The sequence below is a fragment of the Streptomyces bacillaris genome (assembly GCF_003268675.1).
Lineage (GTDB): Bacteria > Actinomycetota > Actinomycetes > Streptomycetales > Streptomycetaceae > Streptomyces > Streptomyces bacillaris.
This window is the reverse complement of the sequence record NZ_CP029378.1, coordinates 5848349-5904667: the sequence shown is the minus strand read 5'-3', so window position 1 is coordinate 5904667 and position 56319 is coordinate 5848349. Positions and strand designations below refer to the sequence as shown.

Below are 56319 nucleotides of genomic sequence, written 5' to 3'. Positions count from 1 at the left end.
TGACCGCGCTCTTCGGCAGCCCGTTCTTCTTCTGGCTGCTGCGCAGGACCCGTCGTAAGCAAGGTGGTTGGGCATGAGGACGCTGAGAGACCTGTTCGCGGTACGCACCCGGGAGCTGCCCTCGCCCGTCGCGCCCGGCTCCCCCGCCGTCGAGGCCGTCGGGCTCTCGGTCCGGCTGGGCGGGCGGCAGGTGCTGGACGCCGTCGACCTCACCGCGCACACGGGCGAGGTGGTGGCGCTGGTCGGTCCGAACGGGGCCGGCAAGTCCACGCTCCTGGCCGCGCTCGCCGCCGACCTGACCCCGGGCGACGGTCACGTGGTCATCGGCGGCCGCCCCGCCACCGAGTGGACCGCGCCCGAACTGGCCCTGCGCCGCTCGGTGCTGCCGCAGTCCGCCGTCCTCTCCTTCCCGTTCCCGGTGGAGGACGTCGTACGGATGGGGCGGGCGCCCTGGGCCGGTACGGAGCTGGAGGACGAGGACGACACGGCGGTGGCGGCGGCGATGGCGGCCACCGAGGTGACGCGGTTCGCCGGGCGTCCGTTCTCCGCGCTGTCGGGGGGCGAGAAGGCCCGGGTGGCGCTGGCCCGGGTGCTGGCGCAGCGGGCCCCGCTGATGCTGCTGGACGAGCCGACGGCCGCCCTGGACCTGCGCCACCAGGAGCTGGTGCTGCGGATCTGCCGGGAGCGGGCCGCCGCGGGGGACGCGGTGGTGGTGGTCCTGCACGACCTGGGCCTTGCGGCGGCGTACGCGGACCGGGTGGCCGTGCTGCACCAGGGGCGCATCGCGGAGGTGGGCCCGCCCGGGGAGATCTTCAGCGACGAGCTGCTCGGTGAGGTGTACCGGCAGCCGGTGGAGGTGTTCCCGCATCCGCGTACGGGGGCCCCGCTGGTCGTCCCCGTACGCCACCCGGCCTGAACTCCCGCTCCCGGAAAGCCTTCCGGGGCGCTTTCGGGGCGCTTCTCGGGGTACTTCCGAGGCGCTTTCCAGGGTGCTCTCCGGGCGTCGGATCACGGTGTGGGTGCGGTATCCGGTCCGTGCCCGCACGCCGTACGCCGCCCCGGTAGGGTTTCGACGGTCAGTGCGGGCGACGGATGCGGAAGGCGCAGAAGCAACGGATGACAAGGCTGGGTCGACTGACGGCGGGGGTCGCGGCGGCGACGGTGCTGTGCCTGACGGCGAGCGGTTGTGTGACGGTCCACGGCGAGCTGGAAGTGCTGCCGGGGGCGACGGAGTCGGAGGCCGCCCAGGCGCTGAAGGACTTCACGGACGCCTACAACGCGGCGGACAAGGCGTACGATCCGGCGCTGGACGCGGACCGGGTGACGGGGTCGCTCGGGGCGATCAACCAGGCCGGGCTGAAGGCGCGGCAGACGTACAGCCCGGACGGCAACAAGACGCACAAGCCCCTGGAGCTGACGGACGCCACCTACGTCATCCCGAAGAAGGCGGGGTGGCCGCGCTGGTTCCTGGCGGACACCGACTCCAACCGGGACGAGGACGGCGGAAAGCTGGACACCCGCTGGCTGGTCGTCTTCGTACGGAGCGGCCCCGACGCGCTGTGGAAGGCGTCCTACCTCGGGGTCGTCCCGGCCTCCCAGGTCCCGGAGTTCACCCTCGACGGGGACGGGCTCGCCACCCCGGTGGAGCCGCAGGGCGGCGAACTGATCGTGCAACCGGCCGACTTGAGCATCGCCTACACCGAGTACCTGCAGAAGGGCACGCCGGACGTGTTCGCCCCGGGCACGGCGACCTCGCAGTGGCGCGAGACGCGCCGGACGACCCGGCGGGCGGGATTCTCCTACCAGTACGTCGACCAGCCGCTGGGCAACGGCGCGTTCGGGCCGCTCGGGCTGCGCACCGAGGACGGCGGGGCGCTGGTCTTCTTCAGCAGCAAGCACTTCGAGCGGCAGGTCGCGGCGAAGGGGCTGAAGCCGGAGGTCAACGCGGATGTCAAGGCGCTGATGACCGGCGAGGTCACCAACACCCTCACCAAGGAGCGGATCTCCAGCCAGCTCGTCCACGTACCCGCGCGCGCCGAGTCCGGCGACTCCGGCGGCCGGGTACGGGTGCTGAACCGGCTGCCGGGCCTGGTGGCGGCGAAGGGCGAGTAGGGCGTACGGAACCGGGGCGGCGGGCGGCCGACGACCGGCCACGGCTCAGCGGCCCCGTCGGCTCGACGATTCAGCGGCTCATCGGCCCGGCGGTTCATCGGCTCAGCAGCTCGTCAGGCTCGTCGGACTCAACGATTCAGTAGCTCATCGGCTCAGCGGCCAGGCGATCGAGTCATGGTCCAGCTCGCTCTGCTCGGCGCTTCCCGCGTACCGCGCACAGGCGTCGGTGAGCGTCTCCAGCAGGGTCAGCGGATCCGGCAGCTCGTACTCGGGGCCGCGCACCCAGTGGACGTCCAGCTCACCGGGGAGCCGGGCGGGCGGCAGGAGGACATAGCTGCCGCGGCAGTGCCAGCGCAGGCCCGGATGGGCGTCCAGGGTCTCGGGATGGCAGTCCAGCTCGCAGGGCCACCACTCGTCCTCGTCCTCGGGGGTGCCGCGGGTGGCGGTGAAGAAGAGCATCCGGTCCTCGCCGGACTGGGCGACCGGGCCGACGTCGATGCCCGCCGCGAGAAGACGCTCCAGGGCGCTGCGGCCGGCGGTGAGGGGGACGTCCAGCACGTCGTGGATCATGCCGGTCGCGGTGATGAAGTTGGCGAGCGGCTGACTGCGGGCCCAGCGCTCGATCTGGGCACTGTCGGTCGTCGACTGCGTCTGCCAGGCGAAGGAGATGGGGTGCCGGGCGGGGGTGGGACAGCCGATGCGCTCGCACGAACATCGGTATCCGAGGGGGTGGGCGGCGGGGGCGATGGGCATGCCCGCGTCGGCGACCGCCAGGAGCAGCTCCACCCTGGCCGTCTCCCCGGCTTCGGCCCCCGTCGGTTTGGGACGTCGCCGCAGCCACTGGGAAATCCTGCTCTCTGTGCCGCGGAAACGGCCGGAATCGGCGCCCATCTATCCCCTCACCTCAGCATTTCACCTCAGCGTTTCTTCTCCATCGTCGCACCATCCTGCGGTCGGGGTGGCCAGAGTTCACCAGCGGGGCCGTGTACCACTGCACCGAGTGAGCACCATCACGCCCGATGTCACCACATAACGGATAAGGATCAAGGTCGCGGGGTCAGCCCGCCGAGGGCGTAGTCGACGATCGTGTCGGCGTACGCATGGGTGAGCGGGAGGGTCCGCAGCAGCCAGCGGTGGGTGAGGGGCGCGATCAGCAGCTCCAGGGCGATCCGCGGATCGGCGTCGGCCCGGAGGTGCCCGGCCTCCTGGGCGGCCCGCAGCCGTGTGACGTACAACGCGAGCTGGGGGTCGAGCAGCTTCTCGATGAATTCGGCGCCCAGCTTGGCGTCGACGATGCCCTCGGCGGTCAGCGCCCGGGTGGGGGCCTCCATCAGGGGATCGTTCAGTTCGTCGACGGTGGCGCGCAGGACGGACTTGAGGTCGGCGGCCAGGTCCCCGGTGTCGGGAATGCCGTACTCACCACCGCCCCGGGAGTCCGCCTCCCCGCCTCCCTCCGGGGCCGCCTGCTCGGCCGCCCGGGCGGCCAGGTCGAGGAAGGCCTCCATCAGGACGGCCGCCTTGGAGGGCCACCAGCGGTAGATCGTCTGCTTGCCGACGCCGGCGCGGGCGGCGATACCCTCGATCGTCGTACGCCGGTAGCCGTTCTCACCGACGAGGGCGAGGGCGGCGTCGTAGATGGCGCGGCGGGAGCGGTCGCTGCGGCGGCTGGCGTCGGGGGCCTTGTGGGGTGCCATGCGGCCAATGTAGCGCCCAACGAGCCGATACGTATCGTCTTGCCGGAATCCGCCGGAATCCGCCGGAATCGGGCCGCCGACCGGCCGCCGCAGGACCGGCCGACCGGCTCGCGCAGGGGGACCGGCCGGCCCGCATAGGACGATCTGCCGAACCACCCGATCGGTCCACTGCGGATCCGGCCCGCACGGCGCACCATGGGCTCACGCGCAGACCGTGCGTATCCCACCGTTCCGCGGCTCCGGCCGCCGATCGCGAGGAGCCCGAGTTGAACCGTGACGCCACCCCTCGTCGCTACCTGATGTGCGCTCCGACGCACTTCCGGGTCACCTACTCCATCAACCCGTGGATGGACCCGTCCAAACCCGTCGACCTGCCGCTGGCTCAGACCCAGTGGGAGGACCTGCGCGACCGCTACCGCTCCCTCGGCCACACCGTCGAGCTGCTCACCCCCCGCCCGGACCTGCCGGACATGGTCTTCTCGGCCAACGGGGCCACGGTGATCGGCGGGCGGGTGCTCGGCGCCCTGTTCGCCTACCGGGAGCGGTTCGAGGAGGCGGAGGCCCACCGCGAGTGGTTCCGCGAGCACGGCTTCACCGACATCCGCGAGCCGGACCACGTCAACGAGGGCGAGGGCGACTTCGCGGTCACCGCCTCCTACCTCCTGGCCGGGCGCGGCTTCCGCTCCAGCCCGCTCTCCCACGACGAGGCGCAGGAGTTCTTCGGGCTGCCGGTCATCGGGCTCGACCTGGTGGACCCGCGCTACTACCACCTGGACACCGCGCTCTGCGTGCTGGACGCGGCGGCCGACGAGATCATGTACTACCCGGACGCCTTCTCCCCCGGCAGCCGGGCCGTACTGCGTCGGCTCTTCCCGGACGCCCTGCTCGCCCGGGAGGCGGACGCGGCGGCGTTCGGCCTCAACTCGGTCAGCGACGGCCGCCACGTCCTGCTCCCCCAGGCGGCGACGGGCCTGCTGGACCCGCTCCGGGACCGGGGCTTCGAGCCGATCCCGATGGACCTGGGCGAACTGCTCAAGGGCGGCGGCAGTGTGAAGTGCTGCACGCAGGAGTTGCGGGGGTAGTCGGCGCCCAGGGCTCCCTGCGGCCGCGCGTGGGCGCCGTACCCCTCAGGGGAGACGGCGCCCATGTATGGACGTACCGTCAGATCCAGCCGAAACCCTTTGCGTTGACGGCACTCTCCTTGATCTACTCCCCGGGTCCAGGAGGCGGACGAGAGTCTCATGTCGAGCGATCGAAGGACCGGCCATGGCTGACGGGTTCATCCAGTGGTACCGGGAGGACGTGACCACCGCGGTCTTCGCCGAACAGGCGGAGATTTTCTCGGAGTTCGGGCTCAAGCTCATCCACCCGAACAGGAACGCGGCCGTGGTGCTCGACATCGAAGGTGACGACGTCCTCATGGGCCAGGAGGAGTTGGGCGTCCTGATCGGGCAGCGCATCGCTTCGCTCACGTTCAATTGGTGGCTGACGGCGGACACCAATGTGATCGACACGTACGAGGCCGTACCGGTCGGCCGTGAGACGCAGACGCTGTGGCTGGACGGCCTCTACTCCGATGAGGTTCAACGCGTCGAGTCGGCTGTCATGGCCGCCGCGACGCGGCTGCCCGTGCCGACCCGGGCCGTCATCGTCGACCGGCGCGGAATCTCCGATCCCGATGCCTGGGATTCGGTCGCGCTGCACGACGGGACCGGTCCGCTGCTTCCCGACAAGGTGCTCGCGCTGGATCCGATCGCCGAGCGGATCCAGCGCGCGGCCCCGGGGCTCAGGAAGGAGGACGCGGGGGCCGGCCTGAGCCTGCTCGTTCCGCGTCACGACCCGGCCTAGGCGCTGCCCTCCGGCGGCCAGGGCTCGCCCCAGGCGATGTTCCTGGCCGCCCGGTACAGCTCGCCGTGGCGCTTGGTGACCGTCGAGCGGTCCAGGCCCTCGTCCCGGGTGCACAGCTCCAGCAGCACCTGGCCCTTGCGGATCTGGGGGCGGCGGGTGACGCGGGCGGGCGCCGGGGTGGTGGGGAAGCGGGTGGCGGCGACGTAACTGAACTTCTCGTCCTCGTGGCTGAGCGAGCCGCCCTTGACCTGGCGGTGCAGCGAGGAGCGGCTGACCCGGGCCGAGAAGTGGCACCAGTCCGTGCCGGGGGCGATCGGGCAGGCGGCGCTGTGCGGGCAGGGGGCGGCGATGGTCAGCCCGGCGGCGATCAGGCGGTCCCGGGCCTCGATGATGCGCGCATAGCCGTCGGGGGTGCCCGGCTCCACGATCACCACGGCCTGTCCGGCCCCGGCCACCGCGTCGACCAGCTCGGTCCTGGCCTGTGCGGTCAGCTCCTTGAGCACGTAGCTGACGGTGACCAGGTCCGCCGGGGCCAGCTCCAGCGCCGCGCCGATCCGGGCCCGCTCCCAGCGCGCCTCCCGCAGCCCCGGCACCCCGGACGCCTCGGCCAGTTCGCGGCCCAGGGCCAGGGCGGGCTCGGCCCAGTCCAGGACGGTCGTCGCCGCTCCCTCCCAGGCTCCGGCCACCGCCCAGCTCGCCGCGCCCGTGCCGCCGCCGACGTCGGTGTGGGTGGCGGGCGCCCAGTCGGGCGCGGCCTCGACGAGGGCGTCGAGGGCGGAGCGTGCGGCCTCGAAGGTGGCGGGCATCCGGTACGCGGCGTACGCGACGACATCGGAGCGGTCCCGCAGGATCGGTGCGTTCGTCGGGGTCTTCCCGCGGTAGCTGGCGATCAGCCGGTCGACGGCCTGCGCGGCCTGTTTCGGCGGCAGCCCGTCGAGCAGCCCGGCCAGGGCGGCGCGCAGGGACTGGGCGGTGGGGAGGGTGACGTTCACCGCCGAATTGTAGGCGGAGGGGGTGGGGCGGACGCATTCTGTGCGGCAGTGCGGGAGGCCCTCTGCCAGGCTCCCGTAACCCGTACGGAACGGGATTTCCGTGAACTCCACGCCGTGCGGGGCCGATTGCTACGCTGGCCCGCGCGGGAGCGGGCACGGGACCAGGCAGGACAGGGCCACCGGGGGAAGCCATGAGACAGAAGGCCGTGCGGCTGGCCCTGGTCGGCGGGGTGGTCCTCCTCGCCCTGATCCTCCTGCTGGCGACCTGCGGCGGCTCCCCCGACGGCGGACGCGGCGACGGGCGCGGCGCGGGCGGCAGTACAGAGGTCTCCGGCGCCGCTCCCCACCCGGCGGGACGGGTCGCGCGGAGCGCCGGGCCGGTCACCCGGCTCACCGTTCCGCCGCAGTACACCACCGACCGGGGCTGGGAGGTCATCGGCGCCTCCCCCGAGATCGCCGTCTCCCACGCGACGGGCCGGCTCGCCTATCTGGAGCGGACGGAGGGCCACCGCTACCGGCTGCGCACCGTCGACACCGCCACCGGCGAACCGGGGTGGAGCGGCCAGGCCTCGCGGCCGCCGGACCCGCTGCACTACCCGAGGCTCGCCACCGTCACCGCCCGGGACCGGCAGTACTTCGTGACCTGGTCGTACGGGAAGGCCGGCGACGGGATGACACCCGCCTCCACCTTCGTGGCGCTCGATCTGTACGACGTGACGAACGGCTCCCAGCAGCGTGTCGAGGTGCCGTGGTCCGGGGCTCCGGGCGTCAGCACCAGCGGCCCGGAGATCGTGATCAGCGACGGGCAGGCCAACAGCACACTGATCGACCCGGTCACGGGCGCGGTCTCCGAGGTGCGCGCGGGGAGGCTGAAGTATCCGAAGGGCTGCCCGGCCTGCAAGCAGCTCACGGAGGTGTACGGGCAGACCGCCGCGGGCCTGCTCGTCGGCGGGGCAAGGGAGTTCTGGGTGCGCGGCGGCTGGTTCAGCCGGAACGTGGCGCCCGGGGGCACGGACCGGGGCAGCGGCGTGGTGACCTCGGTGGCCCCGGGCCGGGTGCTGGCCAGGTGGGCCCTGGAGAAGAAGGCGGAGCGGGCCGCCACCCATGACCTGTGGGCGGTCCACGACGCGGCGACCGGCAAGGTGCTGGCCTCGGTGGAGTGCCACCGGCCCGCCATAGAGCCGGGGCGCCACCCGCAGGCGGTCCTCTCCCCCTCCGGTGACCACCTGGTCGCCGGGAACCTGGCCTTCGACCTGGAGGCGGGCCGGGGGCACTGCTTCGAGGGGGCGGACGGGGTCGGCCATCTGTCGCTGGCCACGGTGACGGACGACGGCATCGCGTACGGCGCCGAGAACGCGCGCGACGCGGCGGACGCGCTCTCCGGGGGCGGGCTGCCGGTCACGGTGGACCTCACGGCCTGGACGGTCTCCCGGCTGTCGCGCAACGCCCGGCTGCCGGGGGCGGAGGCGACCGGTGTGGGGGTGTTCCGCTGGACGGACCGGCAGGACCGGACGCATCTGATCGGCTATCCGCGTACGGACTGACCGGACGGAACGGCTGACCGGACGGAACGGCTGACCGGACGGACCGACTGGGCGGACGGACCGACTGGGCGGACGGATCGACCGGGCGAACGAATCGACCGGACGGACCGCCGGACGCACTCGTCGGCTGTCCGCGCGCGGACTGGACGGCCCCAACCGCACGGACCCACCGGACCGACCGTACGGACTGGACGGACCTGACCGTACGGACCGGCCGGACCCGACCGTACGGACCGGACTCCACCGTACGGGCCAGGCCCCGGGGCCCGCGGAGGCCCCGCCCCCCGTACGCGTACCGAATCAGCCCGCAGCCCGCGTCACAGCCCCGCCGCCTCGCGGCCCGCCCGCTGCCACGGGCGGCACAGGGCCAGGAAGCAGGCCACCGCCGCCACCGCGCACACCAGCTGCACGACCGCCATCGGTACGGCCGTGTCCTCGCCCGCGATACCGACCAGCGGCGAGGCGATCGCGCCGATCAGGAACGAGGAGGTGCCGAGCAGCGCGGAGGCGGAGCCCGCCGCGTGCTTGGTGCGCATCAGGGCCTGGGCGTTGGTGTTGGGCATCGCCACACCCATCGCCGACATCAGCACGAAGAGCCCGGCGGCGATCGGGACGAGGCCCACCTCCCCGAAGACGCCCAGGGTCATGAGCAGCAGCGCGAGCGCCGCGAGGACGATGACGGCGAGGCCGAAGCCGAGCACCTTGTCCAGGCGGAACCGGCCCACCAGCAGCTTGCCGTTGATCTGTCCGACGGCGATCAGGCCGATCGAGTTGAGGCCGAAGAGCAGGCTGAAGGTCTGCGGGGAGGCCCCGTAGATCTCCTGCACGACGAAGGGGGAGGCGGAGATGTACGCGAAGAGGACGGCGAAGGCGAGCCCGCCGGTGATCATGTAGCCGGTGAAGACCCGGTCCGCGAGCAGCCCGCGCATGGTGCGCAGGGCGTCGGTCACCCCGCCGGTGTGGCGGCTGCCGGGCGGCAGGGTCTCGTGCAGCCACTTCCAGACGACGAGGGTGAGGAGGACGCCGACCCCGGTCAGCACGACGAAGATGCCGCGCCAGTCGGTGAAGCGCATCACCTGGCCGCCGATGAGCGGGGCGATGATCGGGGCGACGCCGGAGATCAGCATCAGGGTGGAGAAGAACCGGGCCATCTCCACGCCGTCGTAGAGGTCGCGCACCACCGCCCGGGCGATCACGATCCCGGCCGCTCCCGCGAGCCCCTGGAGGAGGCGGAAGCCGATGAGGAGTTCGGCGGTGGGGGCGAGCGCGCAGATCGCGGTGGCGACGACGTAGACGACCATGCCCAGCAGCAGCGGCTTGCGGCGGCCCCACCGGTCGCTCATCGGGCCGACGACGAGCTGGCCGAGCGCCATCCCGGCCAGGCAGGCGGTCAGCGTGAGCTGGATGGTGGCGGCGGGGGCGGAAAGGGAGTCGGTGACGGCGGGGAGCGCCGGGAGGTACATGTCCATGGAGAGCGGCGGCAGTGCGGTGAGCCCGCCGAGCACCATGGTGACCAGGAACCCGGTACGCCGGGCGGTCTGCACGGCCTTGGCCGTCGGCCCGGCCGCGCCCGCCGCCTCGGCCGCTCCCACGGCCCCGGCCGCCCCGGACACGGTGTCCGCCCCGGCCGCCCTGATCGCCTGCGCCGGAAGGGTGGGCGGGGTCTCGGCCCCGGGGCCGGTCCCGGGGGTCGGTATGTGCTCTCGCTGGGCCCTGCTGCCGCCGCTCTCCGGCATTCTCTTCTCCGAATCGTTGAATCCGCATCTATGCTCTCAGCTCGGCCGGAGTGGTCGATACCTTTTTCGTTACGGCGGGGTGGGGCGGGCATGGGCGGGACGGACGGAACAGGCCGGACGGACGGAGCGGTCGGGACGACGGTGCGCTGGGGCGTTCTGGCGACGGGCGGCATCGCCGCCACCTTCACGGCGGACGTGCAGGCGCTGCCGGACGCCGAGGTGGTGGCCGTCGCCTCGCGTACGGAGACCTCGGCTCGGGCCTTCGCCGAGCGCCACGGCATCGCGCGGGCCTACGGGAGCTGGGCGGAGCTGGTCGCGGACGACACGGTGGACGTGGTGTACGTGGCCACCCCGCACTCGGCCCACCACGCGGCGGCCTCGCTCGCGCTGAAGGCCGGGAAGCACGTGCTGTGCGAGAAGGCGTTCACGCTCAACAGCCGGGAGGCGAAGGAGCTGGTCGTGCTCGCCCGGGACCGGGGCCTCTTCCTGATGGAGGCCATGTGGACGTACCTGAATCCGGTGGTCCGCCGGCTGACCGAGCTGGTGCGGGACGGGGCGATCGGGGAGATCCGTACCGTACAGGCCGACTTCGGCTTCGCGGGCGACTTCGCCCCCGGTCACCGGCTGCGCGACCCGGACCTCGGCGGCGGCGCGCTGCTGGACCTCGGGGTCTACCCGGTCGCCTTCGCCCACCTGCTGCTGGGCGAGCCGCACCGGATCCAGGCCGACGCGCTGCTCTCGCCCGAGGGCGTGGACCTGAACACGGGGATGCTGCTGGGCTGGGAGTCGGGCGCCACCGCGCTGCTCTCCTGCTCGATCGTCGGCCACCACCCGACGGCGGCCACCGTCATCGGCACGGAGGGCCGGATCGACCTCCCGCGCGACTTCTTCCACCCGGACCACTTCGTGCTGCACCGCCCGGGGAAGGAGCCGGAGACGGTCACCTCGGGGCCGGGGCCGCGGGGGCTGTCCGGGATGCAGTACGAGGCGGCCGAGGTGGCGCGCGCGGTGCGGGCGGGCGAGACGGAGTCCCCGCTCGTCCCGCTGGAGGGCACGCTGGCGGTGATGCGGACGCTCGACGCGGTACGGGACCGCATCGGCGTCCGCTACCCGGCGGACCGCTGACACCACCTATGCGGGGGTGAGCCCCGGGTTCCCCGCCTCCGTGACGAAGGAGGCGGCCGTGGTGACCGGGGCTCCGGGGGTGGTGACCGCCGACACCGTACGGAAGTCGGCGCGGGCCGCCGTCTCCGTCAGCGTGACCAGGGCATAGCCGCGCCGCCCGTTGTAGTGCTTCATGTGCGGGTTGGCGCGGGTCTGGTTCTCCCAGTTGGCGGGCCGCTCGGCGCCGTCCTTGCCGCTGGAGACCGAGGTGGTGACGATCTCGGTGCCGACGGTCCGGGAGGCCGGGTCGTCGAAGTCCTTCTTCAGGTCGAAGGCGTACGAGACGTGGACGTCGCCGGTCAGCACCATGAGGTTGGCCACCCCGGCGGACTCGGCCCCGTCCAGCAGCCGCTGCCGGGAGGCCGGGTAGCCGTCCCAGGCGTCCATGGAGAGCTTGTAGGCGGCGGTGGGGACGTCCCGCCGCTGAGCGAACGTGACCTGCTGCGGGACGACGTTCCAGGTGGCGCCGGAGGCGCGCCAGCCATCGATCAGCCAGCGCTCCTGGGCGGCCCCGGTCATGGTGCGCGCCGGGTCCTCGGACTCCGGGCCGGGGGTGCGCCAGCCGTCCCCGTACGCCTGGTCGCTGCGGTACTGCCGGGTGTCCAGGATGTCGAACTGCGCCAGCCGCCCGAAGCCGATCCGGCGGTAGAGCCGCATGTCGGGGCCGGTGGGGCGCTGCGGGGTGCGCAGGGGCTGGTTCTCCCAGTACGCGCGGTACGCGGCGGCCCGGCGGAGCAGGAACTCCTCGGGCGGCACGTCGTTCTCGGGGATCTCGCCCGCGTAGTTGTTCTCGGTCTCGTGGTCGTCCCAGGTGACGACGAAGGGGTGGGCGGCGTGGGCGGCGCGCAGGTCCGGGTCGGACTTGTAGAGGGCGTAGCGCAGCCGGTAGTCCTCCAGCGTGACGGTCTCGCGGTTGAAGTGGGCGGGGAGGCGGCGGTCGGTGTAGTTGCGGGCGCCCCCGGTGGCGTTGACGGCGTACTCGTAGAGGTAGTCCCCCAGGTGGAAGACCACGTCGACGTCCTCGGCCGCCAGGTGGCGGTGGGCGGTGAAGTACCCGTCGTGGTACGCCTGGCAGGAGACGGCGGCCAGGGTGAGCGAGGTGGTACGGGCTCCGGCGGCGGGGGCGGTGCGGGTGCGGCCGGTCGGGCTGGTCCAGCTGCCGGTGAGGAAGCGGTAGTGGTAGACCCGGCCGGAGTCCAGGCCCTGGATCTCGGCGCGGACGCTGTGGCCGTACTCCGCGTGGGCGGTGACCCACCCGCGCCGCACGATCCGCCGGAACCCCTCGTCGTGGGCCAGCTCCCAGCGGACCTCGACCCGGGAGGCGGGGAGGCCGCCGCCGGGCTCGTACGGGCGGGGGGCGAGCCGGGTCCAGATGAGGACGGAGCCGGGCAGCGGGTCGCCGGAGGCCACGCCGAGGGTGAAGGGGTCCTCGGTGATCCGCCGGGCGTCCAGCACGGCGGCGCTCGCCGTCCCGGCGGCGGGCAGGCTCATCGAGAAGGCGAGCGCGGCGACGGCCCCCGCCCCGGTGAGCAGCCGACGGCGGTCCAGGCCGCCGTTCCGGGCCAAGGGGCGGGTGGCGGTGGGGAGTTCGGCGGGCCGGTCGTCCCGGACCGGCGCCATGCTTGTCTGTGCGGCTGTCATATGCCCCTCGCTGGTCGGATGGAGCCGGATGCTGTCGGAATCCAGCGCACCGCCGACGCCCGACGCGCCGTTGTCGCGTGCACAACATCCGCATGGCGGGTCGATGAGCACCGCGTGCCCGGCGCACGGATCCCTCCCGTACGCTCCCGGGCCATGAACACTGATCGACGCGTCGCTGTAGTCACGGGTGCCGGTTCGGGGATCGGGCGGGCCGTCGCGCTCGCCCTCGCGGGTGCGGGGTGGTCGCTCGCGCTCGCCGGGCGGCGGGCGGAGCCGCTGGCGGAGACCGCGGCCGCGGCGGGCTCCCCGGACGCGCTCTGCGTCACCACGGACGTGACCGACGAGAACGAGGTGGACGCGCTCTTCGCCGCCGTACGGGAGCGGTTCGGCCGGCTGGACCTGCTGTTCAACAACGCGGGCACGTTCGGCCCCGGAGGCGTACCGGTGGAAGAGCTCGCCGCGGCGGACTGGCGGGCGGTGGTGGACGTGAACCTGACGGGGGCGTTCCTCTGCGCGCAGGCGGCGTACCGGCTGATGAAGGAGCAGGACCCGCAGGGCGGCCGGATCATCAACAACGGTTCGATCTCCGCCCACGCGCCGCGCCCGCGCTCGGTGGCGTACACGGCGACCAAGCACGCGATCACCGGGCTGACGAAGTCGCTGGCGCTGGACGGGCGGCCGTACCGGATCGCCTGCGGTCAGATCGACATCGGCAACGCGGCGACCGAGATGACCGAGCGGATGCAGACGGGCATCCTCCAGGCCAACGGGGAGCTGGCGGTGGAGCCGGTGATGGCGGCGGCCGATGTGGCGCGGACCGTGGTGCACATGGCGGACCTGCCGCTGGAGGCGAATATTCCGTTCCTGACGGTGATGGCGACGAACATGCCGTACGTGGGACGGGGCTGAGGGGCGCCGCCGCACCAGGTTTCACAGGTGACCATTTCTGCCCGAACTTGCCGCAGGGCGACCGACTTTGCGGATTTCCCTACTCCCGGACAGGCAAGCGCGTGCTGACCGTATGATCGCATCTTGCTCCACCTTCACCAGAACGACACAGAAGGAACACTGCACGCGCATACGCACCGCTGCGCCGATCGCCCTGGTCGCCGCCACCGCACTGGCCGGCTCGCTCCTCGCCACGGCGGCACCGGCCACGGCGGCCGCCCACAAGGGCGGGCTGCACTTCGGCGCCATCCAGTACGACGGCCCCGGCAAGGACGACCGGACGAACAAGTCGCTGAACGCCGAGTGGGTGAACATCCACAACAACAGCAAGCAGAAGGTCCAGCTCAAGGGCTACAAGGTGAAGGACAACACCGGCTTCACCTACACCTTCGGCAGCTACACCATCGGCGCGGGCAAGACCGTCAAGCTCCGCACCGGCAAGGGCAAGAACGTCTCGGGCACCGTGCACTGGAACCGGGGCTCGTACGTCTGGAACAACACCGGCGACAAGGCCCGGCTGATCAAGCCGAACGGCAAGCTCCAGGCCTCCTGCTCCTGGGGGAAGTCGACACCGAAGAACAAGGGCCTGAAGAACTGCCACTGACGCCGCGAGCTGATGGGGGGCTGCCGCGGTTCGGGGGGACTGCGGCAGCCGTCCGCGTACGTACGTACGCGACAGGGGCGCCCTCGGCGGCGGCCGGGCCCCGGGAATGCCCGGACCCGCACCGGGGTTGGACTGCTCCATGACACACGATCCCGCGCCCGAGGTCCTGCGCTACACCGCCTTCTCCGCCGACCCCGAGGGCGGAAACCCCGCAGGCGTCGTCCTGGACGCGGCCGGACTGGACGAGGAGCGGATGCTCGCCGTCGCGGCGGAGCTGGGGTACAGCGAGACGGCGTTCCTCACCGAGCGGACCGGCGAAGGCGCGTACACCGTCCGCTACTTCAGCCCCAAGGCCGAGGTCCCCTTCTGCGGCCACGCCACGGTCGCCACGGCCGTCGCGCTGGCCGAACGGGACGGTCCGGGCGAGCTGGAGTTCACCACGGCCGCAGGCCTGGTGCCGGTCACCGTGGTCCGGGAGGGCGGGGAGCTGCGCGCCACCCTGACCAGCGTGACCCCGCACGTCACGGAGATCGGCGCGGCCGACCTGGCGGAGGCGCTGGCCGCCCTGGACTGGCCGGCCGCCGACCTCGACCCGGCCCTGCCGCCCCGGATCGCCTACGCGGGCGCCCGCCATCTCGTGCTGGCGGCCGCGACCCGGGAGCGCCTGGCCGACCTGGCCTACGACTTCGCCCGGCTCGAAGCGCTGATGCACCGGCTCGACCTGACCACCCTGCAACTGGTGTGGCGCGAGGCGCCGGAGGTCTTCCACGTCCGGGACCCCTTCCCGGTGGGCGGGGTGGTCGAGGACCCGGCGACCGGTGCCGCGGCCGCCGCCTTCGGCGCGTACGTACGCGAGCTGGGACTCACCCCGGAGACGGCCGTGCTCACCCTCCACCAGGGCGCGGACATGGGCCGCCCCGGCACCCTCACGGTCGAGCTGCGCGCGGGGGACGCCCGGGTCCGGGTCGCCGGGACGGGGACCCGGATCGGCGGCTGATCCGCGGGCTCTGTCGGGCTCAGGCCCTAGGGCCTGGGACGGACGGACGTGCCCGGGTCAGCCGGTCAGTTCCCCCGCCGGGGAGACCCGGGCGAGCCAGCGCTCGGTCTCCTCCGGTTCGAGGGCGCGTTCCAGGATGAGGTCGCCGCGCATGCCCGGGAAGAAGCGGCCCGCGGGCCAGGAGCGCGCGTAGGACGGCTCGTCCAGCACCAGCAGGCGTACGCCGTCGACGACGGGGATGTCGGCGGGGGTCCCCTCGTTCCAGAGCCGGTCGCCGTCCGGGGCCACCAGCTCGAAGGAGCCCGCGGTCTCCACCTGCCCGGGGGTCTCCCGGCAGACGGCGACCTCCTGCGGCGAGGGGGCGCGCCCCGCCACATGGCCGCCGCCTATGAGCGCGTCGGCGAGCAGGGTGTGCAGCTGGAAGTTGTCGCCGATGCCGGAGAGGCGGAGCAGATAGCCGGTGGCGGTGGGCCGGTGGAGGACGACGAGCGGTTCGTCGTCCAGCACCTGGAGCGCGTAGGAGAGGCACCGCAGTTCCTGGCCGGACGCCTGCGCGACGGCGGTGAGCAGCCGCAGCAGCTCACCTCGGCCACTGCCGGCTTGCCCGTGTACGGTCACACCGTCCAGCCCCGCGCCTACCGCCCTCTCGTCCAGCCCCGCCCGTACCGCCTCTCCGTCCAGCGCCGCCCGTACCGCCTCTCCGTCCAGCGCCGCCCGTACCGCCCGGTGGTTCAGGAGGGCGACCGCCGCCATCTCCCACTGGCTCAGCGTCCACCAGCCCACCGCCGCCTCGAACCCGGTCCGCTCGACGATCTTCTCGCCCGGCTCCCCGTCGTCCGGGACGGGGAACGCGCCGCCCCCGGTCGCCGCCCACGCCTCGCCGAACGCCACGGCCCCCTCAAGTGCCGCCCGCAGCCCGGTCAGTACGCCCGGGGCGCAGCGCTCGGCGTCGGCGCCGCGCTCGACGCAGGCCCCGACGAGTACGGCGACGACGGCGCGGGGGCTGGGCGGAACCTGTTCCAGTACGGCGGCGAGGCGCGGGCCACCGGCGAACAGCTCGGTCTCCTTGGCCCGCCCGAAGGTCTCCTGCAGCCGGATGAACGCCTTGCTGGACCGTTTCGCGTCCTGGGCCACCACCGCGGCCTCGAAGTCCGCGACCGCTCCCCCGAAACCGGCCTTGCTGAATATCATTCCGTCACTTTATCGACGCCCCTTCGGGGGCGGTGAAGCCGGTCGAGGTCCGGCGGGCCGAGGGGCGGAACCGCGCCGATCGCGGGAGGATACGGACATGGCCGCCCCCGAGCCCGATGCCCCGCGAGAGCCCGAGGCCCTCGCCGACGCCGAGACGGACCCGGGCGTCGCCACCGAGGCGGACCCGGGTGCGGGCGCGGAAGCCGATACCGGCAGGGAAGCGGATACAGGTACGGACCCGAACCAGGACCCGACCCCGGGCGCGGACCCGACCCCGGACACAGACGCGGACCCGGCCCCGGACGCGAACACTGACGCGGACCCGAGCCAAGACGCGGACGCGGACGCGGAGGCCGACGCCCCGCCCGGTCCCGAGCCGGTGACCGTCCCGAGCATGTCCGCGGGCCCGGACTTCGTCCTGCGCCCCTGGGAGATGAGCGATCTGCCGCTGGTCCGCGAGGCCTCCCAGGACCCGTACATCCCCCTCATCACGACGATCCCGGCCCGCTACTCGGACGCGGCCGCCGAGGCGTTCGTCCGCAGGCAGTGGGAGCGGGCGGCCACGGGGGCCGGGTACCCGTTCGCGATCGTCCGCTCGCGGGACCGGCGGCCGGTGGGCTCCATCGGGCTCTGGCTGCGGGAGCTGCCGGAGGGCCGGGCCTCGATCGGGTACTGGATGGTCGCCTCCGGGCGTGGCCAGGGGGTGACCCGCGCCGCCCTGCGTACGGTGACGAGCTGGGCGCTGCGCGACCTCGGCATCCCCCGCCTCCAGCTCTTCATCGAACCCTGGAACACCGCCTCCGCCCGGATCGCCGTGGACGTCGGCTACCGGCGCGAGGGGCTGCTGCGCGGCTGGCAGCGGGTGGGAAACGAGCGGCGGGACATGGCCGTGTACGGGCTGCTGAACACCGACGGGCCTACGGATGGCCGGGCGGTAACCGCGGACTGAACACCGAGGCGTTACGATCGCGGGCACCGCTGCCGACCAGCAGCCGTACGGCAGCCGAGCCCCAGGAGTACCGAACTTGTCCGCACCACGCATCGGCGTTTCCATCGTGACCATGGGGGACCGCCCGCAGGCGGTCGAGGCGCTGCTGGCGTCGGTCGCGATGCAGGACGTCCGGCCCACCCGACTCGTGATCATCGGCAACGGGACGACGCTTCCGGACTACGCCGCCACCCCCGGCCTGGAGGATCTCGACGGCGGGGTGACCACGATCGAGCTGCAGGAGAACCTGGGCTGCCCGGGCGGCCGCAACGAGGGGCTGCGCCGGCTCGCCGAGATCGGTGACGTGGATGTGGTGATCGAGCTGGACGACGACGGGCTCCTGGTCGACAAGGACGTCTTCCGCCGGGTCCGGGACCACTTCGCCGCCGACGACCGGCTCGGCATCGTCGGCTTCCGGATCGCCGACGAGCACGGCGAGACCCAGCGCCGGCACGTGCCCCGGCTGCGGGCGGGCGACCCGATGCGGGGCGGCCAGGTGACGGCGTTCCTCGGCGGGGGCCATGCGTTCTCGATGAAGATGCTGGCGGAGACGGGGCTGTGGCCCGCGGAGTTCTTCTTCACCCACGAGGAGACGGACCTCGCCTGGCGGGCGCTGGACGCGGGGTGGAAGGTGCTGTACGAGCCGGAGCTGCTGCTCCAGCACCCGAAGACGTCCCCCGCCCGGCACGCTGTGTACTACCGGATGACGGCCCGCAACCGCGTCTGGCTCGCCCGCCGCAACCTGCCCCTCCCGCTGGTCCCGGCCTACCTCTCCACCTGGACCCTGCTCACCCTGGCCCGCACCCGCGACCCGAAGGGGCTGCGCGCCTGGGCGGGCGGGTTCGCGGAGGGCGTCCGCACCCCGTGCGGGGACCGGCGGCCGATGCGCTGGTCGACGGTGTGGCGGATGACGAGGCTGGGCCGCCCGCCGGTCATCTGACCCGTGTCCCTCCCGTACGGGTGAGGGACAATGGCAGGAGCACGAGCGAGGGGGCCCGGCGCCGGGGGAAGACGTGCGTCGGGAACACCGGGGGAGGAAGGCCGCGATGAGCTGGTACTGGTGGGTTCTCATCTTCTTCTGGATCGGGGGCTTCACCTGGACCCAGGACACCGTCCGCAAGGCCCTGCGCAAGCGGCACAAGCGGAAGCTGGAGCTGCTGAGGGCGACGACGGACCGGCAGCTCGCGCTCGAGGCCGCCAACAGGCCGCCGGAGCCGGTCTGCGGCTGCACCCACCACCTGGCCAAGCACGACAAGCAGGGCCGGTGCCATGAGCAGGTGGAGGTGGCGACGGCCTGGGACGAGAACAGGAAGCCGCTGCGCTACGAGGCGGGCCGGTGCACCTGTCAGCAGTACGTGGGCCCGCAGCCGCTCTCGCAGGTGTACGCGGAGGAGCTGACCGACCGCTGGCCGGCCGAGGCGCCGGTGGCTGAGGAGCCGACGGCGAAAGAGTTCCCGGCGACGGCGAAAGAGCCTCCGGCCGGGTGAAACACCTGGTCGGAGGCTCTTGTCGGCCTTGGCAGCAGCCAAGCCAGGCTGTACGCCGGGTTCTGTCGCCCGGTCGCCTCGCGGCGGCCGGGGAGACGGCCATCCATCTAGGACCGGCATTGCTGCCGGCCTCGTGCGGTCTACCCGTGAACTCGGGCGAGCAGCCCTCGGACGTTCACGCAGGGCCGTCCATCGCTGGAACGGCCCCCTCTTGACCTTGCTCCGGGTGGGGTTTACCTAGCCGCCTGAGTCACCTCAGGCGCTGGTGGTCTCTTACACCACCGTTTCACCCTTACCCGGGACCGAGGTCCCGGGCGGTCTGTTCTCTGTGGCACTGTCCCGCGGGTCACCCCGGGTGGCCGTTAGCCACCACCCTGCTCTGTGGAGCCCGGACGTTCCTCGGGAGGCCCCGAAGGGTCCTCACGCGGCCGTCCGCCTGCCTTGACTGCTCCGCCCATCCTAACGGGCCGCACACGTGACCCGTCCGGGGTCCCTCAGCCGAAGTCCGCCGTCTCCAGGTCGAAGCCGAAGGGCTCGGGGAGCGGGAGCGGTTTTCCGTACGGGATGGTCAGGTGCTGGCGGTAGTCGTCGCCCTCCGGGTCGCTGAACAGCGTCACCGAGGCGGCGTCCCGGTCGATGAGGAGGTAGAGCGGGATGCCTCCGCGCGCGTAGCAGCGACGCTTGGCCTCGCGGTCGGCCTGGGGCTTGGTGGAGGTCACCTCGACGACGAGGGCGACGCCTTCGCAGGGCATCCAGGGGTCTGCGCCGCGGAAGAGGCGGCGTTCCGTGGGGGCGAACGTGCCGTCGGGGATCGCGTGGTTCTTCGGGCAGCCTCCGCCGCTGCGGAGCTTGAAGCCCTTGTTCCCGGAGAAGTCCATGTCCGTGCGGGACTTCCGCAGGATCTGCTTCAGAACCACGTTGATGTAGTCCTCGTGGTCCCCGTCCGGCGGCGGCGTCACGACAATCTCCCCCTCGATCAGTTCCGCCCGGAAGCCTTCCGGCGTGTCCAGGGCCAGGAAGCCCTCCAGAAGGACTTCCGCCTGCGTGAGCGGCTCGTGCGCCATGGCAGTCATGTCACGCCCCTTCCTCGGTCGCTCGCCAGACTGGGACATCGGGGGACCAGCCGTCCGTGAGATGGGAGTTCTTCCCCCGATCGTGGCACAGCTCCGTGCCGTGTGGACGGAAGGCTCCGGGGTCCGTCGGCCGAGGCCGGTGCTTGACCTTGCCGCGACGTCATGGTTTCTCCTGGCCTCATGCGTATCGGAGAGATCGCCGCGCTCGTCGGAGTCACCTCCCGGGCCATCCGGCACTACCACCACATCGGGCTGCTGCCCGAACCCGCCCGGCGGGCCAACGGCTACCGGGCCTACACCGTGCGCGATGCCGTGCTGCTGGCGCGGATCAGGCGGCTGACCGAGATCGGGCTCTCGCTGGACGAGGTGCGGGACGTACTGGCGGACGACGCGGGGCGGGAGCCGGCCGAGGTGCTCGGGGAGCTGGACGCGGATCTGGCGCGGCAGGAGCGGGAGATCCGGGAGCGGCGGCGGGTGCTGGCCGCGCTGCTGGAGGCGCCGCCCGCCTCGGACGGGCCGCTCTCCCCCGCTCTGGCCACGCTGCTGGAACGGGCGCCCGTCGCCGGGTCCCCGGCCGCGGCGAAGGACCGGGAGCATCTGCTGTTGCTGGACGCGGCGGGTGGCGGGGGCGGTGCCGGGTCCGAGCTGTACGCGGCGCTGCGGCCGCTGGCCGACGACCCCGGGGTGGCGGTGCTGTACGAGCGGCTCGACGAGCTGGCCGGGGCTCCGGCGGACGACCCCCGAGTCCCCGCGCTGGCGGCCGACCTCGCCGCCGCCGTACCGGACGTGGTCCTGGCGGTGATCCCGGAGGGGGAGCCGTCGGCGGCGGGGTGGGGGCGGGCCCTGCTCGACGACTATCCGCCCGCGCAGCGCGAGGTGGTGCGCCGGGTGATGGAAGCGCTGGCCGTCCGGGTCCGCGCGAGGCGAGGGAGGTCGGGGTGAGAGGCATGGCTCTGCGGGCGGCTCGGGCCGCCTTGTGGGTGGCGCTGCCCGCCGAACTGGCGCTGGTGGTCTGCCTGGCGGGCGGGGTACGGATCACCGGTGCGGTCCTGGTGGCGGTGGAGGCGCTCGTCGTGGGCGTGCTCGCGCTGGAGGCCGCCGTGACGTGGCCGCTGTACACGGCCCGGCGGCGGGCCGGCGAGGGACGGCGAGCGGCCGCGCTGTCGGCGGTGCGCGCCGTGGTGCCGGTGGCGGTGCGGCGGCTGATGGTGCACGAGTTGCGGGCGCTGCACAGTCTGGGGGTGTGGGCCGTACGCCGTCGGCACCGCATCCCCGAAGGGGCACTGCCCTTCTCGTACACCGAGCCGCAGACCGGGACGATGTGGGCGTTCTTCTTCGCCTCCGTCCTGGAGACCGTGGTGCTGGCCCTGGTGATCCCCTGGCCGCTGGTCCACCTGATCCTGCTGGTGGTGGGCGTGTACGGGACGGTGCTCATCGTCGCCCTGCACGCGGCCTGCGTGACCCGGCCGCACGTGGTGGGGGCCGACGGTTCGCTGCGGCTGCGCTACGGCGCCCTGTTCGACCTGCGGGTGCCCGCCTCCCTCATCACCGCCGCCCGGGTGGAGCGGCGCTACGACGGCGGTGGGCTCGTGCGGGTCGACGAGAACGGGGGTCTCGACCTGGCGGTGGGGAGCCGGACGACGGTGACGGTGGAGCTGGCGAGGCCGGTGGAGTTCGTCCGGCCGCTGGGGCGGAGCGGGAGCGCCCGCACGCTCCGGTTCCACGCGGACGATCCTCGGGCAGCGGTCGCCGCGCTCTCGCGGAAGCCGGTCACGCCCGTCACGCCCGTCACGCCCGTCACGCCCGTCACGCCCGTCACGCCCGTCACGCCCGTCACGCCGGAGCGAACAGCACCGTCTTCGCCGCCGGGCCCGCCTGTGTGAGCCGGACCCGTAGCCGCTCCCCCAGCGGGAGCGGGGCCGTACCGCCCTCGATCCGGCCGACGACCGCCGGGTCCCGGAGGTGGACCGTGCCGGTGGCCGGGTTCCGCTCCCCGACATCGACCACGTACGCGTCGAAGAGTTCACCCACCCGCCCCTCCAGCAGCGCCGCCTCCACCAGGTCGACGCAGGCCCGCTCCACGGTGTTGGCCCGGCGCGTCCCCTCGGCCATCTCCTTCGGGAGTGCGGGAAGGGCCTCCCGTACCCACTCCGGGGGCTCCTTCCCCGCCGTCGCGGCGAGGCAGAGTTCGGCGGCGTACCGGTCGACCAGGCGGCGCAGCGGGGCCGTGCAGTGGGTGTAGAGGTCGGCCACGGCCGCGTGCACGGCGGGGTCGGGGAGTTCGCCGTGGTCGAAGGCGGTGTAGCCGGCGCCGCGCAGCAGGGTGGTGCACTCCTGGAGGAAGGCCGCGTGGTTGCTCCGGCGCGGGTCGAGGGAGCGCACGATCTGGGCATACGGGACGTGGTGCGGCCAGTCGACGCGCAGGGCGCGGGCGGACCGCCGCAGCCGGGCGACGGCTCCGTCCGGGGCGATCGGCAGGGTGCGCAGGATGCCGGTGCCCGTCTGGGCCATGAGGTGGGCGGCGGCGATCCCGGTGAGGAGCGAGATCTGGGCGTTCCAGGCCTCGGCGGGGAGCGAGGCCCGGTAGGCGAGGCCGTAGGCGCCGTCGTGCCCGGTGATCTCCTGCTCGGGGACGTCGAGCGAGATGCCGCCGCGGGCCAGCTCCTGTTCCTCGCGCAGCCGTCCGATCTCCCGGAGCAGGGCGAGGGGTTCCTCGGCGGTACGGGCGTCGATCCGCCGCTGCACGCCCGCGTAGTCGAGCTTGGCGCGGCTGCGGACCAGGGCCCGGCGTACGTCGGTGGCCGTGGCCTGCCCGTCGCCGTCCAGGTCGATCCGCCAGAGCGCGGCCGGGCGGACCTCGCCGGGGAGCAGGCTGGCCGCCCCCTCGGAGAGGACGGTGGGGTGGAGGGGGACGCGGTCGTCGGGGAAGTAGAGGGTGGTGACCCGGCGGTGGGCCTCCGCGTCGAGCGCCCCGCCCGGCCGGACGAAGGCGGCGACGTCCGCGATGGCGTAGTGCACCCGGTAGCCGCGCCCGCCCGGCCGGCGCTCCAGGTACATCGCCTGGTCCAGGTCGGTGGAGGCAGGCGGGTCGATGGTGAGGAGCGGGAGGCCGGTGGCGTCCTCGTGGGCCGACAGTCCGGGGTCCCGTACGGCCGCCTCCGCCTCGGCCATCGCCTCGGCGGGGAAGGCGGCGGGCAGGCCCAGCTCGGTGCGCAGGTCGCGCAGGGCGGCCCCGAGCGAACAGTCGGCCGCTCCGGTCATACGCAGGTGGCGGCGGGGCATGGACCGAGCGTAGGCCGGGGGACGGCGAGCGGCATCCGGGGCGGGCCCGGCGCCGGCTCACGTGCTCCTGTACGGCGCCGGGGCCGGGCCGAGGCCCGTACGCCACGCGGAAGCCGTCGCGGCAGGGCGCCCGCGTCCGGTACGCCACCCGGAAGCCGTCACCGCAAGGCCGTCCGCCCCAGCGCCGTACCGGCGGCCCCGCCCCGCCCCCGTACCCTTGCCGAGGGTCCCGGCGCGCCCGCACGCCGCCGGGGGCCGACCGGTCGTGCGTACGAAGGAGAACCGCCGTGCTCGTGCTGTTGCCGCCCTCCGAAGGAAAGGCCGCCTCGGGGCGCGGGGCTCCCCTGAAGCCGGAGTCGCTGTCGCTGCCGGGGCTCGCCGAGGGGCGGGCTGCGGTCCTGGACGAGCTGGTGGAGCTGTGCCAGGCGGACGAGGAGAAGGCCCGTGAGGTGCTCGGGCTGAGTGTGGGGCTGCGGGGCGAGGTCGGGAAGAACGCGGAGCTGCGGACCGCCGGGACCCGGCCGGCCGGGGAGCTGTACACCGGGGTGCTGTACGACGCCCTCGGTCTGGCCTCCCTGGACGCGGGCGCCCGGCGCCTCGCCGCCTCCTCGCTGCTGGTCTTCTCCGGGCTCTGGGGCGCCGTCCGGATCGGGGACCGGATTCCGCCGTACCGCTGCTCGATGGGCGTGAAGCTCCCCGGCCTCGGCGCGCTCGGCGCGTACTGGCGCACGTCCATGGAGGCGGTCCTGCCCGAGGCCGCCGGGGACGGGCTCGTCCTGGATCTGCGGTCCTCCGCCTACGCCTCCGCGTGGAAGCCCAAGGGCGAGGTCGCCGCGCGGACGGCGAGCGTGCGGGTGCTCCAGTCGCAGATCGTGGACGGAGTGGAGAAGCGGTCCGTCGTCAGCCACTTCAACAAGGCGACCAAGGGACGGCTGGTGCGCGATCTGCTGTCGGCGGGTGCCCGGCCGAAGAACCCGGCGGAGCTGGTGGATGCGCTGCGCGATCTCGGGTACGTGGTGGAGGCCGAGGCTCCCGCGCGCGCCGGGCGGCCGTGGTCGCTCGATGTGGTGGTGACGGAGATCCACTGAGGGGTCGTTGCACCCACTGCAACGAGCGTTGCAGGTAGTGCCCTCGGGCGGCAGGATGGGGCCATGACCTCCTCCCTGCCGCCCGCCGCGCCCTCCGACACCTCCGTACTGGATCTCGCCCCCGTCATCCCCGTCGTCGTCCTGCACGACGTGGCCGACGCGGTGCCACTGGCGCGGGCGCTGGTGGCCGGGGGGCTTCCGGCGATCGAGGTGACCCTGCGGACGCCCGCCGCGCTCGACGCCATCCGGGCCGTCGCCGCCGAGGTGCCGGGCGCGGTCGTCGGGGCCGGTACGGTCATCTCGCCGCAGCACGTACGGGACACCGTCGACGCGGGCGCCCGGTTCCTGGTCAGCCCGGGGTGGACGGACGCGCTGCTGGAGGCGATGCGGGAGGCCGGGGTGCCGTTCCTGCCCGGTGTCTCGACCACCTCCGAGGTGGTGGCCCTGCTGGAGCGCGGGGTCAGCGACATGAAGTTCTTCCCGGCCGAGGCGGCGGGCGGCACGGCCTATCTCAAGGCCCTCTCCGCCCCGCTCCCCCAGGCCCGGTTCTGCCCGACCGGCGGCATCTCCCCCGCCTCGGCGCCCTCGTACCTCGCCCTGCCCAACGTCGCCTGCGTGGGCGGCAGTTGGATGGTGCCGGAGGACGCGGTGGCGGCGAAGGACTGGGACCGGGTGGCCCGGCTCGCGGCGGAGGCGGCGGCTCTGGGGGCCTGAACCCACAGAGAGGCGATGGCACTGGGGGCCTGAGCCCGCGAAGAGGCAGCGGCGGCGCTCACCGGCTGAAGCGCCTCAGCGCCTCAGCGCAGGATCTGCACCGCGTACATCCCGCCGATACCCAGCGCCAGCACCCCCAGCAGCAGCCGCAACGCCGTCTCCGGCAGCCGGGGCTGGAGGTGCGCGCCCAGGTACCCCCCGCAGAGGCCGCCCAGACCGCAGGCCAGGCCGAGCGTCCAGTACGGGGCGATGTCCCCGGTCACCGTCAGGGCGAGCAGCGCGTACGTCCCCGCGCCCACGACGGAGGTCACGAAGGTGGCGGCCAGCGCGGCCGGGGCCACCTTCGCGACCGGCATCCCGCGCCCGACCAGGATCGGGCCGAGGAGCGAGCCGCCGCCGATCCCGTAGATCCCGCCCGCCACGCCGACGGCCAGGGCGAGGCGGGTGATGCTCCGGGGTGAGGGTTCCGGGCCCGGGGCCCTCGTGCGGGCGGCGCGGTGCAGCGTACGGAGGCAGAGCCAGCCGCCCAGCGGGAGCAGCAGCACCGCGATGAGCAGCCGGAACACCGACGGGCCCGGCACCGCGAAGACGCGGATCACCGCGCCGACGACGACCCCGGGGACCGTGCCCAGGACCAGCAGCCGGGTGAGGGGACCGCGGAGCCCGCCGTTCCGGTGGTGGCGCAGCAGGGCGCCGGGGCCGGCCACCACGTTGTAGAGCAGGTTCGTCGGGGTGACCGCCGGGCTGGGCACCCCGAGCACGCTGACCTGGACCGGCAGCAGGAACACCGCCCCGGACACCCCGACCGGCGCGGTCACCACCGAGATCAGCAGCCCGGCGGCGAAGCCGAGCACCGCCGTCCACCCGTCCGTCCCGTCCATCGAGGCCCCTGTGGCCGTCAGCGCAGGTGCGAGGTGTCGTTGAGCAGGCGTACGGAGGCGTTGCCGTCCCCGTAGTACGCGACCGTGGAGATCGAGGCGGCCGACAGCTCCATCCGGAACATCGCCTGCGCCGGGGCCTCCAGCGCCAGCCGGACCAGCGTCTTGATCGGGGTGACGTGGGTGACGAGCAGGACCGTGCGGCCCGCGTACCGGGCGGTCAGCCGGTCCCGGGCGGCCGCGACCCGGGTGGCGACCTCCGTGAAGCTCTCGCCGCCGCCCGTCGGCGCGGTGTCCGGGTCCGCGAGCCAGGCCGTCAGGTCGTCCCCGTACCGCTCGCGCACCTCCCCGAAGGTCAGCCCCTCCCACGCGCCGAAGTCCGTCTCGCGCAGGCCCTCGTCGATGCGGACCTCCAGGCCGAGGCGGTCCGCGACGGCGGCGGCGGTCTCCCGGCAGCGGCGCAGCGGTGAGCTGACGATGTCCTGGACAGTGCCGAGGGCCGCGAAGTGGGCGGCGGCCCGGGCGGCCTGGTCGCGGCCGGTGGCGGAGAGTTCGGGGTCGGTGCCGCCGCTGCCGGAGAACCGTTTCTCGGGGGTGAGCGCGGTCTCGCCGTGCCGGAGCAGGACGAAGGTGGCGGGTGCGCCCAGGTCGGGGGCGGCGGCCCAGCCGACCTGCGGGGCCGGGGTGGGGGCGGAGCCGGACGCCGATGCCGCCGCGGCACCGGCGATCGCGCTGACGTCCGTCGGCTCGGGGGCTGTCGGCTCAGGGGCTGCCGGCTCAGCGGATGGCGGCGCTGGTTCCTCCGCCGTGGGCACCTCGAACAGCGTTCCCGCCTCCGTCCCGCCCCGCGCCGCCGCCAGCGCGGCCCGGGCCTTCGCCGCGCCCGCCACCGCGTCGCCGGGCGGGCCCCGGTCGGGCAGCGGGGTGCGGGCGGGGGCGTCCAGCTCGGCGGTGGAGGCGGCCGCCTCCCACTGCCGGCCGTCGCGGCCCGCGTCCATCGCCTCGTTGGCGAGCCGGTCCGCGTGCTTGTTCTGCGCGCGCGGGATCCACTCGTACGTGACGGAGGACGGCGGCAGGATCGCGGCGGCGCGGGCCGCCAGCGGCTTCATGTCGGGGTGCTTGATCTTCCAGCGCCCCGACATCTGCTCGACCACCAGCTTGGAGTCCATCCGGACGTGGACCCGCAGGTCAGGACCGGTGGTCCCCGCGTCGGGGAACAGCGCCTTCGCGGCCGTCAGACCGGCGATCAGACCCCGGTACTCGGCCACGTTGTTCGTCGCGACGCCGATGTACTCGGCGGCCTCCGCGAGCGTCTCGCCGGTGGCCGCGTCGATGACCACCGCACCGTAACCGGCGGGCCCCGGGTTGCCCCGGGAGCCGCCGTCTGCCTCGACCACCAGCCGGCGGACAGCGCTCATTACAGGCCCGACTCCGCGGTGCGGACCAGGATGCGGCGGCAGTTCTCGCAGCGCAGGACCGTGTCGGGGGACGCGGCCTTCACCTCGTTGACCTCGGTGATGTTCAGCTCCAGGCGGCAGCCCTCGCAGCGGCGCTGGTAGAGCCGGGCGGCGCCGACCCCGCCCTGCTGGGCGCGGAGCTTGTCGTACAGCTTGATCAGGTCGGCGGGGATGACCTCGGCGACGACCTCGCGGTCCTTGGTCACCGTGGCGGCCTCGGCGTCCAGTTCGGCGGTGGCGGCGTCCCGGCGGGCGGTGGCGTCGTCGACCTTGGCCTGGACGGCGGCGACCCGCTGGGTCAGCTCCGCGACCCGCTCCTGGGCGGCCTCGCGGCGCTCCATGATCTCCAGGACGACGTCCTCCAGGTCTCCCTGGCGCTTGGCGAGCGAGGCGATCTCGCGCTGGAGGCTCTCCAGGTCCTTGGGCGAGGAGACCGCGCCGGAGTCCAGCCGCTGCTGGTCGCGGACGGCACGCTGGCGCACCTGGTCGACGTCCTGCTCGGCCTTGGTCTGCTCGCGGCTGGTGTCGCTCTCCTCGGTGGTGGAGGCGACCAGCAGGTCACGGAGCTGGGCGAGGTCGCTGCTCAGCTGCTCGATCTCGGCGTGCTCCGGCAGCGAGGCGCGCTTGTGGGCGAGCTGGGCGAGGCGTACGTCGAGGGCCTGGACTTCGAGGAGTCGGATCTGGTCGGCGGGCGCGGCGTTCAGTTGGGGGCTCCAGAGGAATGGTGGGTGGTCCAGGGGTCGGTGACCTGCTTCGAGACGTGGACCCGCAGGTCCCATCCGTGGCGGTCGGAGATCGCGTCGAGCTGCGCGGCCGCCTGCTCGCACCAGGGCCACTCGGTGGCCCAGTGCGCGGCGTCGACCAGGCCGAGCGGCGAGTGCTGCACGGCCTCGGAGGCCGGGTGGTGGCGCAGGTCGGCGGTGAGGAAGGCGTCGACGCCGGAGGCGCGTACGGCGTCGAAGAGGCTGTCGCCGGAGCCGCCGCTGACGGCGACGGTCCGTACAAGCGCCTCCGGATCGCCGGCCAGCCGGATGCCCTGCGCGGTGGCGGGGAGCCGGGCGGCGGCGCGGGCGGCGAAGGCGGCCAGGGTCTCGGGGTGGGCCGGCTCGCAGATCCGGCCGAGTCCGCGCCGCCCGTGGGGGTCGGTGGGGTCCGGTACGAGAGGGCCGGTGACGCGCAGGTCCAGGGCGCCGGCGAGGGCGTCGGAGACTCCGGGGTCGGCGGTGTCGGCGTTGGTGTGCGCGACGTGGAGGGCGATGTCGTGCTTGATGAGGGTGTGGACGACCTTGCCCTTGAAAGTGTCGGCGGCGACCGTCGTCGTCCCGCGCAGATAGAGCGGGTGGTGGGTGACGATCAGCTGGGCGCCGAGCTTCCGGGCCTCGTCCACGATCTCGTGGACGGGGTCGACGGCGAAGAGCACCCGGTCGACCTCGGCGTCCGGGTCGCCGCAGACGGTGCCGACCGCGTCCCACCCCTCGGCCCGCTCGGGGGGCCAGAGGGCGTCGAGGGCGGCGAGGACTTCAGACAGACGGGGCACGGGGGAAAGGCTACCTGTCCGGGCAGGCCCGCCGCCCCGGGCCGCCGGACCTGTACGCCAGGACCGGCGGCCGGACACGAATCGTTACTTCACCAGGCCGCTTCGCCACTTCACCAGGCCGGCCCGGAGGCGGCCGCTTCGGCTTCGACAGGCGGGCCCGGAGGCGGTCACTCCACCCGGCTCCGGGCGGAGGCGGTCGCTGTACCCGCCCCCGCTCGCGGACGGCTACTTCACCAGGTCCGCGCGGAGGTCGTCGAGGACCAGGCCCGCCGCGGTGACGCCGAGGCCCAGGTACCAGGTCTCGTCGGAGACGTCCTTGGCCCGGCCCTCCTTCACCGCGTCGAGCTTCTTCCACAGCGGGTTGGCCCGGGCGGTGTCGCGCTGGGTCGCCTTCGGGTCGCCGTAGACGCCGGTGAAGATCCAGTCGGCGTCCGCCTCGTCGATCCGCTCCGGGCTGATCTCGGTGGCCAGGTCGTCGATCTGCTGGTTCTCCGGGCGGGGCAGGCCGACGTCCTCCAGGATCGTGCCGATGAACGACCCCTTGGCGTAGAGCCGGAGGCGGTCGGGCATGTAGCGGACCATGGAGACGGTCGGCTTGTCGGGGCCGATGTCCTTGCCCAGCTTCTCCGCCTTCGCCTGGTAGGCGGCCAGGGCCGAGTGGGCCTTCTCGGTGCGGTCCAGGGCGGCCGCGTTGAGGAGGTAGTTCTCCTTCCAGGTGAAGCCGGGACGGATGGAGAACACGGTCGGGGCGATCTTGGACAGCTCGTCGTACTTGTCGGCCGCGCGCAGCTGGCTGCCGAGGATCAGGTCGGGCTGGAGCCCCGCGATGGCCTCGAGGTTGAGGCTGTTGATCGTGCCGACGCTCTTCGGGCTGCCCGCGCCCTTCTCCAGGTACGAGGGGATGGCCGCGTCGCCCTCGCTGGGCGCGTAGCCGACGGGCTCGATGCCGAGCGAAACGACGTTGTCGAACTCACCGACGTCCAGGACGACCACCCGCTTCGGGGCCGCCTTGATCTCGGTCTTCCCCATGGCGTGCGTGACGGTACGGGGGAACACGCCCGGCTCCGCCTCGGTGCCGTACGCCGCCGTCTTCCTCGCCGCGTCCGCGAAGTCCTTGCCGCCGGTGGCGGCGGCCGCCTTCTTGTCGCCGCCCGCGTCCCCCTTGGCCGCGTCCCCGCCGTCGCCGCTCCCGCAGGCCGAGAGGGAGAGGGCGGCGGCGACCGCCAGGGCGACTGCGGCGGTGCCGCGAGGCCGAAGGGACATCGTCTGCTCCTGCTGGTGCGCATACGTGCACGGGGCACGCCTGTTCGGTTAGGGCTGCCTCACCATAGACATGGACCCCTCCGCCAGCACACCCACCCTCACCACCTCAGGAGAATCCGGGCATCGCCACCCTTATGTGTGAAGTGCGGTGGCACGTGTTGTTCGGCTGGACGTGCGAAAACTAGCTTTCGTAGCCGGAGGTGACGAGCCCATGACTGCCTGTGCCATCGAGGGCGGAACCGCCGGGGCCGCCACGGCGGCGGACCCCGGCCCGGAGACGGCGGGCCCCGGCCCGGACGGGCCCGGCGAGACCGGGGAGAGTGGCGAGAGAGGGGAGCCCGTCGGGGTCAGGGAGCCGGCCGGGGTCGGGGGACCCGTCGGGGCGGGAAGCCATACCCCCGGCACGCCCCCCGCCCCCGACGTACCCCATACCCCCGGTACGCCCCACGTCCCCGACGTCCTCACGCTCACCGCGGACGGTGCGTACGGGGCGCGGCTGACGGCGGCACCCGCTCCGCCCGGCGGGCAGCGGGCCTGGTACCCGGAGCGCTGGACGCTGGACGGGCCCGAGCCCTACGCCGTACCGCTGCCGCTCAACCAGCCCGAGGAGCCGGACGCGCAGGTGGTGCCGCTCGCCGACGGGCGGGTGCTGATCCGGCGGCGGGTGGCGGACCGCCAGACGTTCTCGCTGCTCTACCCGACCGGGCCGGTCACCGGCGAACTGGCCCTCGGCGCGGTCGAGTGCGAGGGGATGGTGCTGCTGCCGCCCTCGCCGGACGGCCGCAGCGTGTACGGCCTCACCGCCGGTGACCACTCCTCGCTGCTCTGGCTGGTGGCCGGGGGCTCCTTCGGGCCGGAGCTGGTCGCGGAGGTGCCCGGCCACTGCTCGGGCGGGGTGTGGCTGGACCGGGCGGGCCGGATGCTGGCCCTGGACCGGCGGCCGGCGGGTGGCGGGCCGGTCAAGGCGGTCGCCGTGGACCTGGAGCGGAACGGCGAGGTGACCCCGCTGCTCCAGATCGCGCCCGCGAGCGACGACCGGCTGCTGCTGGCCGACGCGGACAGCGGGCTGCTGCTCATCCGCTCGAACGCGCCGGGCCACGACCGGCTCGGCTGGGGCGTGCTGGGCAGCTGTCTGCCCGTCCGCTTCCCGGAGTGCCTGCGTCCGGCGGATGTGGCGGTGACGCCGTTCGCCGTGCAGCCGGGTCAGATGCTGATGCCGGAGAGCTGTGCCGTGGCGCTGCGGATGGACGGGCCGGCCGGGAGCTGGGTGGGGATCTGGCGTCCGCAGGGGCGGCGGCTGCACCAGGTCGCGGCGCCGGAGGGCTGGTCGGCGGGGGCCGGTTTCTGGAGCCGGGACGGCGTGCTGCACCTTCCGTACGCCAACGCCTCGACGCCCTGCGGGGTGGCGCTGATCGACGCCCCGGGCGACGAGGAACCGCCCCCGGAGGCGGGCGGAACGGGCGGAACGGGCGGCGTCGGACACGGAACGGAACCGTCCGCAGCCGTCGCCCCTCCTGCCGTGTGCAAGCCGGTTCCTCTGGGGCAGGCGCCGCTGCACCGGGTCGCGTCGACTGACTAGACTCGGGGCTCTTGAGGCTACGCAGCCGTAGGGGGCGGGCACCGGCGGTGACCGCGTCGGGCGGCGGAGGCGGGCCTGCGGTACACGCACCACACGCGCGGGTGCATCAGGAACACCCGCGTGCGACACAGGCAAGCGATCACAACGGGGTGACTTCCCAGATGTCCGAAGCCCGAACCGACACGACCACGCCGCGCACGCCGGGGGGCGACGCGGAAGGGGCCGCGACCGGCGGTTCCGGAAAGCACCGAGGGGGTGCGTCGATGGAGAACACCTCGGTGCAGCCGCACGGCCGCCACCGCAGGCCCGCCCCGGAGGAGTCCCGGGCGGCCTGAGCCACAGGCGAACAGCGTGACCGGCGGGCCCGGTACGGCGAACAGCCGTACCGGGCCCGTCCGTTGAAATCCGTCGATCTCCTACTCCCGCTTCAGGCCCAGCACTTCGGCCGCCGCGAAGGTCTCGCCCCGGGGGCGGTCCGCGTAGTACGGGGTGAGCAGTTCGTCCAGCTCGGCATAGGTGAACGTCTCCTTCGCCGCGTCGAACTTGGCCGCCACCCTGGGCCGTTCGACGATCGCGACCATGCCTCCGTGGACGACGAGCAGCTGCCCGTTGACCCCGGCCGCGGCGGGCGAGGCGAGATAGCCGACGAGCGGGGAGACATGTTCGGGGGCGAGGGCGTCGAGGGTACCGTCGGCCGGTTCCTGGAAGCCCGCGAAGACGTCCTCGGTCATCCGGGTACGGGCGCGCGGGCAGATGGCGTTGGCGGTGACGCCGTACTTGGCGAGGGCGAGGGCGGTGGAGGTGGTGAGGCCGACGATGCCGCCCTTGGCCGCCGCGTAGTTGGGCTGGCCCGCCGAGCCCGCGAGGTACGCCTCCGAAGAGGTGTTGACGATCCGGCCGTAGACCGGGCCGCCGGTCTCCTTGGAGCGGGCGCGCCAGTGGGCGGCGGCGAAGTGGGTGGTGTTGTAGTGGCCCTTGAGGTGGACGCGGATGACCGCGTCCCACTCGTCCTCGGTCATGGAGAAGATCATCCGGTCGCGGAGGATGCCCGCGTTGTTGACCAGGATGTCCAGCGTGCCGTACGTACGGATCGCCAACTCGACCAGTTCGTGGGCCTGTTCGTGGTCGGCCACGTCTCCGAGGTGGGCCGTCGCCCGGCCGCCCGCCGCGCGGATCTCGGCGGCGACCTCCTCGGCGGGCGCGGCGGACGCCTCGCCCGAGCCGTCGAGGCCGGGCTGCCCGTAGTCGTTGACGACGACGGCGGCGCCGAGCCGGGCCAGTTCCAGGGCCTCGGCGCGGCCGAGGCCGCGGCCGGCGCCGGTGACGATCGCGGAGAGCCCGTCCAGCGGGCGGGGAAGTGACATCGCGTTCCTCAACGTCGTTGGTCGGGTGGCCGGTTCAGAGCTGGATGCAGGTACGCAGCGACTCGCCGGTCCGCATCTGCTCCAGGGCGTCGTTGACCTCCTCCAGCCGGACCCGGTGGGTGATCATCGACTCCAGGTCGATCCGTCCCGCCCGCCAGAGCGCGATGGCCCGCTCGTAGGAGCGCAGCACGTCCCCGCCGCCGTACATCGAGGGGAGGATGCGCTTCTCGTCGAAGAACAGCTCGAACATGTTGACCTGGAAGTGGTCGTCCATGGCCCCGGCGCCGACGATGCAGAGGGTGCCGCCGCGGCGGGTGTGCTCGTAGGCGGTGCGGGCGGTGGCGGACTTGCCGACGACCTCGAAGACGTAGTCGAAGCCCTCGCCGCCGGTGATGCGCTGCTTGGCGTCGGCCAGTCCGTCCGGGGCGACGGCCTCGGTGGCGCCGAAGCGGAGGGCGGCCTCGCGGCGGGAGGCGACCGGGTCGACGGCGACGATCCGGGCGGCGCCCTGGACCCGGGCGCCCTGGATCGTGGAGATGCCGACGCCGCCGCAGCCGATGACGGCGACCGACGAACCGGCTTCCACCTGGGCGGTGTTGATGGCGGCGCCGAGGCCGGTGGTGACCCCGCAGCCGATGAGGGCGGCGATCTCGAACGGTACGTCGTCGGGGATCGGCACCGCGCAGCCCGCACCGACGACGACCTCCTCGGTGAAGGTGCCGGTGCCCGCGAAGCCGAAGACGTCGCCGCCGGGGCGCTTGAAGTTGGGGGTGCCCGCGTTCAGGAAGCCCGCCAGGCAGAGCTGGGTCTGGCCGCGCCTGCAGGAGGGACAGGCCCCGCAGGCGGGCAGCCAGCAGACGAGGACCCGGTCGCCCGCGCTCAGGCCGGTCACCCCGTCGCCGACGTCGAGGACCTCGCCCGCGCCCTCGTGGCCGGGGATGAAGGGGGCGGGCTGCGGGAGGACGCCGTTCATCGCGGAGACGTCGGAGTGGCAGAGCCCGGTGGCCCGGATGCGGAGCCTGACCTTTCCGGGGCCGAACCCCACCGCCTCGACGTCGTCGAGGACTTCCAGCTTCTCCTGGCCTGTCTCGTGCAGTACGGCTGCGCGCATGGGTACGGCTCCCCTCGAATCGGCTGCCGGAAGCGGTGCTGCTGGGGTCGGGGTTCGGTTCAGGAGTGTTCGACGAGCGTGTCCGCGAGGACCGGGGCGTCGTCCCGTCCGGCGGCGGTCACCGCCACCTGGACGCGCCCGTCCCCGACCCGCCACATCCGGATGCGGAGGGTCTCGCCGGGGAAGACCACTCCGGCGAAGCGGGTGCGGTAGGCGGCGATCCGGGAGACGTCACCGTCCAGCAGGGTGTCGGTGACGGCCTTGAGGACCATGCCGTACGTGCACAGCCCGTGCAGGATCGGCCGGTCGAAGCCGGCGAGCTTGGCGAAGGCCGGGTCGGCGTGGAGCGGGTTCCAGTCCCCGGAGAGGCGGTAGAGCAGCGCCTGGTCCTCGCGGATCGGGCGTTCGGCGGTGCGGTCGGGGGCCCGGTCGGGCAGGGCGAGGCGGTCGGAGGGCCCGCGCTCGCCGCCGAACCCGCCCTCTCCCCGTACGAAGATCTGCGCGTCGTTGGTCCAGAGCGGCCCCTCGTCACCGTGCGCCTCGGTGCGGAGCACGATGACGGCGGCCTTGCCCTTGTCGTACACGGCCGCGACCTTCGAGGTCTGGACGGCCCGGCCGGTGACGGGGATCGGGCGGTGGACGCGGACGGACTGGCCGCCGTGCAGGACGGCGGCGAGGTCCACGTCGATCCCGTCCGCGCCCATCCCCCCGAAGGCGGCCGTCCCGGCGCCCGCGACGGTGGTGAAGCTCGGCAGCACCTGGAGCCGGGACTCCAGGGTGTAGCGCAGCTCGTCCGGGTCGGTGGCGGGGATCCCCGCGCCGAGGCCCAGGTGGTAGAGCTGGACGTCCTTGTGGTTCCAGGCGATCTCGGCTCGGCGGGGGGCTGCGGCGAGGGCCGCTCGGGCATCGATGGGCATGGCGAAGCCGCTCCTTGACGGGGGAGACCGACGGTGGAAGACCTCGGTGCGGCCTGTCCGCACCGCCGACCGCACCGAGGCCGCGCGGGGACCGGCAGGGCGCACCCTTCTAGAACGCGTTCTAGCCGATGGCCCATGTATAACGCAGCCCCCGGAAGTTGGGAAGAGTGCTGACGCCATGTCAGATCCGGCGGTTCACACCCGCTCCTGGGCCTGCGCCTTCGCCTGTGCCGCCGTCGTGGGTTCCGCCGCCCGCTCCTCCCGTACGCGGGATGTCCGGTGGTTCGGCAGCCAGGCCAGCATCACCACGACGCCCACCAGCAGCACCCCGCACGCGGTGCGGAACGCCGAGGCGTATCCGGCGGTGACCTCCGCCGGGTCCACCGAGCCCGCCGTGCGGGCGGCGGCGACCGTGGAGAGCACCGCGAGGCCGAGCGCGCCGCCCATGGTGCGGGAGGTGTTGACCAGGCCGGAGACGAGTCCGGCGTCCCCGGGGGCCGCGCCGGAGGTGGCGAGGGTGGCCAGCGGGGTGGAGGCGAGGCCCGCCCCGGCCATCATCAGGATGCCGGGGAACATGATCGCGGTGAGGTAGGAACCGTGGACGCCCATGGTGGACTGCCAGCCGAACCCGGCGGCGGTGATCAGGACTCCGGCGACGGCGAGGGCCTTGGGCCCCGTACGCACCATGATCCGGGGCGCGATCTTGGAGCCGATGATCACGGCGGCGGAGGTCGGCATCAGGGCGAGACCGGCCTGCAACGGCGTGTAGCCCAGCACGTTCTGGGCGTAGACGGTCATGAAGTACCACATGGCGAAGGTCGCGGACCCCATGAGGAGCATCGCCACGTTGGCCGAGGAGACGGCCCGTGCGCCGAAGACCCGCAGCGGGACCAGCGGCACCGCCGTCCGCGCCTCGACCAGCACGAACGTGCCCAGCAGCGCCACCCCGGCCACCAGCGGGACCAGGGTGGCGGCGGCCGTCCAGCCCACGGCCTCGGTCTGGACGATGCCGTACGCGACGGTGGCGAGGCCCGCGGTGGCCAGGACGGCCCCCAGCAGGTCGATGCGGCGGCGGTCGCCCGCCCGGCCCTCGGTGATCCACAGGGCGGCGGCGACCAGGACGAGCGCGCCGATGGGGACGTTGATGAGGAGGACCCAGCGCCAGGAGAGGGCGTCGGTGAGGATCCCGCCGATGAGCCCGCCGGCCGCGCCGCCGCCCGCGCCGACCGCCATCCAGGTCGCTATCGCCTTGGTCCGGGCGGGCCCCTCGGGGACGGCGGCGGTCAGGATGGTGAGGGTGGCGGGGGCAAGGACGGCGGCCCCGAGGCCCTGTGCGGCCCGGGCGGCGAGGAGCTGCCACCCCTCCTGGGCGAGGCCGCCCGCGAGGGAGGCGGCGGTGAAGACCCCGAGCCCGACGAGGAACATCCGCTTCCGGCCGTAGATGTCGGCGGCCCGCCCGCCCAGCAGCATGAACCCGGCGAACGCGATCGAGTAGGCGTTGACGACCCACTGGAGCGCGCTGTGGCTCAGCCCCAGGTCGGCCCGCATGGAGGGCAGCGCCACGTTGACCACGGAGACATCGAGGACGACGAGGAACTGGCCCGTGCAGGCGGCGAGGACGACGGCCCAGGCGCCGGTGGGTATCCGGGAGCGGGAGGTACGGGGGGACGCGGGTGCGGGGACATCTGCCATGCCGGTCATGGTCGCAGGTAGTACGTGCCCCGTACATCGGGTATCGGCAGGAGATCTCGGATCACGTTCGTCCTAGGACCGAGGTCCCCGCCGGCCGTAGGACCGAAGTCCCCCTCCCCCGCCGTGGTCTCACCGCCGCAGCAGCGTCACCACCGCCGCCCCGCCCAGCCCGATGTTGTGGGCGAGCCCCGTGCGGGCGCGCGCGACTTGGCGCGGGCCCGCCTCGCCGCGCAGCTGCCAGGTCAGCTCGGCAACCTGGGCGATGCCGGTCGCGCCGAGCGGGTGCCCCTTGGAGATCAGCCCGCCCGACGGGTTCACCACCCACCGCCCGCCGTACGTCGTCGCCCCGGACTCCACGAGCTTGCCGGACTCCCCCTCGCCGCAGAGGCCGAGCGCCTCGTAGGTGAGCAGCTCGTTGACGGAGAAGCAGTCGTGCAGCTCGATCACGTCGAGGTCGCCGGGGCCCAGGCCGGAGGCCGCGTACACCTGCCCGGCCGCCGCCCTCGACATCGGGGTGCCGACCGCGTCGATGCAGGTGCCGGAGGCGAAGGAGGCCCCGGTGTCGGTGGTCATGGCCTGGGCGGCGATCTCCACGGCCCGCTCCCCCAGGCCCTGGCGCTCCACGAACCGCTCGGAGACGACCACGGCCGCCGCCGCACCGTCGGAGGTGGGTGAGCACTGGAGCTTGGTGAGCGGGGCGTGGACGGTACGGGCGGCGAGGACCTCCTCCACCGTGTACGGGTCCTGGAACTGGGCGTAGGGGTTGTTCACCGAGTGCCGGTGGTTCTTGGCTCCGACGGCCGCGAGCTGTGCGGGTGTGGTCCCGTACCGCTCCATGTGCTCGCGGGCCGCGTTGCCGAAGATCTGGGCGGTGGGCGGGGCGTCGGTGAAGCCGTGGGCGGCGGCCATGATCCCGTAGTGCCGGGCGACGGGCGAGGCCGCGAAGTCGCTCCCGGAGCCCCCGGAGCGGCCCAGCGAGCCGCGGGCCATCTTCTCGAAGCCGACCGCCAGCACGCAGTCGCTGCCGCCGCCCGCCACGAACTGCCGGGCCAGCATCAGGGCGGTGGAGCCGGTGGCGCAGTTGTTGTTGACGTTGTAGACGGGGACGCCGGTGAGCCCCAGCCCGTAGACGGCCCGCTGTCCGGCGGTGGAGGGCTGGAAGCAGTAGCCGACGGGGACCTGTTCGACCTGGTCGTAGCGGACCCCCGCGTCCTCCAGCGCTGCCGTGCCCGCCTCGCGGACCATGTCCCCGTAACTCCAGTCGCGGGTCTCGGGCTTCTCGAACTTCGTCATGCCGACGCCGACGATGTAGGCCTTCATCATTCCGAGCCTCTCTGCGTTGCTGCGGTCAGTCCCGGGGCAGGCCGAGGATGCGCTCGGCGACGACGTTCAGTTGGATCTGGGTGGTGCCGCCCGCGATGGTCAGACAGCGGGACATCAGGAAGCCGTGCAGCGCCCGCTCCCCCGCCTCCGGTTCGGCCACCGCCCCGTCCGGGCCGAGGAGTTCGAGGGTGAGCTCCGCGACCTTCTGCTGGTGGGCGGTCTGGACGAGCTTGCGCACCGAGGCCCCGGCGCCCGGTTCGAGGCCGGAGACCTGGCGGAGCGTGGTGCGCAGGCCGATGCAGGCGAGGGCGTGCGCCTCGGCGGCGAGGGCGCCGATCCGGGTACGGGTCGCGTCGTCGGTCTCCGCCGAGCGGGCGATCAGCGCTTCGAGGCCGGTATCGAAGGTCAACTGGTCGGCCATGTGGACGCGTTCGTTGCCGAGCGTGTTGCGGGCGACGCGCCAGCCGCCGCCGACCTCGCCCACGACGGCGTCGGGCGGCAGGAGCACGTCGTCGAAGTGGACCTCGTTGAAGAGGGATTCACCGGTGATCTCCCGCAGCGGGCGGATGCCGATGCCCCGGGCCTTCTTCATGTCGACCAGGAAGTAGGTGAGCCCCCGGTGCCTGGGCGCGTCGGGGTCGGTGCGGGCGAGCAGGATGCCGTGGTCGGCGGTGCGGGCGGCGCTCGTCCAGACCTTCTGCCCGGTGATCCGCCAGCCCTCCCCGGTCCGTACGGCACGGGTGCGCAGGGCGGCCAGGTCGGAGCCGGCGTCGGGTTCGGAGAAGAGCTGGCACCACTGGAGGTCGCCGCGCAGGGTGGCGGGGAGATAGCGCTCGCGCTGCGCCTCGGTCCCGTACGCGATCAGGGACGGCACCACCCAGGTGGCGACGGAGAGGTCGCTGAGCCGGATGGACTGCTCGGCCAGCTCCTGCTGGATCGCCAGTTGTTGTACGGGCCCCGCGCCCAAGCCGTACGGGGGCGGGAGGTGCGGGGCCGCATAGCCGGTGGGGGCGAGGGCGCGGCGGGCCTCGCGGGGCGGCAGGCCACGGGCGGCGGTGAGGTGGGAGCGGGCCTCGGCGCGGTGGCGGGCGGCCTCGGGCGGGAGTTCCAGGGTGAGTTCGCGGCGGGCGCCGGCCGCGGCGAGGCGGGCGGCGCGCAGCAGGTGGGCGTCGGCGGTCCCGAGGAGCTGGCGGGCGAGGACGGCCCGGCGTAACCAGAGGTGGGCGTCGTGCTCCCAGGTGAAACCGGTGCCGCCGAGGATCTGGATGGTGTCCTTGGCGCAGGTGTACGCGGCCTCCGGTGCGGTGGCGGCGGCGAGGGCGGCGGTGAGCCCACGCGCCCCGTCCCCGGACTCCTCGTCGGCGGCGCGGGCGGCGTCCCAGGTGAGGGCGCGGGCCTGTTCGAGGCGGACGAGCATGTCGGCGCAGAGGTGCTTGACCGCCTGGAACGCGCCGATGGGCCGCCCGAACTGCTCCCGTACGCGGGCGTGTTCGACGGCCGTGCACAGACAGCGGGCGGCGGTCCCGCAGGCGTCGGCGGCGAGGAGGACGGCGGCCAGGTCGCGGACGAGGGCGGATGCGATGGGCAGGGTCCGGTGGGCCGGTACGGGGACGGCGTCGGCCCGCACCTGTGCCGTGGGCCGGGTGGGGTCGACGCTGCGGTGCGGGCGCACGGTGAGCCCTTCCGTCCCGGCGTCCACGAGGAACCAGCGCTCGCCGGTGGGGGTGGCGGCGGGGAGGAGCAGCAGGTCGGCGGCGTCGGCGGAGAGGGCGGGCGGGGCGGTGCCGTCGAGGCGGTGGCCGGTCGCGGTGGGGGTGGCGGTGAGGGTGCCGGGGGTGAGGGCGAGGGCGGCGGTACGTTCCCCGGCGGCGATGGCCCGGAGCGTGTCGCCGGTCGCGGGGCCGGGGGTGCGTGCCAGCACCGCGCCCACGAGTACGGTCGCGAGGTACGGGCCGGGCAGCGAGCCGTGGGCCGCCTCCTCCAGGACCACCGCGAGGTCCAGGATTCCGCCGCCCCCGCCCCCGTACTCCTCGGGCAGCTGGATGCCGGTCAACCCCTGTGCGGCGAGCGCCGCCCAGTGCTTGGGGCGCGCTCCGGGTGCGGCCGGGGCCGGTGTGTCGAGGAGTGCGCGGGCCTCGCCGGGCGGGACGGTCCGGGCGAGCCACCCGCGTACGGAGCGGGCCAGTGCGCGGTGTTCCTCGGTGATGCCGACGCCGGTTCCCGTACCGATCGCCGTACCGCTGTCCGTGCCGATGCCCATGGGTTCCCCGCCGGTCGCAGCCACTGGAACGGCGCAAGAGTAGAACACGTTTCACCAAGACGGAACCCACGGGCCCGGTGCGGGACCGGGGCGCTTCAGCAGGCGGGCGCGGCCCGCAGGTGCAGGTTCTCCGAGCGGAGCGCGCTCCGCGCGAGGGGGCAGGAGCAGACCTGCGCGGCGTACGGACACCGACTGTCGTGGATGGTGACCTCCTTGACTAACGGGTCGCCGGTGCGGGCCTGGCCCTCGCGGGCGAAGGCGAGGCGCATCAGGGGCGGGATACGGAGGACGTGGCTGCCGTTCTGCACCACGGGGGTGAGCACGCGGTGGGCCGTCAGCAGCTCCACCGAGTGCTCGATCGAGGGCACCGACCGGTGCAGGACATGGGCGAGGTCGGTGACGGTGACATCCGCGTCGCCCGCGCTGCTGATCTCCGCCAGCACCTCCCGGGCGGCGTACGGGAGCCGGTCGGCGGCCCCGACCAGATAGCGGCGGACGTCCAGGTGCGGGCTGCTCAGCTCCTCCAGGCGGCCCCCCTCGTCCTTCAGCCGGGCGGCGAAGTCCGCGAGGCTGTGGCCGGGCCAGGCGGTGATCCGGCTGCCGATGGCACGGATGGCGGTGGGCATCCCCTCGCACCCGGCCACGATGGCGGCCGCGGCCTCGGGTTCCCGGGCCGTCCGGTCGGCGCCGACCACCTGGGCCAGCAGCCGCCGCCCGTCGGCCTCGGGCAGCAGCCCCACCTCCACGGAGGTCACCGCCCCCGGCAGGCCGATCATCCGCCAGCGGGAGGTGACGATGACCGCGTTGTCCACGCCCGCGGGCAGCAGGGGCAGCACCGCCTCGCTGCCCGCCGCGTCGTCCAGCAGCAGGAGGAAACGGCGGCCGGCCGCCCAGCTGCGGAACATCCGGGCCAGGTCGTCGGTGCGCTCCGGCAGGGAGCGCCGGTCGTGGCCGACGGCGGCCAGCAGTTCCTTGAGCGTCTCGGCCGGGGGCTGGGCCGTGCCGTCCTCCATGTGCAGGCTCGCCTTGAGCTGCCCGTCGGGGAAGTCCTTGCGCAGCCGGTGGGCCACCTGGAGCGCGATCTGCGTCTTGCCCATGCCGGGCGCCCCGGTCACCGTCACGATCCGGACCCCCGGGACGGGTCCGGTCTCGCGCACGGCGCGCTCGATGCGCTCCAGCTCGTCCCGGCGGCCGACGAAGTCACCGATGGCCGGAGGGAGTTGGAAGGGGGCACCAGCGGCTCCGGCGCGGGCGGGGACGTGGGTCTGCTCGTCGTGTCCGGCGAGCACCCGCTCCTGGAGTTCCCGCAGCCGGGTGGAGGGCTCCAGGCCCAGTTGCTCGGCCATGGCCCGGCGCAGCCGGGCGTAGGCGGAGAGGGCCTCGCCCCGCTGGCCGCAGCGCTTGGCGGCCGTCATGAGCTGGGCGCAGAACTCCTCGTGCAGGGGGTACTGGTGGGTCAGGTCCCGGATCTCCTCCAGCAGGGACTGGTTGCCGCCGAGGGCCAGGTCCGCCGCGATGCGCTGCTCCAGCGCCTGGATCTTGAGCCGCTCCAGCCGTGCGGTCTGGGCGGCCAGCAGGGGCCCGCTCTCCACGTCCTCCAGCGGCGCGCCGCGCCACAGCTCCAGGCCGCGGCGCAGGAGTGCGGCGCCCTCGCTCGCCCGGCCCCGGGTGAGCGCCTCGCGCCCCTCGCGCAGCAGGTTCTGGAACTCCCGTACGTCCAGCCGGCAGCCCTGGAGCGGGAGCCGGTAGCCGTGCGGATGGGTCTCCACCAGCTCCTGGCTCTGGCCGGACCCCTCGTCGCAGAGGGCCTTGCGGAGCTGGTAGATGTAGGTCTGCACGGTCTTGCGTGCCTTCTTGGGCGGCTCCTCGCCCCACAGCTCGTCGATCAGCAGCTCCATGGGGACGACACGGTCCGCATGGGCGAGGAGCAGAGCGAGGACCCGGCGGGCCATGGGCGCGCTGGGTGTCCGCAGCTCACCGTTCACGCGTATTTCCATCGGTCCGAGAAGGGCAAAGTGCGGCATTACGACGTCCTTACCTGTGGTTTGGCTCTGGTCGCACGACGAGCAGTCCGCTGCGGACACGTGTCCGCGTCAGGTCGTTCTGTCCTCAGGTGGTTCTGTCCCGCGGGCGGCCCGCCCCAGGCCGTCCTTGTCCCCGGATCGGAGGATCGCTCCCCGGCTGTGGACGGACAGAATTCTCGTGCACAGGGGCCACTTCCCGATCATGAGACCGCAGAGAGTCCGAAATAGAACGGTGGGTGGCTGGAAGCGACGTTTTCGCTCGTTGTGGTCACGTCAAGTACGGACCTTCCGGCGGGCCGGCCGGTCCCCGGACCGGCCGGCCGCACACCGGGGAGGCGTCAGTCCTGGTCACCGATCGCCAGGGTGTGGCGGAACACGCCGAGCGCGTCCCACCGGGCCTTGACCGCGCGCAGCCGCTCGGCGTTGCCCTGGTAGTAGAGCTGCTGCCAGGGGACCTCCGAGGTGTTCCACCGGGGGTCGGCCGCGTCCACGTCCGGGAAGTTGATGTAGCAGCCGTCGTACCGCTCCCCCGGCACCGGGACCCCGCCGGTCTTGGCGTGCAGGTCCCGGAAGAGCCGGCGCATCCAGTCGACGTTGGCGTCGTCCAGCTCCGGGTTCTGCCAGGTGTTCATGAAGAAGGCCCCCATGACGGCACCCCGCTGGGCGGAGGCGGTGGCGTCGGGCGCCACCGCGTTGATGCGGCCGCCGTGGGACTGGAGCGCCACCAGGCTGCTGTCGTTGCTGTGGTCCTCGCTGTCGAGGTAGTCGTGGAGGGTGTCGATCTGGTCGTCGGCGTAACCGGTGCGCAGGAACGCCCACTTGATCTTCTGCCGGCCGATCTCCGCGTCCTGGGCCGCGGCGAGGGCCTTCTTCGCCTCCAGCCAGGGCAGGGTCTCGGTGGGCAGCACGACCGGGAAGTCGCCGAGCCCCTCGGTGAGCGCCGCGATGTAGTCGCCCAGCAGCCGTTCGGCGTCGGGCACGGCGGCGTCCAGGTGGACGAAGCCCACGGCCCCCATGCCGGCGTCGCCCGTACGGGGGCGGCCGAACATGACGAGACCGGCGAAGAGGGAGTCGTACGGGGAGCCGGGCGCGCCGTTGGCCTCGTGCCAGCGGGCGAAGTTGCCCGTCAGGGTGCGCAGGGCCGTCCGGTCCAGGGACTCCCGGTTGAACAGGACGGTGCCCGCCAGTACGGAGGCGGGGGGCTCGGGCAGGGCCTCGCGGGGGTCGTCGCCCGTGGCGTCGGGGGAACGGAACCAGTAGCGGGTGACGATGCCGAAGTTGCCGCCGCCACCGCCGGTGTGGGCCCACCACAGGTCGTGGTGCGGGTCCTCCGGGTCGCGGGTGGCAACGACCGCGCGGACCTCGCCGGAGGGGTCGACCACGACGACTTCCACGGCCAGCAGGTGGTCCACGGCCAGGCCCTCGCGGCGGCTCAGGGAGCCGAAGCCGCCACCGGCCGCGTGGCCGCCCAGGCCGACGGTGGCGCTGTCACCGGCGGGGAGGGCGACGCCCCATCCCTCGTACAGGGCCCGGTACAGCTCCGCCGTACGGACACCGGGTCCGACGGCGAACGCCTTGCGCTCGGGGTCGAAGGAGACCTCGCGCATCCCGCCCAGGTCGATGACCACCTGGACGGCGGGGTCGCCCACCACGTTCTCGTAGCCGTGGCCGCCGCTGCGGACGGCTATGCGCTTGCCCTCCCAGACCGCCTCGCGCACCGCGTCCACGACCTGCTCGGTGGTGGTGACGACCTGGAACTTCTCCGGCTCGGCGGTGAAGCGCTTGTTCAGGCCCCGTACGGACAGTGCCTCGTAGGCCTCGTCTCCGGGGCGGACCACACCTGCGGCAGGGACGGTGTTCTCGGTCATGCCGTTCCTCGGTTCGATGGTTGGGGGCGCCGCCGGACCGGCCGGGTGGCGGCGTCCGCGGGCGCGCGAAGGGGCCCTGGGGTGAAGGGAGCAGGGTGAGGAAGCCCGTCCCCCGTGCGCGGGGGACGTCCACGGGGGACGGGCGGTTTCGGGGAGTGGCCGCTGCCGCTACGGGGCGGCGGCGGGCTCGGCCGTGGTGGCGCGGCGGGAGCCGCCGACCACGAACAGGGCGGCGAAGGCCAGTGCGGCACCGATCCACAGGACGCTGGTGGCGCCGATGCCGTCGACGGCGAAGCCGCCGAAGAGCGCGCCGAGCGCGATGGAGAGGTTGAACGCGGAGACGTACAGGGAGGTCGCCGCCTCGGTCGCCTCCGGTGCCGCGTCCATGATCCAGCTCTGGAAGGTGACCGGCACCGCGCCGTAGCCCAGGCCCCACAGGACCAGGATGGCTCCGGCGGTGAAGATGTTGGTGTCGACGACCGCGAGGATCACCATGCCGGCGGTGAGGACCACCGAGATGCCCATGACGGTCTTCCGGAGGCTCCTGGTGATGAGGGCCCCGGCGATGAAGTTGCCGCAGATCCCGGCGACGCCGAAGGTCAGCAGCAGAGCGCCGATCGAACCGGCCCGGATCCCGTCCTCCTGGAGGATCGGCCGGACGAAGGTGTAGGCGAGGAAGTGGCCGGTGATGACCAGGAAGGTCAGGGCGATACCGATCCGGACCCCGGCGTTGGTCTTGAAGACCTTCGGCAGGGCGGAGAAGGAGATGCTCTGCTCGGCCGGGATCTTCGGCATCAGGAAGAGCATGCAGGCCAGCGAGACCAGGCCGAGGATGCCCACGGCGCCGAAGGCCGTACGCCAGCTGCTCATGTCACCGATGAACGTACCCAGCGGCACGCCCAGCACGGACGCGGTCTCCACCCCGCCGAAGATGACGGCGGTGGCGCGGGCGACATGCTTGGCGGGCACCAGGCGCAGGGCGATACCGCCCGCGATGGACCAGAAGCCACCGACGCTGATACCGATCAGGAACCGGGCGATCAGGACCACGGTGAAGCTGGTGGCGAAGGCGGAGGCCAGGTTGGCGGCGCCCATCAGGCCGATCAGGACCACCAGGACGATCCGGCGGTCGATGCGCCCGGTGGCCACGGTGACCAGGGGCGCGGAGACGGCGGCGACCAGGCCGGGCACCGTCACCATCAGGCCCGCGGTGCCCTCGGAGACGTCCAGGGCGGTACCGACGGGGGTGAGCAGCCCCACGGGGAGCAGCTCGGAGGTCATCAGGGAGAAGATGCCGAGGGTGACCGCCAGTACGGCGAGCCAACCCTTGACAGATGAACGCCCGGTGTCGGCTGGGACCCCGGACTCGACGGTGGTCATGGCTGGTCAGCCCTTCATCAGTGAATGGTGGACGGCATGGCGCGGGCGGTGGCCGTCGGACAGGGAGGCGGCCACCGCCCGCGGGACTCTGTCGGTTACTCGGTACCGGGCGTCTTGCGGGTGGCGACGTTCATCCGGTTCCAGGTGTTGACGGTGAAGATGAGCGCGATCAGCTGGGCCAGCTCCTTCTCCTCGAAGTGCTTGGCGGCCTCCGCGTAGACCTCGTCCGAGACGCCCTCGGGCAGGACGGTGATGGCCTCGGTCAGGGCCAGGGCGGCGCGCTCGGCCTCGGTGTAGAGGCTGGACTCCTCCCAGGCGGAGAGCTGGTAGATGCGCTCCTCCGACTCACCGGCCTTGCGGGCGTCGGACGTGTGGTAGTCGATGCAGTACGCACAGCGGTTGATCTGCGAGGCGCGGATCTGCACCAGCTCCAGCAGAACGGGGTCGATGCCTTCGCGGGCGGCGGCGTCGAGGGCGAGAACGGCCTTGAAGACCTTGGGGGCGACGGTGGTGAAGTTCATGCGCTGAGGCACCTGGTAAGTGGTCATGCATTGACCGTAAGCGCGGAAACGACCCCAGGTATGGTGCATTCCCATGGCAGAAACGTGGGTCAATACTCCGGGCGATACCCCGACCGATGCCCCTCCCGGCACCCCGGCCGATACTCCGGCCGACGCCCCTCCCGATACTCCGGCCGATGCCCTTCCCGATACTCCGCCCGGCACCTCGCCCGGCGCCGACTTCCACCTCGAACTCTCCGGTGAGGGGAGCCTGCGGGCCCAGCTCATGCACGCGTTACAGGAGGCCATCCGCTCCGGCCGGCTGGCGCCCGGCACCCGGCTGCCGCCCTACCGCAGCCTCGCCGGTGACCTGGGCATCGCCCGTAACACCGTCGCCGCCGCCTACGCCGAGCTGGTCGAGGAGGGGTGGCTCACCGCCCGGCAGGGCTCGGGCACCCGGGTCGCCCGGCGCACCGCCCCGCTCCACCCGGACCAGGAGCGCCGGCCGCAGCGGCAGATGCGCCGGCGGCTGGTGCACGACCTGATGCCCAGCTCCCCCGACGCGGCCGCCTTCCCGCGCGCCGCCTGGGTCACCTCGGTGCGCTCGGCCGTCGCCGCCGCGCCCAACGACGCCTTCGGGGTGGGCGATCCGCGCGGCCGGGTGGAGCTGCGCGAGACGCTGGCGGAGTACCTCGCGCGGGCCCGGGGCGTGCGGACCGAGCCCGACCGGATCGTCGTCTGCTCCGGCTTCGCCCACGCCCTGGAGCTGCTGGGCGGGGTGCTGAAGGGCACCGTCGCGGTGGAGTCGTACGGACTCGACTTCCACCGGGGCATCCTCCACGAGGCGGGGCTGCGCACCGCGCCCCTGACGGTCGACTCGTCCGGGGCCCGGATCGACGAACTCCCGGGCACCGGCGCCGGAACGGTGCTGCTCACCCCGGCGCACCAGTTCCCGACGGGCGGACCCCTGCACCCGGACCGGCGGACGGCGGTCGTCGACTGGGCCCGGTCGCACGGCGGGGTGCTGGTGGAGGACGACTACGACGGGGAGTTCCGTTACGACCGGCAGCCGGTCGGCGCCGTGCAGGGGCTGGACCCCGACCGGGTCGTCTACATCGGCTCGACCAGCAAGAGCCTCTCCCCCGCGCTGCGGCTGGGGTGGATGGTGCTGCCGGGGTGGCTCGTCGACGACGTGCTCGCGGTCAAGGGCCCCGGGAGATGTGGTCCGGCGTCCTCGACCAGCTCACGCTGGCCGACTTCATCGCGCGCGGCGCCTACGACCGGCACCTGCGCCAGATGCGGCTGCACTACCGGCGCCGCCGCGACCAGCTGGCCCACATGATCGCCGAGCGGGCGCCGCACATCAAGGTCAGCGGGGTCGCCGCCGGGCTGCACGCGGTGCTCGAACTCCCCGACACTACCGAGGAGTTGGCCCTACGCGCGGCGCGGCGGCAGGGGCTGGCCCTGGACGGCCTGCATGCCTACCGCCACCCCGACAGCACGGTGCCGCCGCGCGACGGCCTGGTCATCGGCTACGGAACCCCGCCCGACCACGCCTTCGCGGCGGCCCTGGACGCGCTGTGCCTGGCTCTGCCCGATCCGCCGCAGGACGAACCGGTGCCACGCCGCGCCCGGGGCCGCCGCGGGGGCCGGCCTCCGGAGTGAGGGTGCGGGCCGGCCCGGCAGCCACCCGGACCGGCCCCCGAGGGCCCGGGGGCGGCGGTCCGGTGGCGGGTCTGTGAGCGGTCCCGTGGGGCGGGGCGGGGCGGGGCCGGACGCGGACACCGCGCCGCCCCCGGACCGAGCCCCGAGGCGGGCGGACCGGCCCTGGGCCGAGCCCCGGACCCGGTCCGCCCACGGGCGCCTCAGCCGTCGCCCTCCCCCGTGATCCCGAGGGCCAGTTCGGCCTCCAGGCGGTCCAGGTCCGCCAGGTGGCCGTGGGCGGCGATGTGGCCGTCCGGGCGGATCAGGTGGTAGCCGGGGGTGGTGCAGATTCCGTGGCCCGCCAGCACTTTCGGCGGCGGGGCCAGAACCCGCAGCCCTGGCCGGCCCGCCGTCAGGGCGCGTTCCGCGCGTGGCGCCCAGAGGGCGTCCCCGGCGGGCGGGCGCAGCACCAGCGTCCACGCCGCCGGGTCCGCGTCCGGCCCAGCCGTGCCGAGGGCCAGGGCCAGGGCGCGCGGGAAGACCGAGCCCGGCCCGACGGCCCCCGGCAGCCGGTTCCGCACCCGGCAGCGCCGGTCGGAGGGCTGCTGGGTGGTCCGCTCTGGGGTGTAGGCGAGCCGCCGCCCGGCCATGACCGGGGCGTAGAGCGCGGCGGCCGCCCCCGAGCGGTCCAGCAGCCGGAAGGCCGTGTCGCGGACGGCCGCCCTCCGGGCGGTGCGGGCGGTCAGGGCGCGGGTGTGCAGATCGGTGTCCCGGACGATCCGGCGGGTGGCCTCGGCGCGCTCGGTGCCGTAACTGTCCAGCAGCGGGAGCGGCGAGCGCCCCTGGAGCACCGCCGCCAGCTTCCAGGAGAGGTTCTGCGCGTCCTGGAGGCCGTTGTTCATGCCCTGCCCGCCCGCCGGGCTGTGCACGTGCGCGGCGTCCCCGGCCAGGAAGACCCGGCCGCGCCGGAAGTCCGTGGCCCGCCGGGCATGCACCCGGAAGACGGTCTCCCAGACCGGTTCGGTGATCCGCACGCCGTGCGGGCCCCGGGTGTCGATGATCCGCTGCATGGCCTCGCGGGACATCTCGCCGCCGTCGGGCATCACCGAGAGGAAGCGGAACACCCCCCGCGGCTGGGGCACGACCACCAGGGTGCCGTTGGTGGTCTGGTAGTAGGAGATCTCGTCCGGGGGCAGATGGCCCTCGATGTACGTGTCGATGAGCGCGAAGGCCATCTCGTACGTGGAACCCTCGAAGCCGATCCCGAGCTGCCCCCGCACCGCGCTGCCCGCCCCGTCCGCGCCGACGACGAAGGGCACGGTGAACCGCTCCACCCCGCCGCCGTCCTCGTGTTCGAGGACGGCGGTCACGGTGCCCCCGGGCTCGATCCGCCCGGAGAAGTCCACGTCGTCCAGGCAGAGCAGCCGCACCCCGCGCTCGATCTTGCCGCCCAGGGCGTGCAGCCGCTCGGTGAGGATGCGCTCGGTCTCGTACTGCGGGAGCTGACGGGCCGCCAGCTCCTCGGTGAAGGTGAGGGAGGCGACCGGGCGGCGGTCGGAGAAGTAGCGGAACGCCCGGACGGGCACCGAGGTATGCTGCACCTCGTCGCCCACCCCGAGGTCCGTCAGGATGTCCCGCACCCGCGGCCAGAGCGACAGCGCCTTGGGTACTCCGGTGGGCTCCTGGGCCCGGTCGACGATCCGGACCCGTACGCCGCGGCGCAGCAGTTCGCACGCGGTGAGCAGTCCGGTGGGGCCGCCCCCGACGACCAGGACGTCGGCGTCACCGACAGCCATCTCGGTCCCTCCTCCCTCTGTTGCCGGTCCGTCCGCGGTCAGGACGACTGCCCGATGGCGAGGGCGCGCAGGCGCGCCGCGAGTTCGATGCGCTGGACCTTCATCGTGGCCGTGCGGGGCAGCTCGGTGATCTTCATCTGTACGGGCTCCGCCAGCTGCGGCCACCGGGTGGTGGCGTCCTTCCAGCGGTCGCGGTCCAGCGGCCGGTCGTCGCGGGTGGAGAGGACGGGGACCGCCTCGCCCAACGGGCCGGGGACGACGACGAGTTCGGTCAGCTCGTCGAGCCGGCCCAGCACGACGTCCTCGATCTCCAGGGTGGAGTGGATGCCCGGGATGGAGTCCACCTCGCGGTCCAGGAGGTGGAGGCAGCCCTCCTCGGTGCGGTAGCCGAGGTCCATGCCCCGCCACCAGCCGCCGTGCACCTGGGTGTCGTACCGCTCGCGCTCGCCGAAGTAGCCGAGCGCCCGGCCGGCGGCCTGGACGTCGATGTAGCCGGGGTTGTCCCGGGTGACCTCCTTGCCGTTCCGGCTGACCAGCTTGAACTTGGTGTCGCCCGGGAAGGCGTAGCCCTGGCAGCGGCCGTCGGCGCCGAGCGCGGTCTTGCGGGTGAAGCCGCGGCCGACCAGCGGGCCGGTCTCGCTCTGCCCGTAGATCTGGTAGAAGAGCGGCGAGCTGCGCTCGCTGGCGTGGAGCAGCTTGTGCATGGTGCTCGGGTGGATGGCGTCGAAGGTGGTGGAGAAGTACTTCACCGAGGCCAGCGGCTTGAGCGGGTGGTCGGCCAGCTCCTCCCACTCCATGAAGGAGTTGGGGTGGGACTCGATGAAGCCGGGGCGGGTCTCGGCCCACAGCTCGGCGGCCTTCTGCGGGTCCGCGTCGTTCATCACGACCATCTTGTGGCCCCGGGGCAGCAGCACGGCGAGCGCCAGCGGCATCCGCGAGTGCACGTAGGAGACGTGGAGCGCCACGGTCTCGTGCTCGCGGATCATGTCGAAGAGCTTGGCCTGCGGGCGGTAACGGCCGTGCAGGGTACGGGCCGAGTGGACCACCAGCTTGGGCAGCCCGGTGGTGCCGGAGGTGTGCGTCATCAGCGCGGGCAGGTCCGCGTGGAGCACGACCGGCTCCTGGCGGGGCGAGCCGGCCAGGTCCGCCAGCGAGATCGCGCCGGGGTGCGAACCGGCCACGACGATCACCTCGTTGGTGATCTCGCCCAGCGGGGCCCCGGCGAACGGGCCCTCCAGCTTCGCCGTGTCGGTGACCAGGAAGGGGGCGCCGAGGCGGCGGAGCAGTTCGAGGACGCTCTCGGCGTTCAGCGCGGGCGAGAGCTGGACCGGGACGGCGCCGAGCCGGGCGACGGCGCTGGAGACGATGTTGATGTCGAAGCCGTTGGACTTGTGGATGGCCACGTGCTGGCTCTGGCGGACACCCGCCGCGTACAGCCGGGCCGCCGTGTCGTCGATGTACTCGGCGAGCTGGGTGTAGGTGATCTCGCGCCCGGCCTCGGGGAAGAGGGCCAGGTCGTGGTCGAGGATGATGAGCTGGTCGCCGTACTGGGCTGCGGCCCGTTCGGCCACGAGGCCCATGTAGAGACCCTTGTCGCTGGACTGCGCGGGAAGCATCGCTGGAGCTCCTCAGATCGTTGTTCGCGGTTCGCGTTCGCGGTTCGCAGGTGGCTGTTCGGCGTTCGCTGTCGGTGTCGCGGGGGGTGCGTACGGGGGCGGCGCTGCCGGGGATCACGGGCGGGGCGGGGACGTCGGAGCCCGCCCCGGTCCGTCACAGGGCCGCGGAGGGTTCTCTCCGTGTCAGGTCCCCGTCGCCCAGGAATCCGGCCAGCAGCGAGCCGGTGATCCGGATGCCGTCCTGGGTGAGGACCGATTCGGGGTGGAACTGGACGGAGGCGAAGTGCGGGCCGCGCAGGGAGTGGACCTCCCCGCTCGCCGGGTCGCGGCTCACCTCGACCGTCCCGACGTCCGGGCAGTCCTTCTTCCCGTCGGTGCTGCGGGCGGCGAAGGTGTTGTAGAAGCCGACGCGCTCCACCGAGCCGAAGAGGTCGATCTCCTTCTGGGTGCCCTGGTTGGGAACCGCGCGGCGGACGACCGGGAAGCCCAGCTCCTGGGAGAGCACCTGGTGGCTGAGGCAGACGGCGAGGAACGGCCGCCGCTCCGCGAGCAGCCGGCGGACCGCGCCGCGCAGATGGGCGATCTTGGGGTGCGCGGTGTCGCGCGGGTCGCCGGGGCCGGGGCCCATGACGACCAGGTCGTGTCCGTCGAAGGAGTACGGCTCGTCGAAGCGGTGCACGGTCACGTCCAGGCCCATGGAGCGCAGTTGGTGGCCGATCATGGAGGTGAAGGTGTCCTCGGCGTCCACCACCAGCACCCGCCGGCCCGACAGCGCGGGCTGCGGGCGGGAGCGCTCGGTCTCCTCCGCCAGCCAGAACCCGGCGATGCCGTCGTTGCGGCGGGCCAGCGCCGACCGTACGTCGGGGTGGTCGGCGAACCGGCCGCTCCGGCCCGTACGCAACGCGGCGAGCAGCCCCGACGCCTTGGCCCGGGTCTCGGCGACCTCGGACTCCGGGTCGGAGTGGCGCACCAGCGTGGCGCCCACGCCGATCTTCACGGTGCCCAGGGCGTCGATGTCGGCGGTGCGGATGAGGATGGCCGAGTCGAGTTCCCGGGCGCCGTGCCGGTCCCGTCCCACGAGGGCGAGGACCCCGCTGTAGTAGCCGCGCCCGCCGGGCTCGTAGCGGCTGATCACCCGGGCCGCGCTCTCCAGCGGGCTGCCGGTGACGGTCGGGGCGAACATGGTCTCGCGCAGGATCTCGCGGGGGTCGCGCGTGGTGGAGCCCTCGATGAAGTACTCGGTGTGGGCGAGCCGGGCCATCTCCTTGAGGTACGGGCCGGTGACCCGGACCCCGCCGTCGCAGATCCGGGACATCATCTTCAGCTCTTCGTCGACCACCATGTACAGCTCGTCGGCCTCCTTGCGGTCCGCGAGGAAGTCCATGACCTCCGGCAGGGTCGGGCCGGTGCCGGGGTAGCGGTAGGTGCCGCTGATGGGGTTCATCACGGCCGTGCCCGCGCGGACGCTGATGTGCCGCTCGGGGGTGGCGCCGACGAACGTACGGTCCCCGGTGTGGACGACGAACGTCCAGTAGCCGCCCGTCTCCTGCTCCAGCAGCCGGCGGAAGAGGGTGAGCGCGCTGCGCGGGTGGTAGTCGGTGATGCGGGTGGCGAACGACCGTTTGACGACGAAGTTGGCGCCGACCCCCTGGCCGATCTCGTCGGTGATGACCCGGCGCACGATGTCGGCGTACTCCGCGTCGTCCAGGTCGAACCGGCCGCCCTCCAGCCGGATCGGGAGGTCCCCGATGCGGGAGACGGCCTCCGCGAGCGGCACGGTCTGCTGGTCGAGGACGGTCAGGGCGATCAGCGGGGCGCCGTCGTCGGGGGCGTCGAAGCCGCGCTCGGTGATCTGCCGGTACGGCATCACCACCAGCGTCTCGTGCCGGGACGCCCCGGCCGGGGGCGGCGGCCCGTGCGGGTCCCTTCCGTCGTCCGACAGCGGTACGTCGGCGAGGGAGGCGGGGGTGGTGACCTCACCGACCAGCACGTCCAGCACCCCGGGGCCACCGGCCTCGGGCCGGTACAGCAGGGCGAACGGCCGCGGCCGCGGGGAGAGGACCTCGGCCAGCAGGTCGCGGGCGCGCGGGGCGCCGCCGGGGCCGGTCATGCGAAGGTCTCCTTGGCGGTGATGACCACGGCACAGCGCTTGGCGGCGTACTCCAGGGTCATCCGGTGGTCGTCCTGGGAGAAGTCGGCGGTCGTGTCCGCCAGGAGGAAGGTCTCGATGTCGTTGCTGAACGACTCGACGGCGGTGGCCAGGACGCCGATGTGCGCGTACACCCCGCAGATGACGAGCTGGTCCCGGCCCGCGGCGCGCATGCGGTCGAGCAGGTCGGTGCGGAAGAAGGCGCTGTAGCGCCACTTGGTGAGCATCCAGTCGCCCGGCCGGGGGGCGACCGGGCCGATGACCTCCCGCTGGGCGGGGGTGGCGTTCATGCCCGGCCCCCAGAAGTCCTTGAGCAGTCCCCGCTGTTCGGCGGTCATGTCGCCGGGCTGGGCGGTGTACGCCACCGGGACGCCCAGTTCCACGCACCGGTCGCGCACCAGCTCGGCGTTGGAGACGAGCTGGCCCATCAGGGGGTCGGGCAGCGGAGCCAGGAAGTAGCGCTGCATGTCGTGGACGAGCAGCACGGCGCGGTCCGGGTCGACGGTCCAGGGGGCGGTGCTGGCGGGCAGGTCCCCTGCCGTCGGCATCGGGTACGGCTCGATGGCGGGTATACCGGCCATGGTGTCCTCTCCTTGCGCTGGTCTGTTTCCCTGCGCTGGTCTGTTCCTTGCGCGGCTCTGTTCCTTGCGCTGTCTGTTCCTTGCTCGGCTCTGTGTCCTTGCGCTGTCTGTTCCTTGCGCTGGTCCGCGGGTCCGGTGGGCGGTGGCGCGGTCAGTTGCCGAGGGTGGCGCCGCCGTCGACGGTGAGGGTCTCCAGCGTGATGTGCACCGCGCTGTCGGAGAGCAGGAAGACCACGGCGTCCGCGATGTCGGCGGGCTGGGCGATCCGGGCCAGCGGGATGCCCACCTTGAAGGCCTCCGGCAGGCCCGCGATCGTCCGGTCGCGGCCCGAGGCGTCGCTCCACATGGAGGTGAGCATGGGCGTGTCGGTGGAGCCGGGGGCGACGACGTTGCAGCGGATGCCGAGCCGCGCCACCTCCAGCCCGAGGCTCTTGGTGAACATCGCGGCGGCGGCCTTGGAGGCGGCGTAGGCGGCCATCTCGGTACGGGGGGTGCCGGCGGCGTTGGAGGCGATGGTGACGACGTTGCCGCGGCGGCGCTCCTTCATCCGGCGGACGACGGCGCGCGAGACGTGGAAGACCCCGCCGGTGTTGACGGCGAAGGTGGTGTTCCAGTCGTCGTCGCTCAGCTCGACGGCCCCGCCGAGCCGCAGGACGCCCGCCCCGTTGACCAGGTGGTCGACGGGGCCGAGACCGCTCTCGACCGCCGCCACGGTGCGCTCCACGTCGTCGGCGCGGGTGATGTCCGTGGGGTACGCGGTGACCCGCAGCCCCTTCGCGGTCAGCTCACCGGCGACCCGGTCGAGCGCCTCCGCGTCACGGTCGACGGCGGCCACCGAGGCTCCGCGTTCCGCCAGGGCCTGGACGACGGCGCTGCCGATGCCTCCGGCCGCTCCGGTCACCAGGGCGATGGTGTTGTCCATGTCTTGCCGAGCCTCCATCCGTGCGGGTGCGGGCGATCCATGCGGTGGTGCGGGGCGTACGTGAGGTGCTCCGGTACGTGGGGTGGGCGGGCGGCGGTCACCGGCTCCAGGCGGCGACGACGGAGAGCGCCTGCTCCGGGTTGAGCCGGGGGTCGCAGAACGTGGTGTAAAGCGAGCCGGGCCCGACGGCGGCCGAGGCGTCCGTGACGCACTCGGTGACCGCGTCCGGGGTGGTCTCCAGGTGGAGGCCCCCGGCGACGCCGCCCGCGCCCCGCACCGCGTGGTGGAAGGCGACGACCTCGCGCCGGACGGTCTCCACGAACCGGGTCTTCACTCCGCCGGCGACCTTGACGGTGTTGCCGTGCATCGGGTCGGTCAGCCAGATCACCGGGTGCCCCGCCTCCCGGACCGCCGTCACCAGGGGCGGCAGGGCCTCGGCGACCCGGTCCGCGCCCATCCGGGCGATCAGGGTGAGCCGCCCCGGCTCGCGGTGCGGGTCGAGCCGTTCGCACAGGGCGAGCAGTTCGTCGGGGGTCATGGCCGGGCCCACCTTGCTGGAGACCGGGTTGGCCACCTCGGCGAGCAGCGCCACATGGGCACCGTCGACCTGCCGGGTGCGCTCCCCGATCCACGGCCAGTGGGTGGAGCCCAGCAGCAGCCGGCCGGCCTCGTCGCGGCGGAGCAGGGGGACCTCGTAGTCCATCAGCAGCGCCTCGTGGCTCGTCCAGACCGGCGGGTCGATGCCGAAGCGGGTGGAGCCGGTGGACTCCCAGCCCAGGTGGGTCATCGTGTCGCGGGCGGACATGTAGCCGGTGAGCAGTCGGAGTGCGTCGGCCCGTCGGCTCTCCGGGTCCGCCTCGGGGCCGTTCACCAAGTGGCCCCGGAAGACAAGGAGTTCGACGCCATCGATCCATTCGGTGGGGTTCGACCGCGGTTTGGCGTACTGCCCGGCGATCCGGCCCACCCGCAGCACGGGCCCCCGGGTGACCAGCCGCAGCGCCCCGGCCAGCAGGTCCAGCACGGCGGCCTTGCGGGCGACATGGCCGGGCGTGCACTCGGCCGGGTCCTCGGCGCAGTCACCGGCCTGGATCACATGGGCCTCGCCCGCCGCCACCCGGGCCAGCAGCACCTGGAGCCGGCGGACGTCGTCGCCGCTCACCAGCGGGGAGCGGGCGGCCAGTTCCTTGCGGATCCGGTCGACCTGGGAAGGGTCCTCCCACTGCGGCTGGTGCAGCGCGGGTGGGTGGATGTCGAGCAGGGCGTTCTCCACGGTGCCTCCGGGAAGACGGGCACGGCCGGCCGTGCGGGGCACGCCGTGCGAGAGGAAGGGGACCTGCGGCCGCCCGCCCGCGCCC

The 56319-nt window shown here is 73.4% G+C and carries 47 protein-coding genes, 1 other RNA gene and 2 pseudogenes (1 of these 50 running past the window's edge); 20 read left to right on the top strand and 30 right to left on the bottom strand.

The window, feature by feature from the left end; all coding sequences use genetic code 11:
- The 3 genes from DJ476_RS25670 to DJ476_RS25660 form a co-directional block, all read left to right on the top strand.
- Nucleotides 1-77, top strand: the 3' end of a protein-coding gene (locus DJ476_RS25670) for a FecCD family ABC transporter permease (RefSeq protein WP_318294796.1). The gene continues 1192 nt to the left of window position 1, outside the view; the window shows 77 of its 1269 coding nt (coding positions 1193-1269); its start codon lies off the left edge, out of view; it ends in the stop codon at nucleotides 75-77.
- On the top strand, nucleotides 74-916 hold the full coding sequence (locus DJ476_RS25665; protein ID WP_070203324.1) for a heme ABC transporter ATP-binding protein: 843 nt from the start codon (nucleotides 74-76) through the stop codon (nucleotides 914-916). Before DJ476_RS25670 ends, DJ476_RS25665 begins: the two co-directional genes overlap by 4 nt.
- A 200-nt stretch (nucleotides 917-1116) precedes the next feature.
- Nucleotides 1117-2112 (top strand): hypothetical protein, encoded by a 996-nt coding sequence (locus tag DJ476_RS25660; protein ID WP_112491674.1) that lies wholly within the window; start codon nucleotides 1117-1119, stop codon nucleotides 2110-2112.
- Between the two features lie 144 nt (nucleotides 2113-2256).
- Here DJ476_RS25660 and DJ476_RS25655 read toward each other — a convergent pair whose 3' ends face one another.
- Complete coding sequence (locus DJ476_RS25655) at nucleotides 2257-3003, bottom strand: bifunctional DNA primase/polymerase (protein WP_103416291.1); 747 nt, start codon at nucleotides 3001-3003, stop codon at nucleotides 2257-2259.
- Between the two features lie 152 nt (nucleotides 3004-3155).
- Nucleotides 3156-3806, bottom strand: a complete 651-nt coding sequence (locus tag DJ476_RS25650; RefSeq protein ID WP_103416292.1) for a TetR/AcrR family transcriptional regulator — start codon at nucleotides 3804-3806, stop codon at nucleotides 3156-3158.
- Between the two features lie 233 nt (nucleotides 3807-4039).
- Here DJ476_RS25650 and ddaH point away from each other — a divergent pair.
- Together ddaH and DJ476_RS25640 are read left to right on the top strand one after the other, a co-directional pair.
- Nucleotides 4040-4888: pseudogene (gene ddaH, locus DJ476_RS25645) on the top strand (dimethylargininase); the annotation flags it as partial.
- A 184-nt stretch (nucleotides 4889-5072) separates the two neighbouring features.
- Nucleotides 5073-5654, top strand: coding sequence for a hypothetical protein (locus DJ476_RS25640; RefSeq protein ID WP_112491673.1), 582 nt, complete (start codon nucleotides 5073-5075; stop codon nucleotides 5652-5654).
- On the opposite strand, the gene DJ476_RS25635 is transcribed toward DJ476_RS25640, so the two are convergent.
- Nucleotides 5651-6646, bottom strand: coding sequence for a small ribosomal subunit Rsm22 family protein (locus tag DJ476_RS25635; RefSeq protein ID WP_112491672.1), 996 nt, complete (start codon nucleotides 6644-6646; stop codon nucleotides 5651-5653). The genes DJ476_RS25640 and DJ476_RS25635 overlap by 4 nt on opposite strands.
- 191 nt (nucleotides 6647-6837) lie before the next feature.
- On the opposite strand from DJ476_RS25635, the gene DJ476_RS25630 reads away from it, so the two are divergent.
- On the top strand, nucleotides 6838-8190 hold the full coding sequence (locus DJ476_RS25630) for a hypothetical protein (protein WP_103416295.1): 1353 nt from the start codon (nucleotides 6838-6840) through the stop codon (nucleotides 8188-8190).
- Nucleotides 8191-8507: 317 nt separating this feature from the next.
- Here DJ476_RS25630 and DJ476_RS25625 read toward each other — a convergent pair whose 3' ends face one another.
- A complete protein-coding gene (locus tag DJ476_RS25625; protein ID WP_103416296.1) occupies nucleotides 8508-9926 on the bottom strand; it encodes a multidrug effflux MFS transporter in 1419 nt (472 codons plus the stop codon).
- A gap of 90 nt (nucleotides 9927-10016) precedes the next feature.
- On the opposite strand from DJ476_RS25625, the gene DJ476_RS25620 reads away from it, so the two are divergent.
- The gene (locus DJ476_RS25620) at nucleotides 10017-11051 is read left to right on the top strand and encodes a Gfo/Idh/MocA family protein (RefSeq protein WP_112491671.1); all 1035 of its coding nucleotides are present in this window, start codon (nucleotides 10017-10019) and stop codon (nucleotides 11049-11051) included.
- Between the two features lie 6 nt (nucleotides 11052-11057).
- Here DJ476_RS25620 and DJ476_RS25615 read toward each other — a convergent pair whose 3' ends face one another.
- Complete coding sequence (locus DJ476_RS25615) at nucleotides 11058-12731, bottom strand: alkaline phosphatase D family protein (protein ID WP_112491670.1); 1674 nt, start codon at nucleotides 12729-12731, stop codon at nucleotides 11058-11060.
- Between the two features lie 153 nt (nucleotides 12732-12884).
- Between DJ476_RS25615 and DJ476_RS25610 the strand changes: the two genes are divergently transcribed.
- From DJ476_RS25610 to DJ476_RS25600, 3 genes are all read left to right on the top strand, one after another.
- Nucleotides 12885-13640: an SDR family oxidoreductase gene (locus DJ476_RS25610; protein WP_112491669.1), complete on the top strand. Its 756-nt coding sequence runs from the start codon at nucleotides 12885-12887 to the stop codon at nucleotides 13638-13640.
- A 112-nt stretch (nucleotides 13641-13752) separates the two neighbouring features.
- Complete coding sequence (locus DJ476_RS25605) at nucleotides 13753-14283, top strand: lamin tail domain-containing protein (protein WP_112491668.1); 531 nt, start codon at nucleotides 13753-13755, stop codon at nucleotides 14281-14283.
- A gap of 139 nt (nucleotides 14284-14422) precedes the next feature.
- Nucleotides 14423-15280, top strand: coding sequence for a PhzF family phenazine biosynthesis protein (locus tag DJ476_RS25600; RefSeq protein ID WP_070203333.1), 858 nt, complete (start codon nucleotides 14423-14425; stop codon nucleotides 15278-15280).
- A 57-nt stretch (nucleotides 15281-15337) separates the two neighbouring features.
- On the opposite strand, the gene DJ476_RS35195 is transcribed toward DJ476_RS25600, so the two are convergent.
- Nucleotides 15338-16471, bottom strand: a complete 1134-nt coding sequence (locus DJ476_RS35195) for a hypothetical protein (protein WP_112491667.1) — start codon at nucleotides 16469-16471, stop codon at nucleotides 15338-15340.
- 97 nt (nucleotides 16472-16568) lie between these two features.
- Here DJ476_RS35195 and DJ476_RS25590 point away from each other — a divergent pair, with 97 nt between their 5' ends.
- From DJ476_RS25590 to DJ476_RS25580, 3 genes are all read left to right on the top strand, one after another.
- Entirely contained in the window at nucleotides 16569-17420 is an 852-nt protein-coding gene (locus tag DJ476_RS25590; RefSeq protein ID WP_318294795.1) for a GNAT family N-acetyltransferase, read from the top strand.
- 76 nt (nucleotides 17421-17496) lie between these two features.
- Complete coding sequence (locus DJ476_RS25585) at nucleotides 17497-18399, top strand: glycosyltransferase family 2 protein (protein ID WP_112491666.1); 903 nt, start codon at nucleotides 17497-17499, stop codon at nucleotides 18397-18399.
- A 106-nt stretch (nucleotides 18400-18505) separates the two neighbouring features.
- The gene (locus DJ476_RS25580) at nucleotides 18506-18946 is read left to right on the top strand and encodes a hypothetical protein (RefSeq protein WP_103416303.1); all 441 of its coding nucleotides are present in this window, start codon (nucleotides 18506-18508) and stop codon (nucleotides 18944-18946) included.
- Nucleotides 18947-18981: 35 nt separating this feature from the next.
- On the opposite strand, the gene rnpB is transcribed toward DJ476_RS25580, so the two are convergent.
- Nucleotides 18982-19390, bottom strand: an RNA gene (gene rnpB / locus DJ476_RS25575) — RNase P RNA component class A.
- A gap of 50 nt (nucleotides 19391-19440) precedes the next feature.
- The gene (locus tag DJ476_RS25570) at nucleotides 19441-20010 is read right to left on the bottom strand and encodes a Uma2 family endonuclease (RefSeq protein ID WP_112491665.1); all 570 of its coding nucleotides are present in this window, start codon (nucleotides 20008-20010) and stop codon (nucleotides 19441-19443) included.
- 189 nt (nucleotides 20011-20199) lie between these two features.
- Here DJ476_RS25570 and DJ476_RS25565 point away from each other — a divergent pair, with 189 nt between their 5' ends.
- Nucleotides 20200-20961, top strand: a complete 762-nt coding sequence (locus tag DJ476_RS25565) for a MerR family transcriptional regulator (protein ID WP_112491664.1) — start codon at nucleotides 20200-20202, stop codon at nucleotides 20959-20961.
- 5 nt (nucleotides 20962-20966) lie between these two features.
- Nucleotides 20967-21902 carry a hypothetical protein gene (locus tag DJ476_RS25560; protein WP_208853590.1) on the top strand — a complete coding sequence of 312 codons (936 nt, stop codon included), beginning with the start codon at nucleotides 20967-20969 and terminating at the stop codon, nucleotides 21900-21902.
- Here the strand turns inward: DJ476_RS25560 and DJ476_RS25555 are convergent.
- On the bottom strand, nucleotides 21853-23301 hold the full coding sequence (locus DJ476_RS25555; protein WP_318294793.1) for an RNB domain-containing ribonuclease: 1449 nt from the start codon (nucleotides 23299-23301) through the stop codon (nucleotides 21853-21855). The two genes, DJ476_RS25560 and DJ476_RS25555, sit on opposite strands and share 50 nt — an antisense overlap.
- 287 nt (nucleotides 23302-23588) lie before the next feature.
- Between DJ476_RS25555 and yaaA the strand changes: the two genes are divergently transcribed.
- Together yaaA and eda are read left to right on the top strand one after the other, a co-directional pair.
- On the top strand, nucleotides 23589-24389 hold the full coding sequence (gene yaaA / locus DJ476_RS25550) for a peroxide stress protein YaaA (protein WP_112491663.1): 801 nt from the start codon (nucleotides 23589-23591) through the stop codon (nucleotides 24387-24389).
- A 63-nt stretch (nucleotides 24390-24452) separates the two neighbouring features.
- Nucleotides 24453-25103, top strand: coding sequence for a bifunctional 4-hydroxy-2-oxoglutarate aldolase/2-dehydro-3-deoxy-phosphogluconate aldolase (gene eda / locus DJ476_RS25545; protein WP_103416307.1), 651 nt, complete (start codon nucleotides 24453-24455; stop codon nucleotides 25101-25103).
- Nucleotides 25104-25186: 83 nt separating this feature from the next.
- Here the strand turns inward: eda and DJ476_RS25540 are convergent, their stop codons facing one another.
- The 5 genes from DJ476_RS25540 to DJ476_RS25520 form a co-directional block, all read right to left on the bottom strand.
- On the bottom strand, nucleotides 25187-25984 hold the full coding sequence (locus DJ476_RS25540; RefSeq protein ID WP_112491662.1) for a TSUP family transporter: 798 nt from the start codon (nucleotides 25982-25984) through the stop codon (nucleotides 25187-25189).
- Between the two features lie 17 nt (nucleotides 25985-26001).
- Nucleotides 26002-27399, bottom strand: a complete 1398-nt coding sequence (locus DJ476_RS25535) for a bifunctional RNase H/acid phosphatase (protein WP_112491661.1) — start codon at nucleotides 27397-27399, stop codon at nucleotides 26002-26004.
- Nucleotides 27399-28142 carry a zinc ribbon domain-containing protein gene (locus DJ476_RS25530; protein ID WP_181006404.1) on the bottom strand — a complete coding sequence of 248 codons (744 nt, stop codon included), beginning with the start codon at nucleotides 28140-28142 and terminating at the stop codon, nucleotides 27399-27401. The genes DJ476_RS25535 and DJ476_RS25530 overlap by 1 nt, the downstream gene beginning before the upstream one ends.
- Complete coding sequence (locus tag DJ476_RS25525) at nucleotides 28139-28975, bottom strand: Nif3-like dinuclear metal center hexameric protein (RefSeq protein WP_103416310.1); 837 nt, start codon at nucleotides 28973-28975, stop codon at nucleotides 28139-28141. The genes DJ476_RS25530 and DJ476_RS25525 overlap by 4 nt, the downstream gene beginning before the upstream one ends.
- Nucleotides 28976-29200: 225 nt before the next feature.
- Nucleotides 29201-30238 carry an ABC transporter substrate-binding protein gene (locus tag DJ476_RS25520; RefSeq protein ID WP_103416311.1) on the bottom strand — a complete coding sequence of 346 codons (1038 nt, stop codon included), beginning with the start codon at nucleotides 30236-30238 and terminating at the stop codon, nucleotides 29201-29203.
- 211 nt (nucleotides 30239-30449) lie between these two features.
- On the opposite strand from DJ476_RS25520, the gene DJ476_RS25515 reads away from it, so the two are divergent.
- Both DJ476_RS25515 and DJ476_RS34990 read left to right on the top strand, forming a co-directional pair.
- Nucleotides 30450-31817: a hypothetical protein gene (locus tag DJ476_RS25515; protein ID WP_103416312.1), complete on the top strand. Its 1368-nt coding sequence runs from the start codon at nucleotides 30450-30452 to the stop codon at nucleotides 31815-31817.
- Between the two features lie 161 nt (nucleotides 31818-31978).
- Nucleotides 31979-32152: a hypothetical protein gene (locus DJ476_RS34990; protein ID WP_164877892.1), complete on the top strand. Its 174-nt coding sequence runs from the start codon at nucleotides 31979-31981 to the stop codon at nucleotides 32150-32152.
- Between the two features lie 81 nt (nucleotides 32153-32233).
- Here DJ476_RS34990 and DJ476_RS25510 read toward each other — a convergent pair whose 3' ends face one another.
- From DJ476_RS25510 to DJ476_RS25465, 10 genes are all read right to left on the bottom strand, one after another.
- A complete protein-coding gene (locus DJ476_RS25510) occupies nucleotides 32234-33181 on the bottom strand; it encodes a 3-oxoacyl-ACP reductase (RefSeq protein WP_112491660.1) in 948 nt (315 codons plus the stop codon).
- A 34-nt stretch (nucleotides 33182-33215) separates the two neighbouring features.
- Nucleotides 33216-34292 carry a Zn-dependent alcohol dehydrogenase gene (locus DJ476_RS25505; protein WP_112491659.1) on the bottom strand — a complete coding sequence of 359 codons (1077 nt, stop codon included), beginning with the start codon at nucleotides 34290-34292 and terminating at the stop codon, nucleotides 33216-33218.
- 59 nt (nucleotides 34293-34351) lie between these two features.
- The gene (locus DJ476_RS25500; protein ID WP_112491658.1) at nucleotides 34352-35209 is read right to left on the bottom strand and encodes a MaoC/PaaZ C-terminal domain-containing protein; all 858 of its coding nucleotides are present in this window, start codon (nucleotides 35207-35209) and stop codon (nucleotides 34352-34354) included.
- Nucleotides 35210-35404: 195 nt separating this feature from the next.
- A complete protein-coding gene (locus DJ476_RS25495; protein ID WP_103416316.1) occupies nucleotides 35405-36910 on the bottom strand; it encodes a DHA2 family efflux MFS transporter permease subunit in 1506 nt (501 codons plus the stop codon).
- Nucleotides 36911-37030: 120 nt separating this feature from the next.
- Nucleotides 37031-38221 (bottom strand): lipid-transfer protein, encoded by a 1191-nt coding sequence (locus tag DJ476_RS25490; protein WP_103416456.1) that lies wholly within the window; start codon nucleotides 38219-38221, stop codon nucleotides 37031-37033.
- A gap of 28 nt (nucleotides 38222-38249) precedes the next feature.
- The gene (locus tag DJ476_RS25485; protein WP_208853531.1) at nucleotides 38250-40484 is read right to left on the bottom strand and encodes an acyl-CoA dehydrogenase; all 2235 of its coding nucleotides are present in this window, start codon (nucleotides 40482-40484) and stop codon (nucleotides 38250-38252) included.
- A gap of 95 nt (nucleotides 40485-40579) precedes the next feature.
- A complete protein-coding gene (locus tag DJ476_RS25480) occupies nucleotides 40580-42469 on the bottom strand; it encodes an AfsR/SARP family transcriptional regulator (protein ID WP_112491657.1) in 1890 nt (629 codons plus the stop codon).
- A 377-nt stretch (nucleotides 42470-42846) separates the two neighbouring features.
- Complete coding sequence (locus tag DJ476_RS25475; protein WP_103416319.1) at nucleotides 42847-44376, bottom strand: FAD-binding oxidoreductase; 1530 nt, start codon at nucleotides 44374-44376, stop codon at nucleotides 42847-42849.
- 168 nt (nucleotides 44377-44544) lie between these two features.
- A complete protein-coding gene (locus tag DJ476_RS25470; protein WP_103416320.1) occupies nucleotides 44545-45756 on the bottom strand; it encodes an MFS transporter in 1212 nt (403 codons plus the stop codon).
- 95 nt (nucleotides 45757-45851) lie between these two features.
- Nucleotides 45852-46304: a carboxymuconolactone decarboxylase family protein gene (locus tag DJ476_RS25465; protein WP_175450496.1), complete on the bottom strand. Its 453-nt coding sequence runs from the start codon at nucleotides 46302-46304 to the stop codon at nucleotides 45852-45854.
- 238 nt (nucleotides 46305-46542) lie between these two features.
- Between DJ476_RS25465 and pdxR the strand changes: the two are divergent.
- Nucleotides 46543-47921 (top strand): annotated as a pseudogene (gene pdxR / locus DJ476_RS25460) (MocR-like pyridoxine biosynthesis transcription factor PdxR).
- A 200-nt stretch (nucleotides 47922-48121) separates the two neighbouring features.
- On the opposite strand, the gene DJ476_RS25455 reads toward pdxR, so the two are convergent.
- The 6 genes from DJ476_RS25455 to DJ476_RS25430 form a co-directional block, all read right to left on the bottom strand.
- Complete coding sequence (locus tag DJ476_RS25455; protein ID WP_112491656.1) at nucleotides 48122-49696, bottom strand: FAD-dependent monooxygenase; 1575 nt, start codon at nucleotides 49694-49696, stop codon at nucleotides 48122-48124.
- A 38-nt stretch (nucleotides 49697-49734) separates the two neighbouring features.
- Entirely contained in the window at nucleotides 49735-51312 is a 1578-nt protein-coding gene (locus tag DJ476_RS25450; RefSeq protein WP_070203357.1) for a class I adenylate-forming enzyme family protein, read from the bottom strand.
- A 154-nt stretch (nucleotides 51313-51466) separates the two neighbouring features.
- Nucleotides 51467-53422 (bottom strand): anthranilate synthase family protein, encoded by a 1956-nt coding sequence (locus DJ476_RS25445; RefSeq protein WP_112491655.1) that lies wholly within the window; start codon nucleotides 53420-53422, stop codon nucleotides 51467-51469.
- Nucleotides 53419-54042, bottom strand: a complete 624-nt coding sequence (locus tag DJ476_RS25440; RefSeq protein WP_103416324.1) for an isochorismatase family protein — start codon at nucleotides 54040-54042, stop codon at nucleotides 53419-53421. The genes DJ476_RS25445 and DJ476_RS25440 overlap by 4 nt, the downstream gene beginning before the upstream one ends.
- A gap of 151 nt (nucleotides 54043-54193) precedes the next feature.
- The gene (locus DJ476_RS25435; RefSeq protein ID WP_070203360.1) at nucleotides 54194-54964 is read right to left on the bottom strand and encodes a 2,3-dihydro-2,3-dihydroxybenzoate dehydrogenase; all 771 of its coding nucleotides are present in this window, start codon (nucleotides 54962-54964) and stop codon (nucleotides 54194-54196) included.
- A 97-nt stretch (nucleotides 54965-55061) separates the two neighbouring features.
- Complete coding sequence (locus DJ476_RS25430; RefSeq protein ID WP_112492621.1) at nucleotides 55062-56234, bottom strand: 3-deoxy-7-phosphoheptulonate synthase; 1173 nt, start codon at nucleotides 56232-56234, stop codon at nucleotides 55062-55064.
- Nucleotides 56235-56319: the final 85 nt, after the last annotated feature.

Bases quoted from the DNA above. Each gene is read 5' to 3' on its own strand.
- DJ476_RS25665 (WP_070203324.1), top strand. From the start codon at position 74: ATGAGGACGCTGAGAGACCTGTTCGCGGTACGCACCCGGGAGCTGCCC.
- DJ476_RS25660 (WP_112491674.1), top strand. From the start codon at position 1,117: ATGACAAGGCTGGGTCGACTGACGGCGGGGGTCGCGGCGGCGACGGTG.
- DJ476_RS25655 (WP_103416291.1), bottom strand. From the start codon at position 3,003: ATGGGCGCCGATTCCGGCCGTTTCCGCGGCACAGAGAGCAGGATTTCC.
- DJ476_RS25650 (WP_103416292.1), bottom strand. From the start codon at position 3,806: ATGGCACCCCACAAGGCCCCCGACGCCAGCCGCCGCAGCGACCGCTCC.
- DJ476_RS25640 (WP_112491673.1), top strand. From the start codon at position 5,073: ATGGCTGACGGGTTCATCCAGTGGTACCGGGAGGACGTGACCACCGCG.
- DJ476_RS25630 (WP_103416295.1), top strand. From the start codon at position 6,838: ATGAGACAGAAGGCCGTGCGGCTGGCCCTGGTCGGCGGGGTGGTCCTC.
- DJ476_RS25625 (WP_103416296.1), bottom strand. From the start codon at position 9,926: ATGCCGGAGAGCGGCGGCAGCAGGGCCCAGCGAGAGCACATACCGACC.
- DJ476_RS25620 (WP_112491671.1), top strand. From the start codon at position 10,017: ATGGGCGGGACGGACGGAACAGGCCGGACGGACGGAGCGGTCGGGACG.
- DJ476_RS25615 (WP_112491670.1), bottom strand. From the start codon at position 12,731: ATGACAGCCGCACAGACAAGCATGGCGCCGGTCCGGGACGACCGGCCC.
- DJ476_RS25610 (WP_112491669.1), top strand. From the start codon at position 12,885: ATGAACACTGATCGACGCGTCGCTGTAGTCACGGGTGCCGGTTCGGGG.
- DJ476_RS25605 (WP_112491668.1), top strand. From the start codon at position 13,753: ATGATCGCATCTTGCTCCACCTTCACCAGAACGACACAGAAGGAACAC.
- DJ476_RS25600 (WP_070203333.1), top strand. From the start codon at position 14,423: ATGACACACGATCCCGCGCCCGAGGTCCTGCGCTACACCGCCTTCTCC.
- DJ476_RS35195 (WP_112491667.1), bottom strand. From the start codon at position 16,471: ATGATATTCAGCAAGGCCGGTTTCGGGGGAGCGGTCGCGGACTTCGAG.
- DJ476_RS25590 (WP_318294795.1), top strand. From the start codon at position 16,569: ATGGCCGCCCCCGAGCCCGATGCCCCGCGAGAGCCCGAGGCCCTCGCC.
- DJ476_RS25580 (WP_103416303.1), top strand. From the start codon at position 18,506: ATGAGCTGGTACTGGTGGGTTCTCATCTTCTTCTGGATCGGGGGCTTC.
- DJ476_RS25570 (WP_112491665.1), bottom strand. From the start codon at position 20,010: ATGGCGCACGAGCCGCTCACGCAGGCGGAAGTCCTTCTGGAGGGCTTC.
- DJ476_RS25565 (WP_112491664.1), top strand. From the start codon at position 20,200: ATGCGTATCGGAGAGATCGCCGCGCTCGTCGGAGTCACCTCCCGGGCC.
- DJ476_RS25560 (WP_208853590.1), top strand. From the start codon at position 20,967: ATGGCTCTGCGGGCGGCTCGGGCCGCCTTGTGGGTGGCGCTGCCCGCC.
- DJ476_RS25555 (WP_318294793.1), bottom strand. From the start codon at position 23,301: ATGCCCCGCCGCCACCTGCGTATGACCGGAGCGGCCGACTGTTCGCTC.
- eda (WP_103416307.1), top strand. From the start codon at position 24,453: ATGACCTCCTCCCTGCCGCCCGCCGCGCCCTCCGACACCTCCGTACTG.
- DJ476_RS25540 (WP_112491662.1), bottom strand. From the start codon at position 25,984: ATGGACGGGACGGACGGGTGGACGGCGGTGCTCGGCTTCGCCGCCGGG.
- DJ476_RS25535 (WP_112491661.1), bottom strand. From the start codon at position 27,399: ATGAGCGCTGTCCGCCGGCTGGTGGTCGAGGCAGACGGCGGCTCCCGG.
- DJ476_RS25520 (WP_103416311.1), bottom strand. From the start codon at position 30,238: ATGTCCCTTCGGCCTCGCGGCACCGCCGCAGTCGCCCTGGCGGTCGCC.
- DJ476_RS25515 (WP_103416312.1), top strand. From the start codon at position 30,450: ATGACTGCCTGTGCCATCGAGGGCGGAACCGCCGGGGCCGCCACGGCG.
- DJ476_RS34990 (WP_164877892.1), top strand. From the start codon at position 31,979: ATGTCCGAAGCCCGAACCGACACGACCACGCCGCGCACGCCGGGGGGC.
- DJ476_RS25510 (WP_112491660.1), bottom strand. From the start codon at position 33,181: ATGTCACTTCCCCGCCCGCTGGACGGGCTCTCCGCGATCGTCACCGGC.
- DJ476_RS25505 (WP_112491659.1), bottom strand. From the start codon at position 34,292: ATGCGCGCAGCCGTACTGCACGAGACAGGCCAGGAGAAGCTGGAAGTC.
- DJ476_RS25500 (WP_112491658.1), bottom strand. From the start codon at position 35,209: ATGCCCATCGATGCCCGAGCGGCCCTCGCCGCAGCCCCCCGCCGAGCC.
- DJ476_RS25495 (WP_103416316.1), bottom strand. From the start codon at position 36,910: ATGACCGGCATGGCAGATGTCCCCGCACCCGCGTCCCCCCGTACCTCC.
- DJ476_RS25490 (WP_103416456.1), bottom strand. From the start codon at position 38,221: ATGAAGGCCTACATCGTCGGCGTCGGCATGACGAAGTTCGAGAAGCCC.
- DJ476_RS25485 (WP_208853531.1), bottom strand. From the start codon at position 40,484: ATGGGCATCGGCACGGACAGCGGTACGGCGATCGGTACGGGAACCGGC.
- DJ476_RS25475 (WP_103416319.1), bottom strand. From the start codon at position 44,376: ATGACCGAGAACACCGTCCCTGCCGCAGGTGTGGTCCGCCCCGGAGAC.
- DJ476_RS25470 (WP_103416320.1), bottom strand. From the start codon at position 45,756: ATGACCACCGTCGAGTCCGGGGTCCCAGCCGACACCGGGCGTTCATCT.
- DJ476_RS25465 (WP_175450496.1), bottom strand. From the start codon at position 46,304: ATGACCACTTACCAGGTGCCTCAGCGCATGAACTTCACCACCGTCGCC.
- DJ476_RS25455 (WP_112491656.1), bottom strand. From the start codon at position 49,696: ATGGCTGTCGGTGACGCCGACGTCCTGGTCGTCGGGGGCGGCCCCACC.
- DJ476_RS25450 (WP_070203357.1), bottom strand. From the start codon at position 51,312: ATGCTTCCCGCGCAGTCCAGCGACAAGGGTCTCTACATGGGCCTCGTG.
- DJ476_RS25445 (WP_112491655.1), bottom strand. From the start codon at position 53,422: ATGACCGGCCCCGGCGGCGCCCCGCGCGCCCGCGACCTGCTGGCCGAG.
- DJ476_RS25440 (WP_103416324.1), bottom strand. From the start codon at position 54,042: ATGGCCGGTATACCCGCCATCGAGCCGTACCCGATGCCGACGGCAGGG.
- DJ476_RS25435 (WP_070203360.1), bottom strand. From the start codon at position 54,964: ATGGACAACACCATCGCCCTGGTGACCGGAGCGGCCGGAGGCATCGGC.